This is a genomic window from Microbispora siamensis (genome assembly GCF_016863095.1).
GTDB lineage: Bacteria > Actinomycetota > Actinomycetes > Streptosporangiales > Streptosporangiaceae > Microbispora > Microbispora siamensis.
Genome location: NZ_BOOF01000029.1, coordinates 113,029 through 168,671, shown reverse-complemented (window position 1 = coordinate 168,671; position 55,643 = coordinate 113,029). Strand labels below are relative to the sequence as shown.

Here is a 55,643-nt window from a genome sequence, read left to right as displayed (position 1 = left end):
GGACGTCGTCCCGGCCGACGGGCAGGCGTGGACGACCAGACCGTTCGAGGCGAGTGTGCGCGACGGCTGGATGTACGGGCGGGGCGCGATGGACATGAAGGCAGGGCTGATCGCCGCGGCGTTCGCGTTCCGATACATCGCCACGCACTGGGACGGCCCGGGATCGGTACGGCTGTGCAGTGTCGTGGAGGAAGAGTCCGGCGGGAACGGCACACTGGCGTGCATGCACCGGGGCCATGTGGGTGACTCGGTCGTGTTCGCCGAGCCGACCGATCTGCGGGTCGTGCACAGGCATGTCGGAATCCAGTCCTTCCAGGTGCAGCTGGGCGGCCGGGCCGGTGGCATGCTGCGCAGGTCTTGGGGGACGAGCGTATTCCCGTCCATGGGCCGGGTGCTGACGGCGCTCGCGGAGCTGGAGCTGGAACGGACGGCCCGCGCGCACGCCCTCGGCGGGTACGACGCCGACGACCTGCCCGGATTCGTCAACGTGGGGTTCGCCTCCGGCGGCGAGTGGCTGGCCACGCGGGCCGAGCACGCGACGCTCCGAGGGCTGATGGGGATCCTGCCCGGCGAGACCCAGGAAGAGGCCACTCGCGAGATCACCGAGCGGGTGCGTGCGGCCGTGGGCGATGCCGACGACATCAGCGTGGAGGTGGTAATTCCTCCGGGCGGTCACCGAGGTGGTGAGATCGGTGCCGACAGCGAGCTGGTGCGTGCCTTCCGATGGTCGGCCGAGAGCGGAGCCGTAGGCGGTCCGAGCCGTGCGGGGACGATGGTGTGCGACGCCAAAATCGTGCACGGCGGTGGCTGGGCGCCGGCGATCGTCCTCGGACCACACGGCGAGGGGCTGCACAGCGCAGACGAACGGGTCGAGCTCGCCTCCGTCGAGGAGTGCGCGGTCCAGCTCATCGCCGGCTCACTGGCGTGGTTGGACCAAGCCAGGCTTTCCAACTGAGCGTTTCTCGCCGGTCCCGCCTTGGCGCGTGCTCGCGATTGCATCCACTTCCCGAGAACATCCACATGACGGCGGCGCGGACGAGCGCAACGTACCAGGTGAGGCGCTCCCCCGTTCCTGACTCCGAGCCGGTGCACAGTGCAGGTGCGCGCACTAGCCCGCAAATGGACAACAGTTGAGTTCAACCACCGCGATTTGTGCCGTCATGAGGGGTTGGCACGGTAATGGCCGCGTGATCGGTCGGCGGTTGCTCAAATGGGTGTCGTCGAGCATACCAAACTCGGGCGCGTAGCTCTGCACCTCGTCGCCCCGCTGGACGTCTTCGACCTCGCCATCACCGATTCCGGTGCCGACCCGGCCGTGTCGGACGAGTGGAAGGCGGATGGCATCAAATATCGGGTCGCCCCTGTGGGCGCGCTGCTTCCGGAGGCCACGCGGCTGTGGCCGTCCCCCCATGCCGTGCTGCCTGGCCCTCGACAGAAATATCAGGACCAACTTCTTCTGAAACAGATGAATGAGCGGAGTTAACGGTGACGTTCCTTTATGACGATCCAGAACGGTTCAAAGATGACGTGATCGACGGTTTCGCTGCCGCGTACGCGCGTTACGCCTCCCGCGTCCCCGGTGCGTCGGGCTTCGTCAGAAACGGCGGCCCGCGCCAGGGAAAGGTCAGTCTCGTCGTGGGTGGAGGGTCGGGTCACTATCCGTCGTACGCCGGGATTGTGGGTCGTGGGCTCGCGGACGGCTGTGTCCTCGGCGATGTATTCACGTCGCCATCCGCCGAGCAGGTCTATCGGGTGGCCCGAGCGGCCGACGGGGGCGCGGGAATCGTGCTCGCCTTCGGCAACTATGCCGGTGACCGGCTCAACTTCGCCGCCGCTCGGGAGCGGCTGATCGCCGGCGGCGTCGACACCCGCATCGTCTACGTCACCGATGACATCGCGTCGGCCGGCCCTGGGGAGAAGGACAAGCGCCGGGGAATCGCGGGCACCGCCACGGTCTACAAGATCGGCGGTGCTGCTGCTGACAGTGGATATGACCTGGACGCGGTCGAGCGGGTCATGGCCGCCGCTAACGACGCAACCTACTCCTACGGAGTTGCGTTCGGTGGCTGCACGCTACCCGGGCGCAAAGAGCCGCTGTTCACGGTCACCGACGGGCAGATGGAGTTCGGGCTCGGGATCCATGGGGAACCTGGTGTCCGCTCCGCACCCTGGATGCCCGCCGCCGATCTGGCCACCGCGCTCGTCAGCTCGTTGCTCGAGGAGCGCCCGGCGAGTGCCGACGGCAGGGTCGCTGTGATCGTGAACGGCCTCGGCGCGACCAAGTACGAGGAGCTGCTCGTCCTCTACGGCCACGTGGACCGGCTTCTCCATGAGGCCGGCTTGACCCTCGTGCTGCCGGAGGTGGGCGAACTGGTCACCAGCCTGGACATGGCAGGGTGCTCCGTCTCCCTGACCTGGCTCGATGATGAGCTCGAGGCGTTGTGGGCCGCGCCGGTCGACACCGCGTCCTTGCGCCGCGGCGCCCCCTCCGGTTTCCCGTCGTTCGAGCCAGTGGCGCGCGCCGACACCGACGACCACCTTGAGGTTGGCGAGGCAGCGTCCACGGAGGTATCACGGCAGGCGGCGACGACCGCCCGTCAGGTGCTGGCCGCGATGACCGACGCCGTCATCGAGAACGAGGAGCGGCTGGGCCGGATGGACGCGGTCGCCGGTGACGGCGACCACGGCACGGGAATGGTCCGCGGCATGAAGGCGGCGTTGTCCGCCGCACAGCGCGCCGAGCACAGTGGCATCGGGTCGGTGCTGCGGGCCGCCGGCGATGCCTTCGGCGATCGCGCCGGAGGCACGAGCGGCATCCTGTGGGGCATCCTGCTCACGACCGTCGGCGTCTCGCTGGGGGACACCGAAGCCGTCACCCCCGAGCGTCTCGCGACCGCACTGCGCGACGGAGCCGAGACCGTGCAACGGATCGGCAAAGCCCAGGTGGGCGACAAGACGCTGTTGGACGCTCTCTTCCCCTTCGTCGCCTCGCTCGAGAGCGCCGTCGCGGAGCGCCGCCCGGTGGCGCAGGCATGGGCTCAGGCCGCGGATGAGGCGGTGCGGGCGGCTGCGGCAACCGCCAACCTGGTCGCCGGAATCGGACGCGCCCGGCCGCTCGCCGAACGCAGCCTCGGCACGCCCGACCCGGGCGCCGTCTCCATGGGCATCGTGCTCACAGCCGCGGCGGACGCGCTCAAGGCGTCAGACACATGCAACATCTGAAGGGAGCACCCCTCGTGGGTTTTCGCGTAGTCGTAGGCTCGGATGACGCCGGCTACCAGTACAAGCAGGCCATCGTGGAGGATCTCAACCAGGACCCGCGCGTTGCGGAAGTCATCGACATCGGCGTCCACGAGGGCACACTTCACGAGCACAGCTACCCGCATATCGGGCTCGCCGCCGCGCAGAAGGTCGCTGCGGGCGAGGCCGATCGTGCGGTGCTCGTCTGCGGCACCGGCATCGGCATGGCGATCTCGGCGAACAAGGTCCCGGGGATCCGGGCCACCGTCGCTCACGACTCCTACAGCGTCGAGCGGTCAATCCTGTCCAACGACTGTCAGGTTCTCGCGTTGGGGCAGCGCGTTATCGGGCTCCATCTGGCCCGTCGGCTCGTCAAGGAGTGGCTGGGGTACGCTTTCGACGCGTCGACACCGTCAGGCGCCAAAGTAGCCGTCATCACCGACTTCGAACACAGTTGCTGACGCCGCCCCCTTTAGCGCGGGGCGCAGCCCCGAAGGCGTCCGCGATCCGCTTGGCGTGGATCTTGACGGCGGTGCCGCCCAGAAGGGGTGGTGGAACGTTAAATCGGATGTAGCCTCGCCAAGTCACAGTCCCGCTATTCGACTTGCCCACGAGAATTCGATTCAATATATCGTTGTCAGAGCCGTTGGGATATGCGGCGTTGTTGACGAATGTATCTCCTGCTATTCCCGTGCCGGTCCAGTCGGCCATGGCGACTGGATAGGTCACGGATGGGTCGGAGAGAAAAGCAGGATCGGGAACAATGACTAGGACACTTCGTCCTGCCTTCTCTTCTACTGTAGTTGCAGCGGCTCCTGTTCGGCCCGCTTCTGGCTTAGCGCTGCGCTATCCCAGGGCCGCCTCGGCCCTGGCGTACGCGGCCTCGGCGATGCGCGGCAGCAGTACGGCGGGGTCGATGCGCGGCTTCGGCCACTGCCCGGGAATCCGGATCTCCAGCACGTAACGCGGCGTCTGCACCACCTCGGCCCACTGCCAGACGGGGACCTTTCGGCTGCCGGTGATGCGGAAGGCGAAGGACCTGGTGCCCAGCGGCGGCACGGGGAACGGCTCCACCGCTCCGGTGCCGACCCGGGTCCCCTTCAGCCTCCGGCACGACTCCACGCCGCCGGTGTCAGCCAGGTGGTCCAGCATCTCGGCCGGCCCGGTGATGATGGATTCGCCGAACATGAGTGGGTCCCTCGTATCCGGCGGGTTCGTCAACTGCGTCGCCGCGATCCACACGCCTCGCTGGTCGAAGTCCCGCAGCACGGTGCTCCATGTCCCCGAGGTCCATTTCTCACACAGGGAGGGCCCGTGCAGGGGGCTGCTCATCACCCGAAGTCCGATGAACAGCGACGCGTCGCCGACGGGGGCCGGCAGGCCGACCACCGCCCCCGGAGTCGCATCCGACTCGTGCGCCGGACCGAAATCCGTGAGCAGCGCCGACAGCAGGCGCGGATTCGCACCTCCAGTGCCCGGATTCGGCACGGGGATGGGTTCGCCTTCCTTCAGCGCCCAGCCCATCAGTTCCTCCGACTCTGAAGGGGTGGGGTCCGGTCGTTCCTCATGCGGCTCGGGCGAACCCGGCGCGGGCGAACCCGGCGCGGGCGAACCCGGTTCGGGCGAAGCCGCCCTGGCGATGGCGTCGAACAGGGCTTGCGCCGAGCCCTCTCCCTCTCCCTCCCCACGCGTGAGGACCTGGTCCTTGTCCACGATGACGGCGGCAGCGGGCGTCGAACTCCCCGGTGTCCGGGGGGCGGATATGTCCGCGCGTGGCGTAGCGCCGCAGGCCGTCACGGCTACGAGGCACAAGGCGGCGAGCCGGGTGATCCTCACCCGGCCAATGATCCCCTACGAGATGGTCAGCCGGTGCGCTCGACGACGTAGTCGCACAGGGCGATGAGGGCCGTACGGGCCGGGATGTCGGGCAGGCCAGCGAGGGCCTCCTTGGCCCGGTCGGTCCAGCGGACGAGCTCCTCGCGGGCCTGGTCCATGGCCCGGTTGGCCCGCAGCAGCGTCAGCGCCTCCTCGACGTCCTCCTCGGCCACGGGCCCCGACAGCAGGGTGCGCAGCCGGGAGTCGGCGGGGTCGTCGGAGGCCAGGGCGTACAGCACGGGCAGCGTGCGGACGCCCTCGCGCAGGTCGGTGCCGGGGGTCTTGCCCGAGTCGGCCGTGGGCGCGGCCACGTCGATGAGGTCGTCGCCGAGCTGCCAGGCCACGCCGATCGCCTCGCAGGCGTCGGCCAGGCGCTCGACCACGTCGGCGGGAGCGCCGGCGAGCATGGCCCCGAAGCGGCCCGAGGTGGCGATGAGGGAGCCGGTCTTGTCCGCCAGCACGCTGATGTAGTGGGCGATCGCGTCGCGGCCCTCGGCGGGCCCGATCGTCTCGCGGATCTGGCCGCGCACCAGGCGGGAGAACGTACGCGCCTGGATCCGGATGAGCTCGCTGCCGAGGTCGGCGAGGATCTCCGACGCCTGGGCGAACAGGTAGTCGCCGGTGAGGATGGCCACGGTGTTGTCCCACCGGGCGTTGGCGGACGGGGAGCCCCGGCGCACCGGGGCCTCGTCCATCACGTCGTCGTGGTAGAGCGTGGCCAGGTGGGTCAGCTCGATGACGACGGCCCCGGGCACGACGCCCGGGGCGTCCGGGTTGCCGAACTGGGCGGCCAGCAGCACGAGCATCGCCCGGAACCGCTTGCCGCCCGCCTCGATGAGGTGCCTGGACGTCTGGGTGACGAAGGCGTCCTCACTCTCGACCGACGAGAGCAGCAGCTTCTCCACCGCCGCGAGCCCGCCCGCGAGGTCGTCGGCCAGCCGCTCGTCGACGAGGGGAATGTCCACTACGGGCGGCGCGGCCATACGGAGATCTCCTATCGGACGAACAGGGACTGTGCAGCCGTGTGCGCGAGGTCCAGCACGGGCTGGGGGTACACCCCGAGAACTACCGTAGCCAATGCCGCGATACCGACCACAGCCGCGGTCCCCCGCGAGGGCAGCACGACGGACGGGCCGTCGGCGGCCGGGTCGCTGAAGAACATCAGCACGATCACACGGACGTAGAAGAACGCGGCGACGGCCGAGGCCACCACACCGATGATGACCAGCGGCGTGGCGCCGTTGGCGACGGCCGCCTGGAAGATCGCGTACTTCCCGAAGAACCCGCTGGTGAGCGGGATGCCGGCGAAGGCCAGCAGGAAGAACGCGAACGTCCCGGCCAGCAGCGGCGAACGCTTGCCCAGCCCGGCCCACCGGGACAGGTGCCACGCCTCGCCGCCCGCGTCGCGCACCATCGTGACGATGGCGAACGCGCCGACCGTGGTGAAACCATACGCCACCAGGTAGAACAGCAGGCCGGACAGGGCCGAGGTGTTCTCCGCCTGGGTGTGACCGGTGGCGATGACACCGATGAGCAGGAAGCCGCCGTGCGCGATCGACGAGTAGGCCAGCATCCGCTTGATGTCGGTCTGCGTGATCGCGAGGACCGCGCCGACCACCATAGTGAGAATCGCCACACCGTAGAGCACCGGACGCCAGTCCCAGTCGAGACCGCCCAGGCCGACCCAGAACACCCGCAGCAGCGCGCCGAAGGCGGCCACCAGGGTGCCGGAGGCCATCAGCGCGGTGATGGGCGTGGGCGAGCCCTGGTAGACGTCCGGCTTCCACGACTGGAACGGCGCAGCGCCGATCTTGAACAGCAGGCCGACGCCGAGCATGGCCGCGCCGATGTAGAGCAGCGTGTCCTGGCCGCCGACCGACCCCAGCGCCTGGTTGATCTTCGCGAGGTCGACCGACCCGGCGTAGCCGTAGATCAGGGCCGTGCCGTACAGGAAGAAGGCCGAGGAGAACGCGCCGAGCAGGAAGTACTTGACCGCGGCCTCCTGCGACAGCAGGCGGCGGCGCCGGGCCAGGCCGCACAGCAGGTACAGCGGCAGCGACATGACCTCGAGGGCGACGAACGCCACGAGCAGGTCGTTGGCCGCAGGGAACAGCAGCATGCCGCCGACCGCGAACAGCAGCAGCGGGTAGACCTCGGTGTGCGCGGCGCGCTCGACGAGCGACTGCTCCTCCTCGGCCGAGCCGGGCACGGCCGCCGCGGAGCCGACGAAGTGCTCCTCGTCCTTGATGAGCAGCACGCTCACGAAGGCCAGGATGAGGATCGTGCCCCAGATGAACAGGGCCGGGCCGTCCACGGCCACCGCGCCCATCGCGGCGGGCTTGGTGGGCACGCCCTTGACCGCCTGCCAGACGGCCAGCGCGAACGCGCCGGCCAGCGACAGCAGCGTGAGCGGCAGGTGGATCGCCGAGCGCAGGTAGCGCGGGGCGAATGCCTCCACCAGCACGCCGACGATCGCCGCGCCGAAGACGACGAGTACCGGCGCCAGCAGGGCGTACTCGATACTCGGCGCCTGAATGGTGCCGTTCACTACTGGCCCTCCTGAGCAACGGGTACGGCCGGCTTCGGGTCCGTGACGGAGACGCTCGACAGCGTGTCCTTCACGGCGGGGTTGATCACGTCGAGCAGCGGCTTGGGATAGAAGCCGAACACCAGCAGCAGCGCGACGAGCGGCGCCACCACCCACTTCTCCCTGGCGTTGAGGTCGGGCAGCGACTTGACCGACTCGGCCGTCGGGCCGTTCATCGTCCGCTGGTACATCCACAGGATGTAGATCGCGGCGAGGATGACGCCGACCGTCGCGATCACGGCCGGGACGACGTACCGCTGGTAGGTGCCGGTCAGCACCATGAACTCGCTGACGAACGTGCTGAGACCGGGCAGCGAGAGGCTGGACAGACCGGCCACCAGGAACGTCCCGGCGAGGATCGGGGCCACCTTCTGCACGCCGCCGTAGTCGGCGATGAACTGCGAGCCCCTGCGGTAGATGAGGAAGCCCGCGATCAGGAACAGCGCGCCGGTCGAGAAGCCGTGGTTGACCATGTAGAGCGTGGCGCCCGAGCCCGCGCTGGTGGTCATGGCGAACACGCCCATCGCGATGAAGCCGAAGTGCGACACCGAGGTGTACGCGATGAGCCGCTTCATGTCGGTCTGCCCGATGGCCACGATCGCGCCGTACACGATGCCGATCACCGACAGCGTGATGACCAGCGGCGTGAAGAACTTCGCGGCGTCGGGGAAGAGCTCGAGGCAGAAGCGCAGCATGCCGTACGTGCCGACCTTGTCCAGCACGCCGACCAGCAGGACGGCGGCGCCGGCCGGGGCCTGCGCGGCGGCGTCCGGCAGCCAGGTGTGGAACGGCCACAGCGGCGCCTTGATCGCGAAGGCGATGAAGAAGCCGAGGAACAGCCACTTCTGCGTCGTCACGTCCTGGATGGTCCCGACCAGGTCGGAGAACATGAACGTGCCCTTGCCGGCGATCGAGTAGAGCGCGATCACCGCCACCAGCATCAGGAGCCCGCCGAACAGCGAGTACAGCAGGAACTTCACGGCCGCGTACGACCGCTGCGCCCCGCCGTACGACCCGATCATGAAGTACATCGGGATCAGCATGGCTTCGAAGAAGACGTAGAAGAGGAAGACGTCGGTCGCCGCGAAGACGCCGATCATCATGGCCTCGAGCACGAGCAGCAGCGAGAAGTACGTCCGGACCGAACGCTTGCCGGCCTCGGCGTCGTGCCAGGAGGCGAGCACCACGATCGGCACGAGGATCACCGACAGCAGGATCAGCACCAGGGCGATGCCGTCCACGGCGACGCCGTAGTGGACGCCGAACGCGGGGATCCAGTCGTACGTCTCGGCGAACTGGAACTTGTCGCCGTTCGGGCTGAACTGGACCGCCATGGCGACGGTCAGCGCCAGCACGATCAGCGACACCACGAGGGTGAACTGCTTGGCGAGCTTGTCGTTGCGGACAAGGGTCACGCCCAGCGCGCCGAGTACGGACACGCCCATCAGGGTTGAAAGCCAGGGCATCACAGGTTCCCTACGACGAGCCAGGCACCGGCCAGGACGGCGGCGCCCAGGAATATCGACAGCGCGTACGAGCGGACGAACCCGGTCTGGACCCTGCGCAGACGCCCGGACGTACCGCCGATGCCGGCGGCCAGGCCGTTCACGAGGCCGTCGACGCCGCGGTTGTCGAAGAACACGGCCAGGCGGGTCAGCCACTGGCCGGGGCGCATGAACAGCGCCTCGTTCAGGGCGTCGCCGTACAGGTCACGACGGGCGAAGACGGTGAGGAACGAGCCGCGCGGGGCGACCGCGGGCACCTCGGCCCTGCCGTACTTGACCCAGGCGAAGGCCGCGCCGATCGCGACGAGCGCGAGCGTGACCAGACCGGTGAGGCTGAACGGGTGGAACGACGGCATCTCCTCCGGCGCACCGACGGCCGGCGAGAGGAAGGTCATGAACCGGTTGCCCAGCACCAGGAACGCGCCCAGCCCGATCGCGCCGACCGACAGGATGATCAGCGGCCAGGTCATGACGGCGGGCGACTCGTGCGGGTGGGCCGTGGGCTCCCAGCGCTTGGCGCCGAAGAACGTCATGAACACCAGGCGCGACATGTAGAAGCCGGTGATGCCCGCGCCGAGCACGGCCAGCCAGCCGAGGATCGCGTTGTGCTCCATCGCGGTCTCGATGATGCCGTCCTTGGTGAAGTAGCCGGACAGCAGCGGGAACCCGATGATCGCCAGGTAGCCGATAAGGAACGTCACGAACGTGACCGGCATGACCTTGCGTAGCGCGCCGTACTTGCGCATGTCGACCTCGTCGTTCATGGCGTGCATGACGGAGCCCGCGCCGAGGAACATGTCGGCCTTGAAGAAGCCGTGCGTGATCAGGTGCGCGATCGCGAAGGCGTAGCCCGCCGGGCCGATGCCCGCGGCGAGCACCATGTAGCCGATCTGCGACATCGTCGAACCGGCCAGCGCCTTCTTGATGTCGTCCTTGGCGGTACCGATGATCGCACCGGCGAGCAGCGTCGCGACGCCGACGATCGTCACCACGAGCTGCGCGGTCTCGGCGCCCTGGAAGATCGGGCCGGACCGGACGATCAGGTAGACGCCGGCGGTGACCATGGTCGCGGCGTGGATGAGGGCCGAGACCGGCGTCGGGCCCTCCATCGCGTCGAGGAGCCAGGACTGCAGCGGGAGCTGCGCCGACTTACCGCAGGCGCCGACCAGCAGCAGCAGGCCGATCGCGGTGAGCGTGCCCGAGGACGCCTTGTCGGCGTTCGCGAGGACGTCGTTGAAGGCCAGCGTGTGGAACGTCGCGAAGATCGTGAAGATGCCGATCAGCAGGCCGAAGTCGCCGACGCGGTTGACGATGAACGCCTTCTTGGCCGCGGTCGCCGCCGAGGGCTTGTGCTGCCAGAACCCGATCAGCAGGTACGACGCCAGACCGACGCCCTCCCAGCCGACGAACAGGGCCACGTAGTTGTCGGCCAGCACCAGCAGGAGCATCGCCGCGACGAACAGGTTGAGGTAGGCGAAGAACCGCCGCCTGTTCGGGTCGTGCGCCATGTAGCCGATCGAGTAGATGTGGATCAGCGAGCCCACAAAAGTGATCAGCAGGCAGAACGAGATCGAGAGCGGGTCGACCAGCAGGCCCACCTTCGCCAGGCCCGGGATGAAGTCGTACAGCTCGATCCCGCGGCGGCGCTCGCCGGGGGCGAAGCCGAGCAGCTGCGCGAACGACAGCGCCGCCACCACGAAGGACGCGACGGCCATGAGCACGCCCAGCAGGTGGCCGAACTTGTCGGTCCTCCGGCCGCCAAGCAGGAGGACCGCCGCTCCCACCAGGGGCAGAGCGATCATGAGCCAGGCTGCTCCGATCGCTCCGCCGGAGTGCTGGATGATCTCAGCGGGTTCCACGGCCACCTCTTAGTACTTCAGCAGGCTGACGTCGTCGACCGACGCGGACCTGCGGGTTCGGAAGATCGTCACGATGATGGCCAGGCCGATGACCACCTCGGCGGCGGCCACGATCATCACGAAGAACGCGATGAGCTGGCCGTCGAGGTTGCCGTTCTGCCGGGCGAAGGTGACGAACGCCAGGTTGCAGGCGTTGAGCATGAGCTCGACGCACATGAACACGACAATGGCGTTGCGCCGTACGAGCACGCCGACGCCGCCGATGGCGAACAGCAGCGCGGAGAGCACCAGATAGTGCGTGGTCACTTGCCGTCCTCCTCGCTCAGGGACTCCCTCACGGACTCACCGCGCGGGCGGACGACCCGGCCGGCCACGACACCCTCTTCGTCCATGGGCTCGGTGTCGGGGCCACCGTCCCTGGCCTCCTCGGCCACGGTGGGCGTGCTGTGGCCGTTGGTGTGCCCGGCGGCGCGCTGCTGCGCGGCCTCCTCCTGCTCCAGCACGCGGGCGACCTCCGGAGGCAGGATGCCCTGGGACTCCTCGTACCGGGCGATGTACCGGTTGACCGACAGCGGCGAGACCGACCCGTCGGGCAGCAGCGCCGGCATGTCGATGGCGTTGTGCCGGGCGTAGGTGCCGGGGCCGGGCAGCGGCGCCGGGTTCTTGCCCGTCCTGCCGAAGGCGACGAAGCGCTGCCGGGACAGGTCCTTCTGCGTCGGCTTGGCCTCGGCGCGCTCCCGGTGCGCGAGCACCATCGCGCCGAGCGCGGCGGTGATCAGCAGCGCCGAGGTGACCTCGAAGGCGAACACGTGGCGCGTGAAGATCAGCTCGGCCAGGGAGGGCACGTTGCCCGCCTGCGTGGCCGCGGCCAGGCCCTTGGCCGGGCCGACGACCGCGTTGCCGATTCCGGCGGCGAGCAGGACGGCGAAGCCGAGCCCGCCCACGATGGCCCAGAACCGCTGGCCCTTGATCGTCTCCACGAGGGAGTCGGACGAGTCCACGCCCACGAGCATGAGCACGAACAGGAACAGCATCATGACCGCGCCGGTGTAGACGATGATCTGCACCGCCGCCAGGAACGGAGCGTCCTGAACCGCGTACAGCACCGCCAGCGAGAGCATGACGACGCCGAGCATGAGGGCCGAGTAGACGGCCCTGCGGCTGAAGACGAGTCCGAGCGCGGCGATCACCGAGACGACCGCGAGCACCCAGAACGTGATGGACTCACCCATTGCTTCGACCCAACCGGTAGTAGTCCTCCTCGGTTTCGCCGAGGCGCATCGGGTGTGGCGGCTGCTCCATGCCCGGTCCGAGCGGCGCGAGGAGCATCTCCTTGGTGTAGATCAACGACTCGCGGCTGGAGTCGGCGAGCTCGTACTCGTTGGTCATCGTGAGCGCCCGGGTGGGGCACGCCTCGATGCACAGCCCGCAGAGGATGCAGCGCAGGTAGTTGATCTGGTAAACGCGGCCGTACCGCTCACCCGGCGAGAAACGCTCCTCGTCGGTGTTGTCGCCGCCCTCGACGTAGATGGCGTCGGCCGGACAGGCCCAGGCGCACAGCTCGCAGCCGACGCACTTCTCCAGGCCGTCGGGCCACCGGTTCAGCTGGTGCCGCCCGTGGAAGCGCGGCGCGGTGGGCCGCTTCTCCTCGGGATAGTTGACGGTCACCGGCTTTTTGAACATGTGGTGGAAGGTGACGCCGAATCCCTTGATCGGGTTCAGCCAATCAGTTGCTCCCACTGGTCACCTCCTTGGCGGCGTCGGAATTGAGGCGCGCGGCGGGCACGACTCCGTGGTAGTGCGGGGCGTCGAGCGGCGGCACCGGGAACCCGCCCGCGGTCGGCTCCTCGCGGAGCTGCTCGAACTCCTCCTCGATCGCGGCCGCCTTGGCCTCCCTGCGGCGCTGGTTGACCGTGTCGAACCGCAGCCAGATCGCGAAGGCGCCGATGATGACGACCGCCCCGATGGTCAGGATGATCGCCCGGTCGGCCTCGGGCATGCGCAGCGCCTTGAACGTGGCGGCCAGCAGGATCCAGCCCAGGTTGAGCGGGATCAGCACCTTCCAGCCGAAGGCCATCAGCTGGTCGTACCGGACACGCGGCAGCGAGGCGCGCACCCAGACGAAGAACCCGAACGCGATGACCAGCTTGATGAAGAACCACAGCATCGGCCACCAGCCGGAGTTCGCGCCGTCCCACAGGGAGATCGGCCACGGGGCCCGCCAGCCGCCGAAGAACAGCGTGATCGCCATCGCCGAGACCGTGAAGACGTTCACGTACTCGGCGAGCATGAACATCGCGAACTTCAGCGAGGAGGAGTACTCGGTGTGGAAGCCGCCGACCAGCTCGCCCTCGCCCTCGGGGAGGTCGAAGGGCACGCGGTTCGTCTCGCCCAGCATCGTGATCGCGTAGATCAGGAAGGACGGGATCAGCGAGACCACGTACCAGGACGGCGCCGGGATCGACAGTCCGAAGATGTCCCAGGTGCCGCCGCTCGCCTGCTTCGCCACGATCTCCGAGGTGGACAGCGTGCCCGCCTGGAGGAACACCGCGACGAACGACAGGCCCATCGCGATCTCGTACGACACGACCTGGGCGCTGGAGCGCAGGCCGCCGAGGATCGCGTACGGCGAGCGGGAGCCCCACCCGGCGAGCACGACGCCGTAGACGCCGATCGAGGCGGTGGCCAGGACCAGCAGGACCGCGACCGGCAGGTCGGTGAGCTGCAGCGGCGTCTTGTGGCCGAACATCCACACCATCGGCCCGAACGGCACGACGGAGAAGGCCAGGAAGGCCGGGACGGCGATGATGACCGGGGCCAGGAAGTAGATCACCTTGTCCACGGTGCGTGGCATGATGTCTTCCTTCAGGCCCATCTTCAGGCCGTCGGCCACCGACTGCAGCAGGCCGAACTTGCCTGCCCGGTTGGGGCCGTAGCGGTGCTGCATGCGCGAGATGAGCTTGCGCTCGGTCCACACGCCGAACAGCACGCCCAGCATCAGGAACACGAAGATCGCGACGGCCTTGATGATGCTGATCCACAGGGGATCATGGCCGAAGTCGTTCAGCGTGGGTACGTTGTTCACGACACGCTCCCGATCGTTACGATGTCGCCGCCCACCGCGCGCAGGTCGCGGGTGACCGACAGGCCGGCGGAGTTGGACGGCAGCCACACGACCCGGTCGGGCAGGTCCGCGATCCGCACCGGGACGACCACGTCGTCGCCGATGGTGATCTTCCCGCCGTCCACCGCGCCGATCTCGGCGGCCGTCGCCTCCGACAGCAGCGCCGCCACCGTGCGGGCGGTCCCCGCCAGGTAGGGCTCGCCGTCCTGCATCCGGCCGTCGTCGAGCAGCAGGTGCCAGGTCGCCAGCACGGCCTCGCCCGCCTGCGGCTCCCTGACCGGGCGGCCGGTGACCGCGGGCGCGGCCGGGCGGGTGCCCTTCCACGCGCCGAGCGCGGCCATCTCGCGCCGGGCGGCGGCGGGGTCGGGCAGGCCGAGGTGGACGTCCATCTGGTCGGCGATCGAGGCGATGGCGCGCAGGTCGCTCATCAGGCCGGGGACGGCCGTGGCCACGCCGAACGAGCGGCCCCTGCCCTCCCAGTCGACGAACGTGCCGGACTTCTCGGCCACCGCGGCGACCGGCAGGACCACGTCGGCCCGGTCGGTGACCGCGCTGGCGCGGATCTCCAGGCTGACGATGAACGGCGTGTTCTCCAGCGCCGCCAGGGCCCTGGCCGGGTCGGGCAGGTCGTAGGGGTCCACGCCCGCCACGACCAGCGCGTCGACCTCGTCGTTCAGCGCGGCCTCGATGATGCCGGCGGTGTCGCGGCCGGGCTCCTCGGGCAGCGAGGCGACGCCCCACACCCGGGCGACCTCCGCGCGGGCGGTCTCGTCGGCGGCCGGGCGGCCGATCGGCAGCAGGCCCGGCAGGGCGCCCGCCTCCAGCGCGCCACGCTCACCGGCCCGGCGCGGCACCCAGGCGAGCCGGGCGCCGGTGGCCTGCGAGAGCCGTACGAGCGCGGACAGGGCGCCGGGGGCGGTGGCGAGCCGCTCACCGGCGAGGATGATCGCGCCCTCGGGCAGCAGGTCGCCGCCGACGAGGTCGCCGAGCGCCTCGGCCTCGGCGCCGGGCCGCGTGCGGATCAGCGTGCCCTTCATCTTGGCCAGGCCCGGCGTGGCGAACGGCGCCAGCGAGTAGACCTTCAGGCCCCGCTTGCGCGCCGCCTTGCGCAGGCGCAGGAAGACGATCGGCGACTCCTCTTCGGGCTCGAACCCGGCCAGGAGCACGGCCGGGGCCGTCTCCAGGTCGGCGTAGGAGACCTCGATGCCCTTGCCGGCCACGGCGTGGGCGAGGAAGCGCGTCTCCTCCTCGGAGTGCGGGCGGGCCCGGAAGTCGATGTCGTTGGTGCCGAGGGCGATCCTGGCGAACTTGCTGTAGGCGTAGGCGTCCTCGACCGTGAGCCGCCCGCCGACCAGCACGCCGGCCTTGCCGCGGGCCCGCAGCAGGCCCTCGGCGGCGACGGCCAGCGCGTCCGGCCAGGAGGTGGGGACGAGCTTGCCGCTCTCGTCACGGACCAGCGGCGACCGCAGGCGGTCGGGCGCGGTGGCGTAGGTGAAGGCCCACCGGCCCTTGTCGCAGTTCCACTCCTCGTTGACCTGCGGGTCGTCCCCGGCCAGGCGGCGGGTGACCTTGCCGCGGCGGTGGTCGGTGCGCAGCGAGCAGCCCGACGCGCAGTGCTCGCACGCGCTCGGCGTGGAGACCAGGTCGAACGGGCGGGAGCGGAACCGGTAGGCCGCGCCGGTCAGCGCGCCCACCGGGCAGATCTGGATGGTGTTGCCCGAGAAGTAGGACTGGAACGGCTCGCCGTCGGCGACGCCCACCTGCTCCTTGGCCCCGCGCTCGAAGAAGTCGATGAGCGGGTCACCGGCGATCTGCTCGGAGAACCGGATGCAGCGCGCGCACTGGATGCAGCGCTCGCGGTCGAGCAGCACCTCGCTCGACAGCGGGACGGGCTTCTCGAACGTCCGCTTCTGCTCGACGAACCGGCTCTCGCCCTGGCCGTTCGACATGGCCTGGTTCTGCAGGGGGCACTCGCCGCCCTTGTCGCAGACCGGGCAGTCGAGCGGGTGGTTCAGCAGCAGCATCTCCATCACGCCGCGCTGGGCCTTCTCGGCCACCGGCGAGGTGAGCTGCGTCTTGACCACCATGCCCTCGGCGACCTCGATCGCACAGGACGGCTGCGGCTTGGGGAAGCCGCGGCCGTTGCCCGCGTCCGGGATGTCGACCAGGCACTGACGGCAGTTGGCCGCCGGCGAGAGCAGCGGGTGGTCGCAGAACCGGGGGATCTGGATCCCCAGCAGCTCCGCGGCCCGGATGATCAGCGTGCCCTTGGGGACGCTGATCTGGAAGCCGTCGATGGTCAGGGTGACCATGTCCACGACCGGCTGCTCCGGCTGCGTCGTCTGAACTGTCACTTGGACCCCCACACCGTGGAAGCGGCGGGATCGAACGGGCAGCCGCCGATCTCGAAGTGCTTGAGGTATTCGTCGCGGAACTGCTTCACCGACGAGTGGATCGGGCTCGTGGCACCGTCACCGAGGGCGCAGAACGAGCGGCCGAGGATGTTGTCGGCGATGTCGGTGATCGTGGCCAGGTCCTCCTCGGAGCCCTGGCCCTTCTCCAGCCGCTTGAGCACCTGCTTGAGCCAGTAGGTGCCCTCGCGGCACGGGGTGCACTTGCCGCAGGACTCGTGCGCGTAGAACTCGGTCCAGCGCAGGACGGCCCGGACCACGCAGGTCGTCTCGTCGAAGATCTGCAGGGCGCGGGTGCCCAGCATCGAGCCCTTGGCCCCGACCGACTCGAAGTCGAGCGGCACGTCGAGGTGCTCGGCCGTGAAGATCGGCGTCGAGGAGCCTCCCGGCGTCCAGAACTTCAGCTCGTGGCCCTCGCGGATGCCGCCCGCCATGTCGAGCAGTTCGCGCAGCGTGATGCCCAGCGGGGCCTCGTACTGGCCCGGCCGGGTCACGTGGCCCGACAGGGAGAAGATGCCGAAGCCCTTGGACTTCTCGGTGCCCATCCCGGCGAACCAGTCGGCGCCGTTGGCCACGATGCTCGGCACGCTCGCGATCGACTCGACGTTGTTGATCACGGTCGGGCACGCGTACAGGCCGGCGACCGCCGGGAACGGCGGCTTGAGCCGAGGCTGGCCGCGGTAGCCCTCCAGCGAGTCGAGCAGCGCGGTCTCCTCGCCGCAGATGTACGCCCCGGCGCCGCTGTGCACGACGAGTTCGAGGTCGTAGCCCGAGCCGAGGATGTCCGACCCGAGGTAGCCCTTCTCGTACGCCTCCCGGACCGCGGCCTGCACCCGGCGGATGACGTGGAGCACCTCGCCGCGGATGTAGATGAACGCGTGGTTGGCCCGGATGGCGTAGGACGCGATGATCACGCCCTCGACCAGCGCGTGCGGGTTGGCCATCATGAGCGGGATGTCCTTGCAGGTCCCCGGCTCGGACTCGTCGGCGTTGACCACGAGGTAGTGGGCCTTGCCGTCGCCCTGCGGGATGAAGCCCCACTTCATGCCGGTCGGGAAGCCCGCGCCGCCGCGGCCGCGCAGGCCGGAGTCCTTCACCATCTGGATGACGGCGTCGGGCTCCATGCCCAGGGCCTTCTTCGCGGCCGCGTACTCGCCGTACCCGTCGAGGGTGAACGAGTCGGCCCGGTCCCAGTTCCTGGTCAGGACCGGCGTAAGGGTGGTCATTCCGCGCTCCCCTCGGCCTTGGGGGCCTCCCAGCCGTTGGCCTTGGCGACCTTCAGGCCCTCCAGCGACGGGCCGGCGGCCGACGGGCCGTCACCGGCCTGGCCGTCGGGCAGACCGGCGAGGACCCGGGACGCCTCCTTGAACGTGCACAGCCGGCGCGGGCCGCGCGTGGGCGCGACCTCCTTGCCCGCACGCAGGTCGTCGACGAGCTGCTTGGCCGACTCCGGCGTCTGGTTGTCGAAGAACTCCCAGTTGACCATCATGACCGGCGCGAAGTCGCAGGCGGCGTTGCACTCCAGCCGCTCCAGCGTGATCTTGCCGTCCGCCGTGGTCTCGTCGTGGCCGACGCCCACGTGCTCGCTGAGCTCTTCCCAGATCTCGTCGCCGCCCATGACCGCGCACAGCGTGTTGATGCAGACGCCGACGTTGTACTCGCCGGCGGGCTTGCGCTTGTACATGGTGTAGAAGGTCGCGACGCCCACGACCTCGGCCTTGGACAGGCCCAGCATCTCGGCGCAGAACTCCTGGCCGTCGTCGGAGATGTAGCCGTCCTCCGACTGCACCAGGTGCAGCAGCGGCAGCAGCGCCGAACGCGGCCGGGGGTAGCGGCCGATGATCTCCTTGGCGTCCGTCTCCAGACGCTCGCGGACCTCGGGCGCGTAACTCATCGGTCCACACCTCCCATGACCGGGTCGATCGAGGCGACCGCGGAGATGACGTCGGCGACCATGCCGCCCTCGCACGTCGCGGGCACCGCCTGCAGGTTCGTGAACGACGGGTCGCGGAAGTGGACCCGGTAGGGCCGGGTGCCGCCGTCGCTGACCACGTGCGCGCCGAGCTCGCCGCGCGGCGACTCGACCGAGGCGTACGCCTGCCCGGCCGGCACCCGGAAGCCCTCGGTCACCAGCTTGAAGTGGTGGATCAGAGCCTCCATGGAGCTGCCCATGATGTGGGCGATGTGGTCGGGCGAGTTGCCGAGACCGTCGGGGCCGAGCGCGAGCTGCGACGGCCACCCGATCTTCTTGTCATCGATCATCACCGGGCCGCCCTTGAGCGGGCCGGACAGCCGGTCGAGCGCCTGCTCGATGATCTTGAGGGACTCCTCCATCTCGGCCACGCGGACGAGGTAGCGGCCGTACACGTCGCAGGTGTTCTGCGTCGGCACCTCGAACTCGTACGTCTCGTAGCCGCAGTAGGGCTGCGACTTGCGCAGGTCCCACGGCAGGCCGGCGGCGCGCAGCATGGGCCCGGTGACGCCGAGCGCCATGCAGCCGGTCAGGTCGAGGTAGGCCACGTCCTTGGTGCGCCGGGTGTAGACCGGGTTGGCGTCGAGGAGCTTGCGCATCTCCTTGATCCGCCCGGGCATGATCTTGAGGAACTCACCGATCTTGTCGACCGCGCCGGCCGGCAGGTCGACGCTGACGCCGCCCGGCCGGACGTACGCCATGTTCATCCGCAGACCGGTGATGTACTCCATCAGGTCGAGCACCATCTCGCGCTCGCGGAAGCCGAACAGCATCGGCGTCGTCGCGCCCAGCTCCATGCCGAACGTCGCGATCGCGACCAGGTGCGAGGAGATCCGGGTGAGCTCCATCGTCAGGACCCGGATGGCCTGCGCCCGGTCCGGGATCCTGTCGGTGATCCCGAGGAGCTTCTCGACGCCCATGCAGTAGGCGGTCTCGTTGAAGATCGGCGCGAGATAGTCCATGCGGGTGACGAACGTGACCCCCTGGGTCCACGTCCGATACTCCATGTTCTTCTCGATGCCGGTGTGCAGGTAGCCGATCACCGTGCGGGCCTCGGTCACGGTCTCGCCGTCGAGGGTCAGCACGAGCCGGAGCACGCCGTGGGTCGACGGGTGCTGCGGGCCCATGTTGACGACCAGGCGCTCGTCGGCCGACTCGCTAACGGTCTTGACCAGCTCGTCCCAGTCCTGACCGGCGACGTCGTAGATCCGGCCCTCGGTCTCGGTGGTGCTCACGACGCTCTCCTCGCTGCCCTCGTCCACTCGTGCAGGTCGTCGCGGATGCTCACGAGTACGACCTCCTCCGGTCCGGCGCGGGGACCTCGGCGCCGCGGTACTCGACCGGGATTCCGCCGAGCGGATAGTCCTTGCGCTGCGGGTGCCCCTCCCAGTCGTCCGGCATCTCGATCCGGGTCAGCGCCGGGTGGCCGTCGAAGACGATTCCGAAGAAGTCGTACGTCTCGCGCTCATGCCAGTCGTGCGTGGGGTAGACCTGAACCGTGGAGGGGATGTGCGGGTCGGCGTCGGGGCAGGAGACCTCCACCCGGATGCGCCGGTTGTGCGTGATGGAGCACAGGTGGTAGACGGCGTGCAGCTCCGCGCCCGTCTCCTCGGGGTAGTGCACGCCCGAGACGCCGAGCGACAGCTCGAACCGCAGCGCCGCGTCGTCGCGCAGGTGCCGCATCACCTCGGGCAGCCGTTCGCGCCGCACGTGGAAGGTGATCTCGCCGCGGTCGACGACCACGCGCTCGATGGCGTCGGCGAACGCCGGCTCCAGCGCGTCGGCCACCTCGTCGAAGTACGACCCGTACGGCCGGCTGCTGGACAGCTTCGGCGGACGGCGGACGACCAGGCGGTTGTAGCCGGAGGTGTCGCCGCTGTCCTTGACGCCGAACATGCCCCTGCGGGCGACGGGCTCCTCGGGCAGCCCGGGCAGGTTCTCGGTGGTCACTTTCCGGCCCCCTGGTCGATCAGCGGCAGCGTACGCAGCGCCTGGAGCTCCAGCTCCTCGATCTGCTTCTCGCGGTGCGCGCCGAACTTCATGTTCTGAATCTTGTCGTGCAGCTTCACGATGGCGTCGATCAGCATCTCCGGGCGCGGCGGGCAGCCGGGCAGGTAGATGTCGACCGGCACCACGTGGTCCACGCCCTGCACGATGGCGTAGTTGTTGAACATGCCGCCGCTGGACGCGCAGACGCCCATCGCGATGACCCACTTGGGCTCGGCCATCTGGTCGTAGATCTGGCGGAGGACGGGCGCCATCTTCTGCGACAGGCGACCGGCCACGATCATCAGGTCGGCCTGGCGCGGGGACGCGGAGGCGCGCTCCATGCCGAAGCGGGCCAGGTCGTGCTTCGGGCCGCCGGTGGCCATCAGTTCGATGGCGCAGCACGCGAGACCGAAGGTCGCAGGCCAGACGGAGTTCTTCCGGGCCCAGCCGGCCACCTGCTCGACGGTGGTGAGGACGAACCCGCTCGGGAGTTTCTCTTCAAGACCCATGGCTAATCCCAATCGAGGCCGCGACGCCGCCACACATAGGCGTACGCCACGAGAACGGTGACGATGAACAGCACCATCTCGACGAGCCCGAACACGCCGAGTTTGTCGAAGGCCACCGCCCACGGATAGAGGAAGATGATCTCGATGTCGAACACGATGAACAGCATCGCGGTGATCATGTACTTCAGCGGGAAGCGGCCGCCGCCGACCGGCTGCGGAGTGGGCTCGATGCCGCACTCGTAGGCGTCCAGTTTCGCGCGGTTCCAGCGCTTCGGCCCGGTGAAGGGCGCGATGCTCACGGAGAACACGGCGAATCCCGCCGCGAGGACCGCGAGCACCACGATCGGCACATACAGCTCCATGGCTACATGTCCTCGCTTACTCGGTGAATTTGGGCGATCACGAGAATGCCGGAGAGCGCGGCCGGCCGGGCGGCCACCTGCGGGGCCGGCGGCGATGTGCGCGTCGTCTCGGTCATGCGGGCTTCAGTCATGCTGGCTTCGGTCATGATGGCGGAGCCACCTTGGACAGGGCGTTGATTATGCGGTCGGAGGCGTCGCCCCGCCGGTCTGTGAGATTAGCGAGCAGCTTGAAGGCGAATCTCATCAGGGTGGGATGGGGCATCCCGTGCCGGGTGGCGAAGCTCATCACTCCCGGCCTTCCGATCGCCTCCACGAACAGGCGGCCGAGGGTGAAGTATCCCCCATGGGCGTCTTTGAGGATACGCGGGTAGGCAAGTAACACGCGCTCACGCTGGGCGGGCGTCGGCCGGGACAGCGCCTGGACGATCACCTCGGCCGCGGTCCGGCCGGTCTCCATGGCGTACGCGATGCCCTCGCCGTTGAACGGGTTGATCGACCCGCCCGCGTCGCCCACGAGAACCATCCCGCGGGTGTAGTGCGGCTGCCGGTTGAAGCCCATCGGCAGCGCGGCGCCCCTGATCGGGCCCGTCATGTTCTCGTCGGTGAAGCCCCACTCCGCCGGCGTGTTCTTCATCCAGCGCCGCAGCAGGTCGCGGTAGTCGATGTTCTTGAACGCCTCGCTGGTGTTCAGCAGGCCGAGGCCGACGTTGGAGGTGCCGTCGCCGACGGGGAAGATCCAGCCGTAGCCGGGGAGCAGCCGGTCGCCGTCCCACAGTTCGAGCCACGTCTCCAAGTAGTCGTCGTCGTGCCGGGGGCTCTTGTAGTAGGTGCGCACCGCCACGCCCATCGGGCGGTCCTCGCGCTTGTGCAGGCCCATCGCGATCGACAGCCGGGTCGAGTTGCCGTCGGCCGCCACCACGAGCCGCGAGCGGTAGGACACCTCCTCGCCGTCCGCCTTGGCCGTCACTCCCACGACGTGACCGCTGCGCTCGTCGAGCACCGGGCCTGTAACGTTCACGCCCTCGCGCAGCCGGACGCCCGCGCGCTCGGCGTGCCTGGCGAGGATCTGGTCGAAGTCGGCGCGGGTGCGCACGAGGCCGAAGTCGGGGTAGCTCGACAGCTCGGGCCAGTCGAGTTCGAGGCGCACGCCGCCGCCGTAGACGCGCAGCCCCTTGTTCCTGATCCAGCCGGGCGCGTCGATGTCGACGCCCATGGCGACGAGTTCCTTCACCGCCCGCGGGGTCAGCCCGTCACCGCAGACCTTCTCACGCGGGAAGCGCGTCTTCTCCAGCAGCAGTACGTCGAGACCGGCGCGGGCGAGGTGGAAGGCCGTCGTCGCACCCGCGGGACCCGCACCGACGACGATGACGTCGGCGTCGACATCTCTCCGCGTCACGCGGGCTTGCTCGCTCACGGGGGACCTATCCGTTCCAGGGAAGGAAGGCCTCGAATTGGTTTAGACCTTCGTGCCTTTGTGAACAACTTCACAAACTGTCGCGCCGCAGTCTAACCCCTATCCGGCGCACAGTGTCAGAGGGGTATGGCCAAGCACGCCTCATCACGCTTTGACCGCCCGATGCAGGGCCACGATGCCGAGCGTGAGGTTGCGCCAGGCCACCTTCCGCCAGCCGGCCTCCTGGATGATCCCCGCCAGCGCCTCCTGGTCGGGCCAGGCCCGGATCGACTCGGCGAGGTACTCGTAGGAGTCGGGGTTCGAGCTGACCATCCGGGCCACCGGCGGCAGCAGCTTCATCAGGTACTGCGAGTAGACGAGGTCGAACGACTTGGGCGTCGGCCGGGAGAACTCGCAGATCACCAGCCTGCCGCCCGGGCGGGTCACCCGCAGCATCTCGCGCAGCGCCTGCCCGGTGTCGGCCACGTTGCGCAGGCCGAAGGAGATCGTCACCGCGTCGAACGTGTCGTCGCGGAACGGCAGGCGCAGCGCGTCGCCCGCGACGAACGTCACCCCGCGCACGCCCCCGCCGTACAGGCCGGAGCCGCCGCGCCGCTCGACGCCCGTGCGGAGCATGCCGAGCGAGAAGTCGCAGGCGATCGCCCGCGCCCCGAGCGCGGTGAACGCGTCGGTCGAGGTGCCGGTGCCCGCGGCGAGGTCGAGGACCAGCTCGCCGGGCCCGGCGTCGATCGCCGCCGCGGTGGCCTTCCGCCACAGGCGGTCCTGGCCGAGCGAGAGGACGTCGTTGACCAGGTCGTAGCGCCGGGCCGTGCGATCGAACATCGCGGCGACCTCGTGCGGCTGCTTGTCCAGCGATGCGCGCGTCATGCACGCAAGCCTAGGCGGCGACGGGCGCGCCCCCTCACCGCCGCCACCGGATGAGCGGAACGTAGTTCTCCGATTACGCTGCGTCTGCTAGAAATTGGGGAATGCGCGTCACCACCGCACTGCTCCCAGTCGCATCGCTCGTCACATGCGCCGCCGTCCAGCCCGCCGTCCCGGTGTCCGCCGGGGTGCCGCAGCCCCGCGTGGTCTCGGAGAACCCGGTGAACACCACTCCGCACGTGCTGGACGGCATCGTCACCGCGTTCGCGCTGGTCGGCCGCACCGTCGTCGTGGGCGGCGAGTTCAGCGCGGTCCGCGAGGCCTGGGGCGGGGAGGACCTGCCGCGGGCGAACGTCTTCGCCTTCGACCTCTACACCGGGCGCGTCCTGCGCGACTTCGCACCGGACCTCGACGGGCCGGTGGCCGCGCTGGCCGCAGGTCCCGGCGGCACGGTCTTCGTGGGCGGCGCGTTCGGCGCGCCCTCCCGGGGACTGGTCCGCCTCCGCGTGTCCGACGGCGCCCCCGTCGACGGTTTCTCCGCCCCCGTCTACGGCGGGGAGGTCACCAGCCTCGTACGGCTGGGCGGCGCGCTCTACGTCGGCGGCGACTTCAGCAGGATCGGCCGCAGCCCGCGCACCGCGCTGGCCCGGGTGGACGCCGAGACCGGCACGGTGGACCCCCGGTTCACCGTCACGCCCGGCGACGGGCGCCGCGGCGATCCCCGGATCTACGCGATGGCGGCGGTCCGCGACCGCTTAGTGGTGGACGGCTCGTTCACCATGCTCGACGGCCTGCGCCGCCCGCAGCTCGGCGTGATCGACCTGACGACCGGGCGGGTGGCCGACTGGCGCACCGAGGCGTACGCCCCGGCGTGCAAGCCGGACTTCCCGTCGTACGTGCGGGGGCTCGACCTGTCTCCCGACGGGCGCTACTTCGTGGTCGTCACGACGGGCGGGCCGGCGCCGCGCACGTCCAAGCTGTGCGACTCGGCCGCGAGGTTCGAGACGTACGCGAAGGGCGAGGCGGTCCGTCCGACCTGGGTGAACCTGACCGGAGGGGACTCCCTGTACGCGGTCGCGGTCACGGGGTCCGCCGTCTACGTGGGCGGACATCAGCGCTGGCTGGACAACCCGAGGGGCGCCGACACGGCCGGTCCCGGAGCGGTCCACCGGCCCGGGATCGGGGCGATCGACCCGGTCACGGGCAGGGCGCTGCGCTGGAACCCCACGCGGGAAAGGGGAATCGGGGTAAAGGCCTTCCTGACCGTAAAGACAGGTCTTTTGGTGGGAAGCGACACGACGGAGCTCGGGCATGAGTACCATGCCCGCGTCGGCATGTTCCCGACGACCTAGTTCTTCCCCGCCTCCCGCCGTTTCCCGGCGATGCGCTCGCTCACCGCGTCGCGCTGTTTGGTCAGCAGCACATAGCTGGCCAGGCCGCTGACCAGGACCGCGAGCAGGAGCAGTGGGAACGACCGCAGGCCGACGAGATACAGGACGCCGAGGGCCACGGCGAACAGGCCGAGGCGCGAAAGGGTGTAAACGACAACCGGATGCACAGCGTCGAGGTTACGTCACTCTCCCGACGCGCCGGTCTCTCTTCGCATCTGCTGCGGGCACTGCTAGTGTTCACAACAAGGCGCTTTTGTAAAGAAACACCCATGAGCGCCCCAAAGAGGCTCTATCATATAACAATCGGGCACTGAGCCGGTAACAACCCGTGATCTTCTGCGAAAACCACGGATAAATCAGGCTTCGCTCGGCACACTGGTTACCTGTCCGCCCGCTGCAGGACGCGGGACGCGAGGGGGAGAGATTGTGGAGAGTAGCAGCGAGCGACTGCTGACTCCTGGAGAGGTTGCCGCTCTCTTCAGGGTCGACCCGAAGACCGTGACCCGTTGGGCCGCGGCCGGGCGCATCAGCAGCATCCGTACCCCCGGGGGGCACAGGCGGTTCCGTGAATCGGAAGTGCACGCCCTCCTTCGCGGTGAGGACGTCCTCACGGCCGAACGGCCGAACGGCGACTCCCCGCGAGTCTGACGCAGTACCAGCACCGGGTGATCCTGCGCGCTACCCGGACGCCGCAGGGTCACCGGAGTCAGCCTCATGTCGATTCTGCGTCCCCGGCCTGTCCTGCTCCCTTGCCGGGAACGTCAGTCCTGCTCCGCCTTGAAGGCCAGGAACGCCTGCTCGAGCGCGTCGTCGCCCTCACGCCAGCGGCGCCGCCGTTCGGCGTCCTCCTCCTCGGTGATCGACTCGGCCAGCCAGCGTTCGTAGTCCGGCTCTCCCGGCGCGACCTCGACGTACGCGTTGCCGATGAGGCGCCCGTCATCCGTGGTGAGTGACCTGGGCACGCGCAGCGTCCCGTCGCCGAGCCGGATCACGTACATCCGAATCACCTAGATTCCGTAACGCCGGTTGAAGAAGAGCATGACGTTGAGGGCGGCCCGCGTGTCCCCGCCCAGCATGTCGACCAGGGCCGGACGCTGCCGGGACGCGATCGCCGCGAACGCGTCGGCGAAGAACTCCTTGCGCCCCAGGCCGCCGGGCTGCCGGTGGAACGACGACGCGAACAGCGGCAGGCACTCCTCGTAGAGCGCCGCGAACTCCGGGGAGTCCGACACCCACTCTCCCGGACCGGCGTCCACGTCGTCCAGCGCATGTCCGACTTCGTGCATCATCACGTCCGGCGTGGGCGACGGCCGGTCCCCCACCACGATCTTGCGGTCGCCGTACGCGCCGGCGCAGATGTCCCAGGTGGCCCGTCCCGACGGCAGCGGCGCGCCGCGCAGGTAGCCCATGTCGTCCAGGTCGGGCACCCCGCCGCGCCCGACGTAGATGCCTTCGAGTCCGATGGCGAGCTTGGTCTTGAGCTGCTCGGGCAGGCTCGCCAGGCTGTCCACGGCCCGTACGGCGTCGGCGGAGGGAGGCCCTTCCGCGGCGTCCCACTCGCGGTACAGGATGCGCTCCAGCGGCCCGCAGTGCCGCCTGCCGTCCCGCAGGTCGGGCGCGTCGGGAGGGTGCGGCGCGGCCCGCGTCGGCAGGTCGTCGAGCTCGAAGTCCTGCCAGGTGTACTGCGGCCGGTCGTCCACCACGGGCGCGGTCACGGTGTGGGCCCGGTCCACCGGCTGCTCCGGCTGCTCTGGCGGCCAGCCGGGCCAGTCGGATCCCCATTGCCCGTCCCACTGCCTGCGACGGCCCTGCGGCCGTTCCGCGGGCCGGTCCTGGGTGCGCTCCACCGTACGGTCGGCGGCGGCCCGGTCGGAGACACGGTCGGTGACACGATCGGGAGGGCGTTCGGGGAGGTCCGTACGGCGGTGGGAGGACCAATAGGGCCCTCGCTGCCACCACCGCGACCCCCGCCGGTGGCGGCCCCTGTCGCCCGGCTCCGCCATCGCACCCCTCTGTCAGGCTCAGCGTTCCCGGCATGCCGTGTACCGGTCCACCGTACGATGCCCGGCTGTCCCCGTCACCCCGAAGGCCGACACGATCAGTCGCCGGCATGGCTTACCGTGTGGGCATGCCTAGCGTGATTATCGGCCTGGCGCTGCTTGCCCTCTGGCTTTACTGCCTGTTCGACGTGATCACGACCCCCGAGGAGGACGTGCGCAACCTCCCCAAGTTCATGTGGGTCCTCATCGTGATCTTCCTGGCGGACGTGGGCGCGCTGACCTGGCTCCTCGTGGGTCGCCCCCGTGCCCGTCACGCCATGTACGCGTCGGGTGGCGGCCAGTGGGTCCAGAGCGGCGACACGCCCCGCGGCCCCGACGACGACCCCGAGTTCCTGCGCAGCCTGGAGCGGCGCCTGCGCGACGAGGACTGATGCCCCCCTCGGGCGCCGCCCCTCCCTCAGGCGCCGCCCGTCACTTCGGCACGTCGGCGTAGGAGTGCAGACCCGAGAAGAAGATGTTGACGCCGATGAGGTTGAACAGCAGACAGCCGAAGGCGACCAGCGAAATGATCATCGCGGCCTTGCCGCGCCACCCGGCCGTCGCCCGGGCGTGGAGGTAGGCGGCATAGACCACCCACGTGACGAACGCCCAGACCTCCTTCGGGTCCCAGCCCCAGTAACGGCCCCACGCCCGGTCGGCCCACAGCGCGCCGGCGATGACGGCGAAGGTCCAGATCGGGAAGGAGATGACGATCGCGCGGTGCGCGACGCGCTCCAGACCCTCCCGGCTCGGCAGCACCGACGGCCGCCCGTCCTTGCGGATCAGGTAGAGGATCGCGCAGACGCCCGCCACGATGAACAGCCCGCTGGCCACGATCGCCGCCGTGACGTGGATCGCGATCCAGTAGGAGTGCAGCGCGGGCATCACCGGGCCCGCCTGGACGTGCAGGAACAGCACGGCGAAGCCCAGCCCGAGCGCCGCGGTCACGGTGACGAACGCACCCAGGTAGCGGATCGGCTGGCGGATCAGCAGCGCGAGGAACGCGGTGACGGCGGCGAAGCAGATGGCCACCACGAACTCGTACATGTTGGCCCACGGCCACCGGTCGACGGCGATGCCGCGGGTGAGGATGCCGGCGAGGTTGCCGGCCCACGCGATCCAGGTGAGGACCACGCCGATGGTTCCCGCCCGGACCGCCCACGCGGCCGGCTGCGGGCCTGAATCCTGGGTTGTGTCCCCCGTCGCGTCCTCCGGCAGCGCGGGACCGCCCGCGCCGACCAGCTCCCGCCGTCGTACGGCCACGACCGTGCGGGCCCGGCCGAAGGCGAGATCCAGCGCGTAGCAGATCATCGCGGCGAGATACAGCAGGACGGTGACCAGGATGAGCTGGTCGCTCAGCGTGGCGAGACTCTCGTTGACCTCGGCGGGCATCACTCACTCCTCGTCCGGGCGGGTGCCCGGCGCAGCGTTTCCGGTGGGCGCGTCCGGCGCGACGTGCCCGGCGCTCCCGGGCTCGTCCGGCTCGCCGCCCCGATCGCCGTCCTGGTCACCGGCGGGCGCGTCGCGGCCGTCCGGCTCGTCGGCGGGCGCGTCGCCGCGCAGGGCGGTGACGATCTGGGCGAACTCCTCGGCGAAGGCCGCGCCGCCGCCTTCGGTGCGGGTCAATCCTCCCACCGTGACCGTCCCGTCCTTCACCCGCACCCAGAGACGGCGGCGGCGGACCGTGAGGGACAGCACGAGCCCGATCACCGCGGCGGCCGCCGCCAGCAGGGCGGGCTCCCGGCCCGGGTCGTAGGTGATCTGAAGGCTGATCCACTCCTTGACGCCGGTGAACTGGATCTTCCCGGCGCCGTCGGCGAGCTCCTTGGTCTCGCCCACGTTGAGCGGGGTCGGCTGGGCCGACATCTTGCCGAGCGGCTTCAGGTTGGTGGTGTCGAGCTGATACACCGACTGCGGCTGCCCCGACTTCAGGCCCAGGTCGCCCGCGAACGGGAAGACCTGCACGGTCGGGTTCGCGGCGCCCGGGAAGACGGACACCCAGGCGTCGCCGTTCGGCACGGTCGTGGGCAGGAAGCGCGCCAGGAACCCGAGCTGGGTCGGCTGGGCGTCCGGCACCTTGATCACGCACTCGGACGTGTACGTGGCCTGGTCGTCGGCCAGGCACGGCACCGGGCCGTCGTAGGCCACCTGACCCTTGCCGTCGGTCACCCGGAACGTGGGGGCGTAGCCGTGTCCGATCAGGTAGGTGAGCGTGCCGTTCACGTCGAGCGGGTCGTTGACCTTGAGGTCCACCTCGCGCGGCGCGGCCGTCGGCGAGTCCTGCACGGTCAGCTTGGCGAGGTAGTCGAGCGGCTGGCCCTGCTTCTCCCCCGCGGCGACGTAGCTGGCCTGGAAGTCCTTCAGGGTGAAGGAGAACGGCTCCAGCGACTCGGCGGTGACCCGGCTGCCGGGCATGAAGCGGTCGTAGGCCGCCACGGCGTTGGAGAAGCCGTCGCCCTCCACCACCAGCACGTTGCCGCGGTAGCCGAACAGCCCTCCGGCGCCGACGGCGAACAGCAGCACGAGCAGCGCGACGTGGAACAGGAGATTGCCGGTCTCGCGGAGGTAGCCCTTCTCGGCCGCCACCCAGCCGTCGCCGGTGACCACCCGGAACCGCCTGCGCCTGAGCGCGGCGGCGGCCTGCTCCAGGGTGAGACCGCCCTCGAACGCCTCGCTGTGCGGCAGGCGCAGGAGGTTGCGCGGCGCGGCGGGCGGGCGGCGCCGGATCTCCTTGATGTGCGTCAGCGCGCGCGGGAACACGCAGCCGGCGAGCGAGATGAACAGCAGCAGGTAGATCGCGGCGAACCAGGGCGAGCTGAAGACGTCGAACAGCCAGAACCGGTCGAGCCACTTCGCCTGGGTCGGGTTGTCCTTGAAATACTGCGCGACCCGGCCCGGATCGACGCTCCGCTGCGGGTAGATGGACCCGGGGACCGAGCCGAGCGCGAACAGGAACAGCAGGATCAGGGCCGTGCGCATCGAGGTGAGCGTGCGCCAGGCCCAGCGCGACCAGCCGATCGGGCCCAGGCCGACGGGCTTCGTCCGCTCCTGCGCCTGTGCCTCGGCTGCGGGCTCGTCCCGTACGGCGGAGGCGAGATCGTCGGGGGCGCTCATCAGATCACCGGCCTGAAGCCGCCGACCCACACCTGCAGGTGGACGATGATCTCCGACCACTGCCCGGTCACGAGCAGCACGCCGACGGCCACGAGCATCGCGCCGCCGACCTTGGTGATCAGCGGGGTGTGGCGGCGCACCGCCTTGAACGCGTGGAGCGCCTTGCGGTAGGCCAGCCCCGCCAGCACGAACGGCAGGCCGAGGCCCAGCGCGTACGCGAAGGCGAGGGCGGCGCCGCGCAGCGCGCTGCCCTGGTTCACCGAGAGCGTCATCACCACCGCCAGCGTCGGACCGATGCACGGCGTCCAGCCGAGGCCGAAGACGATCCCGAGCAGCGGGGCCGTCGCGATCCCGGCCGCGGGAAGCCGGTGGATGCGCAGGTCACGCTGGAGGCCGGGGACGACTCCCACGAAGGCCAGCCCGAGGACGATCGTCACCACCCCGAGGACCTTGGTGATCACGTCGGCGTTGCCGTGCAGCGCCGCGCCGAGGCTGCCGAACAGCGCGCCACCCAGCACGAACACGACCGCGAACCCGAGCACGAAGAGCGCGCTGCCGAGCACCATCCGGCCCCGCTTGGGGTCGCCGCTCATGCCCGTGACGTACGACAGGTAGCCGGGGACCAGCGGCAGCACGCACGGCGAGACGAACGACACGAGCCCGGCGGCCGCGGCGATCGGCGCGGCCAGCAGCAGCGACCCGGTCGCGACGGTGCTGCCGAGGTCACTCATCGGTCACCTTGGTGACGGCCGAGAGCAGGTCGTCGTACTTGACCGCGCCGAGCGCGCGGGCGGCGATGCGGCCCTGAGAGTCGATGATCAGCGTGGAGGGGATGGCGGCGGGCGGCACCGTGCCCTGGAACTGCAGCAGCACCTTGCCGCTCTGGTCGTAGATGCTCGGGTAGCCGGGCTTGACGGCCCGGTCGTACGCCTGCGCGGACGCCTCGAGGTCCTTGAAGTTGACGCCGAGGAACTCCACGCCCTTGGACTTCGTGGTCGCCGCGATGTCCTTGAGCGTGGGCGCCTCCGCCCGGCAGGGCGCGCACCAGGAGGCCCAGAAGTTGAGCACGTGGACCTTGCCCGCGGTCAGCGTGGCGGTGCCGCCGTCGAGGGTCTTCCCCTCGATCACGGGCGCCTTGTGACGCTGCGCGGCGGCGAAGAACTCGACGCGGCCGTCCCCCGCGACGAATCGCGTGTCACCGGAGCGGGGCTGGGCCGCCTGGCCGCCCGCGCAGCCGGCGAGGGCCGTCACGGCCACGGCCGCGGCGGCGAGCGCGGTCAGGCGCTTGGCGGTGGCGCGGTCGGCGGTCTCGCGGTTGGCGGACAGGCGCTTGGCGGACACGGGAGGAGGATCTCCTTGTACTACAACCGGTAGAGCTGTAAGCCTACCGACCGGTGCGGGTGCCCCGTTCGCCGGGTCACACGCCGGGGACGGATCGCGAACCGGGCCTCTCCTCGTCCTCCGGGCCGGCCCGAAAAGCGTCGGGGAGCGCCTCGTCGGCCTTGTCGAACAGCGCGGCCTCGCCCTGCGGCGGCGTGCCGGCCCTGAGCAGCGCGCCCGCGGGCTCGCTGTAGCCGACGCTGATGAGCCGATCACCCTCGAAGGTCAGGCTGGTGAGGCTGGCGAGCGCACACTGACGGCGGCGGGGGTCGTGCCACAGCCGCCTGCCCTCGGCCGCCAGCCGGATGATCCAGATGGGCAGCTGGTGGCTGACCAGCAGTGCCTCGTGGCCGCGCGCCGCCGCCCGCGCGTCGTCCACGACCGCCTTCATACGTGCGACGACCTCGGTGTACGGCTCGCCCCACGACGGTCGGAACGGGTTCCTGAAGTGGCGGTAGGAGCGAGGGTCGCGGAAGACGTTGTCGCTGCCGGTCATCCGCAGGCCCTCGAAGACGTTGCCCGCCTCGGTCAGCCGCTCGTCGGTCGCCACTTCCAGGCCAAGGACCCGGGCGGCCGGCGCCGCGGTCTCCTGGGCGCGCTCCATGGGCGAGCTCCACACCGCGACGATGTCCCTGCCCTCGACGGCCTTGGCGACCACCTCGGCCATCCGGCGGCCGGTCTCGGACAGGTGGTAGCCCGGCAGCCTGCCGTACAGGACCCCACGGGGATTGTGAACCTCACCGTGCCGGAGCAGGTGAACGATGGTCATCTCTGTCATGACCTGGACAGCCTACCCGCCGGGCAGCTCGGAGCACGCGGAGCGCAGCGCGTCGGCGGCGGCGCGGATCGCGGGACGCCGGGCGGCGTCGGTCCGCCAGACCGCGTAGATCCGCCGCACCGGCGGCGGCTGGACGGCCAGGACGGCGACGCCCTCGGGCAGCGGTCCCCGGCCCAGCCGGGGGATGAGCGCGCAGCCGTGGCCCTCGGCGACCAGCGCGAGCTGGGTGGGGTACTCGTCGGCCATGCAGACGATCCGCGGCTCCCGTTCCTCGGAGCGCAGCAGGAACACCAGGAAGTCGTGACACACCGTGCCGGGGGTCGAGCTGATCCAGTTGTCGCCGGCGAGATCGCTCAGCCGCACCCGGTCGGCGTTCACCAGGGGATGGTCGGCCGGCACGACGACGTCGGCCACGTCGTCCAGCAGCGCCGTGCGCGACAGGCCCTCGGGCAGCGCCATCGGCCGGTTGAGCCAGTCCTGCAGGACGGCGAGGTCGAGGTCGCCGCGCGCCAGTTCGCGGATCTGCCGCTCCGGCTCCCTCTCGTAGACGAGCAGGTCGAGATCGGGATGCTGCCTCTTGAGCGTGGTCAGGGCGCGCGGCACGATGCCCCGGGCCGCGGTGGGGAAGGCGGCCATGGTCAGCTTGCCGACCACCGCGCCGCGCAGCGCCTCGAAGTCGGCCTCCGCCGTCTCCACGAGCGCGAGGATGCGCTCGGCGTGCTCGGCGAGCAGCCCGGCGGCGTCGGTCAGCTTGACCCCGCGCCCGTTGCGTTCGATCAGGACGGCGCCGGTCTCCCGTTCGAGCTTGGCGAGCTGCTGGGAGATCGCCGAAGGGGTCACCATCAGCGCCTCGGCCGCCGCACCCACGGAGCCGTAGACCGACACGGCGTGCAGGGCCTTCAGCCGGTTCAGATCCAACATGTAGACAGTCTAAACCGTTCTCCTTAGAAAAACTTGTTTGCGCTCAACTGTTTAGCGATGCGACGATATAGCCATGAGAATCTTCAACAAGCTCTTCACGAAGCCCACCCGTTCCGAGCAGACCTCCTATCTGGAGACCCTGGCGAGGCAGGCCCGGCAGACCCGCGAGCGCCGCCCCTCCTCCTCGCGCTGATTCCCCGATCCATGCGGTTCCCGCCCCCGGAAGGCACCCCCCTCCCCGCCTCCCGCTGATCCTCGCCCTCGCATACCAATCGGGGGACAATGGGTAAGGGTCACGAGATTGAGTGGAACGGCTACCGTGAGTGACGAGGATGACACTAAAGTGCACGACGTGAGCAGCGCACTCGAGTACTGGCCGGCGCCGCCTCCCTGGGGGTGGACCGCCGAACGGGACCCCGCCACGGGCGCGTACACGCCGACCGGGATCCACCACGGGCATCTGGCGGTGCAGGTGCCCTTCCCGGTCGAGGTGGATCTCGATCAGTTGGTGAAGTGAGTCAGGCCCCTGCGGCGGTTCCGGGGACGTTCGGGAAGTGACAGGCCACCTGACGGCCCGCGACCGGGCGCAGGGCCGGGCGTTCGGTGCGGCACCGCGCCTGCGCCACGGGGCATCTGGGGTGGAAGGAACAACCGGCCGGCCGGTCGATGGGACTCGGGACGTCCCCGGTGAGCACGACGCGCTCGCGGCGGGACGCCCCCGTGCCGTCGTCGATCTCCGGTACGGCCGACAGCAGGGCGTCGGTGTAGGGATGCGCGGGCGCGGCGTAGAGCTCCTCCGCCTCGGCCACCTCCACGACCTCGCCCAGGTACATCACCGCGATCCGGTCGGACACGTGCCGCACCACGCCGAGGTCGTGGGCGATGAAGACGTACGTGAGGCCCAGCTCCTCCTGCAGGTCGGAGAAGAGGTTGAGCACCTGGGCCTGCACCGAGACGTCCAGCGCCGAGACCGGCTCGTCGGCCACGACCAGCGCCGGATTCAGCGCGATCGCCCGCGCGATGCCGATGCGCTGGCGCTGCCCTCCCGAGAACTCGTGGGGGTAGCGGTCGAGGTGCGCCCTGGTCAGACCGACCAGGTCGAACAGCTCGCCGACCCGCTTCCTGATCGCCGCCGCGTCGCCGTACCTGTGGATGCGCAGCGGCTCGGCGACGGCGTCGCCCGCCGTGCGGCGCGGGTTCAGCGAGGCGTACGGATCCTGGAAGACCAGTTGCATGGCGGGACGCAGCGGGCGGAGCGCGCGGCGCGACAGCGTGGTGATGTCGCGGCCCTGGAACTCCACCTTGCCCGACGTGAGGTCGGTGAGCCTGACCAGGCAGCGGCCGAGCGTGGACTTGCCGCACCCCGACTCGCCCACCACACCGAGCGTCTCGCCGCTCCGGACCTCCAGCGAGACTCCGTTCACGGCCTGTACGGCACGGCCCCGGCCGGCGCGGAAGTGCTTGACCACGTCCGTGGCCTTCAGCAGGGTGCTCAACGCGTCTTCTCCTCTTCCGGCAGCCAGCAGGCGTCCAGATGACCGGCGGTCCCACTGAGCGGCGGCGCCTCGGCGCACGCGGCTAAGCGGTGGGTGCAGCGGTCGGCGAACGGGCACCCCTGCCCGGCCGCACCCGGCGTCCCGGGGATGGTGGGCAGGCGGCGCACCCGGGGGCCGCTCACGCGTGGCACCGAGTCGAGCAGCCCCCACGTGTACGGGTGGCGGGGGCTGTGGAAGACCTCGGTGCGGCTGCCGCGTTCGACGGCCCGCCCGCCGTACATGACGAGGACCTCGTCGGCGATCTCCGACACCACGCCCATGTCATGGGTGATCATGACGACGGCCGAGCCGTGGTCGGCGCGCAGGCGGCGCAGGAGGTCGAGGATCTGCGCCTGCGTGGTGACGTCTAGCGCGGTGGTCGGCTCGTCGGCGATGAGCAGCGCGGGATTGCAGGACAGCGCCATCGCGATGACGGCCCGCTGGCGCATGCCGCCGGAGAACTCGTGCGGGTAGGCGTCCACGCGCTGCTCCGGGGCGGGAATGCCGACCTCGTCCAGGAGCTTGATCGCACGGTCGCGGGCGGCCCGCTTGGACACCTTCTCGTGCGCGCGGACCTGTTCGGCGATCTGCCAGCCGATCGTGTAGACCGGGGTGAGCGCGGTCATCGGGTCCTGGAAGATCATGGCGATCTCGCGTCCCCGGATGGCCCGCATCTCGGCGTTCTTCAGCGCGAGCAGGTCACGCCCGCGGAAGACGACCTTCCCGGAAATCTTGGCGCCCGGAGTGCGGATCAGGCCGAGCACGCCGAGCATCGACACGCTCTTGCCCGAGCCCGACTCTCCCACGACGCCCAGCACCTCGCCGGGCCGCACCGAGAACGACAGCCCGTCCACGGCCGTGAAGCCGCCGAAGCGGATCCTCAGGTCACTGACCTCGAGCAGTGGTTCAGGCACGGCGCACCCTCGGGTCGAGCCGGGCGTACAGGACGTCCACCACGGCGTTGGCCAGCACGACGAAGAAGGCGGCGTACAGGACCGTGCCCATGATCACGGGCAGGTCGAGGTTCTGCAGCGCCTGGTAGGTGAGCTTGCCGACCCCGGGAAGGCCGAAGACCACCTCGGTCAGCAGCGCCGCACCGCCGACGAGCGCCCCGAAGTCCAGGCCGAACAGCGACACGATCGGGATCAGCGAGCAGCGCAGCGCGTGCCTGATGAGGATCCGCCGCTCCGACAGGCCCTTGGCCCGGGCCGTACGGACGTAGTCCTCGTTCAGCGCGTTGATCAGCTCGCCGCGCAGCAGCCTGGCGTAGATCCCGGCGTACAGCAGGGCCAGCGTGAGCCAGGGGAAGAGCAGGTGCAGCGCCCACTGGCCGACGCCCTGCGAGAGCGGCGCGTATCCCAGCGGCGGCACCCACGAGAACACCGAGCCGTGCAACTGCTTCTGGGTGATCAGGTTGACGACCTCGCCCAGCCAGTAGACCGGCAGCGAGACACCGAAGACACCGAGCAGCATGACCAGCGGGTCGACCAGGGTGCCGCGCATGGCGCCGGCGAGGGTGCCCATGCCCACCCCGAGGACCATCCAGATCACCGCCGCGCCCACGACGAGGGAGAGCGTGACCGGCACGGCGTCGATGATCTGCGGGATCACCAGCGTGCCCCGGTTCACGAACGAGGTCAGGTCGTGCGAGACGAACAGGTGCTTCATCATCAGCACGTACTGCACGGGCAGCGGCCGGTCGAACCCGAACGACGCCCGCACCTGGGCCAGCGTGGCCGGGTCGGCGTTCTTGCCCGCGATGCGGGCGGCGGGGTCAACGCCCGGGGTGGCGAAGAAGATGAGGAAGACCAGCACGCTGATCGCGAACAGCACGAGGACCGCGGCGCCGAACCTGCGCAGGATGTAGCCGATCATCAGGCCCCTCCCCGCAGCCGGGCGTTCGGGTCGAGCGCGTCGCGCACGCCGTCGCCGAGCACGTTGAGTGCGACGGCGGTCAGCCCGACGCACAGGCCGGCCGCGATCGTGATGGCCGGGCGGGTGTAGAGCAGGGCGAGGCCGTCGTTGATGATCGTCCCCCAGCTCGCGTCGGGCGACTGCACGCCGACCGACAGGAACGACAGGGCCGACTCCGTCAGCATGTTGAGCGCGGTCATCAGCGGCAGGAACACCACGACCGTGGGCAGCACGTTCGGCAGCACCTCACGCCGCATGATCCGCAGGTCGGACGCGCCCAGGCCGACGGCCGCGTGCAGGAACTCCTTGTTCCGCAGCGCGATCACCTGGCCGCGCAACGGCCGGGCGACGTACGGCACGTAGATGAGCGCGATGATGACGACGGGGAGGGCGAGGCTGCCCGCGTCGATGTGGATCGGCCCCACGTGGAGTCCGCTGGTGAGCAGCACCACCGACAGGCAGATCGCCAGCAGGTACACGGGGAAGGCCCAGATCACGTCGAAGAAGCGGGAGAGCACCGCGTCGATCCATCCGCCGAAGTAACCGGCGAGCACACCGAGCAGAGTGGCGAGCACGCAGCACAGCGCGGCCGAGGACAGCCCGATCATCAGGCTGTTGCGGCCGCCGTACAGGAGCCTGGCCATCACGTCGCGCCCCTGGTTGTCCGCCCCGAGGAAGAAACTGCCCGGATTCCAGGTCGGGCCGATCGGGGTGACGCCGAGGCCGAGGCCCTCGGTGCTCTGGGCGAGGACCGGCACCCGCGCGCCGTTCACCACGGCGGTGCCGGAGGCGTTGGACGTGAAGGGGTCGGTGTGGGCGATCGAGCCGGCGTACACGGGGGCGAGGGCGCAGGCCAGCACGATGAGCACCAGACCGGCCGCCGCGATCATCGCGGAGCGGTTGCGCGCCAGCCGGCGCAGCGCCTGCCGCCACGGCCCGGCGGACGGCCTCGCCGCCCGCGGGGCCACGGTCTCGACGGCGGCGGTCACTTGACCCACATCTGGTCGAGCAGCGCGTGGAACTGCGCGTGGAACTGGTAGTTGCCGACGTTCTTGGACACGAAGTCGATCTGCTTGGGGTTGAACAGCGGGATGATCGGGCCCTTCTGCATGAGCTCCCTGTCGATCTCGCCCCAGAGCTTGCCCGACGCCGCGGGGTCGGTCTGGTCCAGCTTCATGGCCTGGGCGATCTTGGCGTCGGCGTCCTTGTCGCAGAAGCCGGAGATGTTGATGCTGGAGTCGCTGCCCGGGTGGTACGACGCGCAGGAGAGCAGGACGTTCAGGAAGTTGGAGGCCGCCGGGTAGTCCGCGTACCACTGCGAGACGCTGAGCTGCACCTTGTTCTTGCTGTTCTGGATGTAGGTGAACTGGATGTTGGTCGAGATCACCTTCACCTTGGCCTGGTAGCCGATCTGCTCCAGGACGCTCCTGGCGTACTCGCCGATCTGCTTGCTCACGTCGTCGTCGGCGACCACGATGGACACCTCCTGGCCGGCCGTGCCCGACTGCTGCACGAGCTGCTTGGCCTTGGCCAGGTCCTGCTGCGAGAAGTCGCAGAAGTCGGCGTGGCCGGGGAAGGACGGCGGCAGGATGGTGCAGGCCGGCTGCGCCAGGTTCGCCCCGCCGAACATCTTGACCAGCGCGTTCTTGTCGAACGCCCACTGGAGCGCCTGCCTGGCCTCCGGCTTGTCGAACGGCGCCAGGTTGACGTTGACCGGGATGTACCAGAAGGCGGCGAGCGGGTTGACGTGCGCCTGCTGCTCGTACGACGTGCCGATCTCGGTGAGCCGGTCGGCGGGCAGCGGGTCGAAGATCCAGTCGGCCTGCCCGTTCTCGACCGCGGTGACGGCCGCCTCGGAGGTGAGGCCGTAGTTGTAGTCGATCTCGTCGGGATATCCCTGCGGCTGCGCGTCCCGCGACCACTCGGTGAAGTTCGGGTTGCGCACCAGCTTCATCAGCTGGTTCGGGTTGTACGACTCCACCTTGTAGGGCCCGGTGCCGGGGATCGGGGTGGTGCCCTGGTCCTTGGCCGGGGTGCCCTTGGGCAGCACGACGGCGTGCGGGAGGGCGAGCTTCTGCAGGAACTCCGAGTCGGGCGCGACCAGGTTGATCGTGACGGTGTTCGCCGCCGCGTCGGCGACCACGCCCTTGTCGAGGGTGCAGCCCGCGGGCTTCTTCACGCATTCGGCGGCGCCGACGATGCCGGAGTAGAACGTGCCGGACGTGGGCCCGGAGATCCGGAAGATCCGCCGGAACGACGCCACGACGTCGTCGACCGTGACCGGGTCGCCGTTGCTGAACTTGACGCCCGTGCGCAGCGTGAAGGTGTAGGTCTTGCCGTCCGCGCCGACCTGCGGCAGCTCCTTGGCGAGGTCGGGGACGATGTCGTACGCCGCCTTGCCGCCGACCTTCCGGAAGGACACCAGGCCGTCGTAGAGGGCCTGGAAGATCTGCCACTGGCCGTTGCTGTAGTTGATGTGCGGGTCGAGGGTGCCGTCGCCCGCCTTGGCCAGCAGGCGGAGCGTGCCTCCCTTGTGCTGCTCCTGGAACCCGGCCGCGGCCTGGGTGGTCTGCCCGGTCGTGCCGGCCCCCGAGGTGGCGGCGCCGTCGCCGCCTCCCGAGCAGGCGGCGACGCCCGCGGCCAGCAGTGCGGCGCCGGCGATGGCGGTGATGCGCTTCATCTGGAGTCCCTCACGATCAGTCGGTGAAGTCGAGGAAGTCGCCGACGATCTGGAGGTAGCGTTCTTCCTCCTCGATGTGCGGCATGTGACTGGAGTGCTCGAACAGCTCCCAGCGGACGTCGGGGATCCGGTCCGCGAAGGGCTGGACGGTGCGAGGGGTCGCCTCGTCGTGCCGGCCGGAGACGAGCAGGGTGGGTGCGGCGATCCGGTCGAGCCTGTCGACGACGGACCAGTCCTTCAGCGTGCCGACGACGTGGAACTCGCTCGGCCCGTTCATGGTGTGGTACACGGTCGGGTCCGCGGCGGTCTTGGCGTCGCTGGCGAGCACCTCCGGCGGGTTGGGCACGATCGTGCAGACGTGCCGCGCGTTGAACACCTTCTCCGCCGCCCGGTACTCGTCGCTGTCCGTGGTGCCCGCGGCCTCGTGCTCGCGGAGGGTGCGCTCCACGTCCGGCGGCAGCTCCGACCGCAGCCGGTCGCACTCCTCGCGCCACAGCCGCATCGAGGCGGGCGAGTTGGCGATGACCAGGCCGCGCAGCCCGGACGGCGCGCGTACGGCGTGCTCGGCGGCGAGCATCCCGCCCCAGGACTGCCCGAGCACGTGGTGGCGGCCGGTGATGCCCAGGTGGGCGAGCAGGTTGTCCAGCTCGTCGAGGAAGAGCCCGACGGTCCAGAAATCGGCGCCCTTCTCGGGCAGGTGGGTGGAGAGCCCGACGCCGATCTGGTCGTAGTGGACGACGGCCCGTCCGCGCTCGGCGAGACGGGCGATCCGCAGGGTGTAGTCGTGGGCCGCTCCCGGCCCTCCGTGCAGCACGACGAGGGGGGCCTTGGGCGCCGCCAGGTCGCCGGTCACGCGATACCAGGTATGCCACTCACCGAAGGGCGCGAGGCCCTGCGCGGTCGGTTCGGGGATGGCCAACGCACAGCTCCGGGGGAGACGGGGTGGAAGAGATGTCGCCAGATGGGACAGATGTCCGTTGTGTGGACAGCATATGGATAAATGGCCTGGACACAAGACCTTTTTTGGAATCCGCTGGTTGGGTAAGGTGCGGATCACCGCTGTGCCCGCAAGAAAGGACTTTTCCCTGACTTCCCGGACCCCCGCCGAGGACCCGTCGCCCGCGCATCGCGAGCCCCCACGGCGCATCCCCCCGCAGGAGCCCGGCGACGACTCCCCCGCCGACGACCTGTCCCGCGTACTCGGCCAGGTGCTCGACGGCGGCCGGCCGTCCGACGTGCTCGGCCCTGTCCGCGTGCCCTCGGTGGCGACCGAGGTGGCCGACCGTCTCATGACCGCCGTCGCGATCGGCGACTACCTGCCCGGCCAGCGTCTGCCCGGCGAGCGCGAACTCGCGGCCCTGCTCGACGTCAGCCGGGCCACGATCCGCGAGGCCATCGGACGCCTGCAGGCCGTCGGCCTGATCGAGATCAGGCGCGGCCGCACCGGCGGGGCCTACGTCCGCACCGGCTGGACCGAGGCGACCGCCGCGGCCGTCAGGCGTACGCTCGTGCCGCGCTGGCCCGAGCTCGAGCAGCTCTTCGACCTCCGGGGCCTGGTCGAGGGCATGGCGGCCAGGACCGCCGCCCGGCGCCGTACGGACGAGGACCTGGCGGCGATGCGGGCCGCGCTCGACGCGTACGCCGGGGCGGCCACCCTGCGCGAGGAGCAGGAGGCCGACGCGGCGTTCCACTCGGCCGTGGTGACGGCCGCGGGCAACCCTCAGATCAACGCGCTCAGCCGTGACCTGCTCATGCGGGTCAGCCTCGGCTTCCCCACGGAACCGTACGGCGACGACGACCCGGAGGCCTACCAGCAGGCCCTGAGCGAGCACCGCGCGCTGTACGAGGCGATCTCCGCGAGGGACGCCGAAGGCGCGGGGTCCATCGCGGAGCGCCACTTCACCATGACCGCGGACGTGATCCGGACGATGTTCGAACGCGGCCTCAACGACTCTCGAGATAGCTGATCAGGGTCCTGACCATCGCGCCGGTGGCCCCCGCGGGGCCCAGGTCGGTGGCCCTGTCCAGGTAGGCCGTGGCCGCGAAGTCCAGGTGCGCCCACGGGACGTCGCCGGCGAAGTTCTCCAGGAACAGCGCGGCCAGGATCACGTCGGCGTGCTCGCCGCCGTCGTTCTTGAAGTCGGCCACGTCGGACCTGATCCGCTCCAGGTACGGCCGCCACATCGGCATCTCCCACATCGGCTCGCCCTGCGCCTCGCCCGCCGCCGTGAGAGCGCCGAGCAGCGCGCGGTCGTTGCCGAGCACGCCGGTGATGTCCTCGCCGAGCGCGTGCATGACCGAGTAGGTGAGGGTGGCCGCGTCGATGATCGCGTCCGGCCGCCGCTCGGCGAGGTAGGCCAGGGCGTCGGCCAGCACCAGCCGCCCCTCGGCGTCGGTGTCGGCGACCTCGGTGGTGATGCCGTTGCGGTGCCGCAGGACGTCGCCGGGGCGCGTCGCCGACCCGCTGACCATGTTCTCCGCCGCCGGGACCACCGCGACCACACCGGTCGGCAGGCCGAGCCGGGCCGCCGCCCGGACCACCGCGAGCATCGTGGCGCCGCCCGCCATGTCGCTCTTCATCGTCGACATGGCCTTCAGGTTCTTGATCCCGAGGCCGCCCGCGTCGAAGGTGATGCCCTTGCCCGCCAGGCCGACGACGCCGCTCTTCCCGTCGCCGGGGTAGCTCACCTCGATCAGGCACGGCGGGTTGGCACTGGCCGCGCCGACGCCGAGGATGCCGCCGAAGCCGCCCTCGCGCAGGTCGCCGGCCGCGAGGACGCGGGCGTCCAGCCCCGCCTCCTCGGCCATCTCCACCGCCCGGCGGGCCAGGGTCATCGGGACCAGGTCGGCGGCCGGGGTGTTGACCAGGTCGCGGGTGAACGTCACCGCCTCGGCCACCACTTCGGCCCGCGCGACCGCCTCGGCGTCCTCGGGACCCAGCAGGAGCAGCCGCTCGACGGCCCGGCTCTCCGGGGCGCTCTTGTAGCGGTCGAAGCGGTAGCCGCCCAGGCGTACACCTTCGACCACCGCCCCCGGGTGCGGCAGGGCGACCGCGACGGTGGCGAAGTCCGCCATCCTGGGCGCCGCGTGTCCCACCGCCCGCCGTACGGCCCGCTCGTCGGCGTCAGGTTCGAGGCCGACGAGCAGCACGGCGCCCGCCTGGAACGGGTCTCCGGCACGCCGCGGCAGCAGGAGCTCTTCACCCGGCCGGCCCGCGAACCCGGCGAGCCGGATCTCGATGCCGAGGGCGGGGGCGGCGGACGCGGGCAGGACGAGGAGGTCGGCACGAACCTCTGCGGGCGCGTGCGGGCCGAAGGACACCTCCACGAGGCACTCCTAACGGGGAAGTTCAAAATGGTCCGTTGAGTGAACCATAAAAACTTCCCCGTTGGCCACAGTGGATGTGCCCTGCGCCTCAGGCCCCCGCGGCCTGGGCGGCGGCCTTGGCGGCCAGGGGCAGGGCCTCGGCCACCCGGGTGAGCGCCTCGTCGTCGTGGGCGGCCGACAGGAACCACGCCTCGTACGCCGACGGCGGCAGGTAGACGCCCTGGTCGAGCATGCTGTGGAAGAACGCGCGGTAGGCGCCGGTGTTCTGCGTCCGAGCCGAGTCGAAGTCGGTGACCGGGGTGTCGGTGAAGAAGATCGAGAACAGGTTCCCGGCCCGCTGGAGGCGGTGCGGAACACCGGCTGCGGCCAGCGCGTCGGAGGCGGCCCTGCCGATGACCAGCGCGGACGCGTCGATCCTGTCGTACACGTCGTCGTCGCAGGCGCGCAGCGTGGCCAGCCCGGCCGCGCAGGCGAGCGGGTTGCCCGACAGCGTGCCGGCCTGGTAGACGGGCCCCTCGGGGGCGAGGGCGGCCATGACCTCCGCCCGCCCGCCGAACGCGGCGGCGGGCAGCCCGCCGCCCATGACCTTGCCGAACGTCATGAGGTCGGCCTCGACGGGGTCCAGGCCGTACCAGCCGGAGGCGGACACGCGGAACCCGGTCAGCACCTCGTCGAGGATCAGCAGCGCGCCGTGCTCGGTGCACAGCTCGCGCAGGCGCCGGTTGAAGCCGTCGGCGGGCGGCACGACGCCCATGTTCGCCGGGCACGCCTCGGTGATCACACACGCGATCTCGAACGTGCGGAACGCCTCCTCGACCGCCTCGACCGAGTTGTACGGCAGCACGATCGTGTCGGCGGCGGACGCGCCGGTGACGCCGGGGGTGTCGGGCAGGCCGAAGGTGACGACCCCGGACCCGGCCGAGGCCAGCAGCGCGTCCACGTGCCCGTGGTAGCAGCCGGCGAACTTCACGATCTTCGCCCGCCCGGTGAAGCCGCGGGCCAGCCGTACGGCGGACATGGTGGCCTCGGTGCCCGAGCTGACCAGGCGGACCTTCTCGACGGGGGCCACCCGGGAGACGATCTCCTCGGCGAGCAGGACCTCGCCCTCGGTCGCGGTGCCGAACGAGAAGCCGCGCGCGACGGCCTCCTCCAGGGCCTCCACCACGGCGGGGTGGCGGTGGCCGAGGATCATCGGGCCCCAGGAGCACACCAGGTCGACGTAGCGGTTGCCGTCCACGTCGGTGATGTACGGCCCCTCGCCCGACGCCATGAAGCGGGGCGTGCCGCCCACGGCGCCGAAGGCGCGCACCGGCGAGTTGACGCCGCCGGGAACGATGTGGCGGGCGCGTTCGAACAGGTCCTCGGAGGTCTGCGTGCGAGTCACGCCCTCCAGATTACGGGCCCGCCCGTCCGGGTCCCGTACCGGGAATCACTCGCCCGGGAATCACTCGCAGAAGTCGGCGAGCAGGTCGAGCACGCGCAGCGGGTCGGGCAGCGGACGCCCGTCGGGAGGCCTGATCCAGCTCACAGCCGCTCCGGAGGGCAGGGTGGACGGCGGCGCGAGCACGTAGCTGTCCCGGCAGTGCCAGCGCAGCCCCGGCGTGCTGTCGATGGTCTCGGGTCCCGCGTCGAGGCTGCAGGACCACCACTCGTCCTCGTCCTCGGGCGCCCCACGCGTGGCCACGAAAAAAAGCACCCGGTCGCCGTTCTCGGCGACCGGGCCCGTGTCGAAGCCTGCGGCGTCCATGGCGGCCAGGGCGGGACGGCCCGCCGAGGCCGGTACGTCGAACACGTCGAACACCCTGCCGGTGGGCAGGATCACGTTCGCGTCCGGGTCCTGTTTCCACCACCGCGTGAGCAGCGCGGTGTCCGTCGTGGCCTGCATCTGCCACGCGGGCGACAGCGGGTGCATGCCGGGGTCGGGACAGCCGACCCGGTCACAGGAGCACGCCCTGCCTCCCTCGCTCAGCGGATGGGCGCCCATACAGCTCGCCCAGCCCAGCTGCGCGTACTCGAGCACCGACGTCATCTTGCGCGGCGCGTGATGCGCACGCCGTTTCGCACGTCGGGCCAGCGGTACCCCCACCATGGCGCTCCTCCCCACAAGCGTCACACCCGCTGCCCTCCTGCGGTACGCAAGATGCTCGCGGTACGTACCTGATAATGCCTTCTGGCCGATTCCGGCGCGGCAGGACCCCCCTGATGAGGTGTCAGGATAGTCCGCGGGCGACCTCGGTGGCCCAGTAGGTGAGGATCATGTCGGCACCGGCGCGGCGGATCGCGATCAGCGACTCCATGATCACCCGCTCCCGGTCGATCCAGCCGTTGGCCGCCGCCGCCTCGACCATCGCGTACTCGCCGCTGACCTGGTAGGCCGCGACCGGCACCTCGACGGTGTCGCGCACCTGCCGCAGGATGTCGAGGTAGGCCAGGGCGGGCTTGACCATGACGGCGTCCGCGCCCTCGGCCAGGTCGAGGCGCACCTCGCGCAGCGCCTCGCCGACCGGGCCTGCCGGGTCCTGCTGGTAGGCGCTGCGGTCGCCGAACTGCGGCGCGCACTCCGCGGCGTCGCGGAACGGCCCGTAGAACCCGGAGGCGTACTTGGCGGCGTACGCCAGGATCGGGACCTCGGCGAAGCCGTTGGCGTCGAGGGCCGCCCGGATGGCGCCCACCTGGCCGTCCATCATGCCGCTCGGCGCGATCATCCTGGACCCGGCCGCCGCCTGCGCGACCGCCGCCGACGCGTACCGCTCCAGCGTCGCGTCGTTGTCCACCTCGCCGTCGGCCGTCAGCAGGCCGCAGTGGCCGTGGTCGGTGTACTCGTCCAGGCAGGTGTCGGTCATCAGCACCAGCGCGTCGCCCAGGTCGGAGGCGAGGTCGCGCAGCGCCACCTGGACGATGCCGTCCGGGTCGTCGGCGCCCGAGCCCCGTGCGTCCTTGTGCGCGGGAATCCCGAACAGGATGATCCCGCCCACGCCGGCCTCGGCCGCCTCGTGGGCCGCCTTGCGCAGCGACTCGCGGGTGTGCTGGACGACCCCGGGCATGGAGCCCACCGGCTGCGGCTCGGCGATGCCCTCCTTGACGAACATCGGCAGGATGAGCTCGGCCGGGTGCAGCCGCGTTCCCGCGACCATCCGGCGCATCGCGGCGGTACGGCGCAGCCGCCGAGGCCGCGCCACCGGGTACTGAGCGTTCACAGTGGTCTCTCCGCTCTGGATCGCGCCGGCCCGCCGGGGGCTGTCCCCGGCGGGCCGTACGCGAGTCGGTTCATTTCACGCGTCGTCGCGCGCCCCTGCGCATCTGGGACGGACGGCGGGGCACCTCGCCCGCCGAGACCGCGGCGTGCCGCATCTTCGCACCATAGTCCGCCAGCGCGGCGGCGAGAGCCGAAGCGGACGGCTTGTCGGCCATCACGTCGACCCGCAGGCCGAACTCCTCGGCCGTCTTGGCCGTCTGCGGCCCGATGACCGCGATCACCGTGACGTTGTGCGGCTTTCCCGCGATGCCGACGAGGTTCCGGACGGTCGAGGACGAGGTGAACAGCACGGCGTCGAACCCGCCGCCCTTGATCGCCTCGCGGATCGGGGCGGGCGGCGGCGCGGCGCGCACGGTCCGATAGGCCGTCACGTCGTCGCACTCCCAGCCGAGCTGGGTCAGCCCGGCCACCAGCGTCTCGGTCGCGATGTCGGCCCGCGGCAGCAGCACGCGGTTGATCGGGTCGAGCATCGAGTCGTACGGCGGCCACTCGGCCAGCAGGCCCTCGGACGATTGCTCGCCCGTCGGCATGAGGTCGGGCTTCACGCCGAACTCCACGAGCGCCCGCGAGGTGGCCTCGCCCACGGCGGCGACCTTGAGCCCGGCGAACGCCCGGGCGTCCAGGCCGTACTCCTCGAACTTCTCGCGCACCGCCTTGACCGCGTTGGCGCTGGTGAAGGCGACCCACTCGTAGCGGCCGGTCACCAGGCCCTTGATCGCGCGGTCCATCTGCTGCGGCGTGCGCGGCGGCTCGACGGAGATCGTCGGCACCTCCTCGGGCACCGCGCCGTACGACCTGAGCTGCTCCGACAGCCCCTTGGACTGCTCCTTGGTGCGCGGCACGAGCACCCGCCAGCCGAACAGCGACTTGGTCTCGAACCAGGACAGGCGGTCGCGCATGCCGACGGCGTCGCCCACCACGATCAGCGCGGGCTCGGTCATCCCGGCGTGCTTGAGGTCGGGACCGAGCCGCCCGAGCGTGGAGACCACCGTGTACTGCTCGGTGGTCGTGCCGTCGCTGGTCACCGCCACCGGCGTCGAGTCGGGCTTGCCGCCCGCGATCAGCGCCTTGCTGATCGGGACCGCGTCCGCGACGCCGTTGTAGATCACCAGCGTGCCCTCGCACGCGGCGTGCTTGGCCCAGTCGTCCACCTGCGCGGCGTCGACGATCCGGAACTCCGGCACCGACGCCGCCGGCGGGATGCCGGCGTACGTCAGCACGGCCGTGGCCGGCGGCACGCCGGGCACGATCTCGAAGTCCACGTCCGCCTTGGCGCAGGCGGCCACCTCGTCGGTGACGGAGGAGAAGAAGGACGGGTCGCCCGAGCACAGCCGCACGACCGTGCGGCCCGCCTTGGCGGCCTGGATGGTCTTCAGCGACACCGAGTTCTCCGCCGCGTCGGCGGAGATGTCGACGACCTCGGCGCCCTCGCGGCAGTGGCGCAGCAGCGGGCCGTACGCCTGCCGGTCGAGTACGACGACGTCCGCCCTGCCCAGCAGGTCGGCGCCGCGCAACGTGAGCAGGTTCTCGTCACCGGGGCCGGCGCCGACGAAGGCGACGAACCCGGACCGGGTCTGAGTGCTGTGATTCGCGGGGCTCAATGGGCCTGCTCCCCCATCAACGTGTCGGCCCCCTCGGCGATCATGGCTGCCGCGAGTTCGCGGCCCATCTCCACGGCCGTCGTAGAGGGTCCGGAGGCGGACTTGCGCACCGACCGTGCGCCGTCGACGGCGACGACGGTGGCGGTCAGATTGAGAATGTGCCCGTCACCGGAGGCGAAAGCACCTACCGGGGCCGCGCAACCGGCCTCGAGGGCGGCGAGCACCGAGCGCTCGGCGTCCACCGCGGCCCGCGTCGGCGGGTCGTCGACGGCGCGCAGCAGCTCGATGAGATCATCACGGTCGGCCAGGCACTCGACGGCGAGGGCGCCCTGCCCGGGAGCGGGCAGCATCTCGTCGACCTCGAACACCTGGGCGATCTCCCCGTCCCGGCGGATCCTGGCCAGCCCTGCGGCGGCCAGCACGATGGCGTCGAGCTCGCCCGACGTCACCTTGCCGATGCGGGTGTCCGCGTTTCCCCTGATGGGGACGTAGTCGAGATCCGGCCGGAGCAGGCGCAGCTGGGCCACCCGGCGCGGTGAACCGGTGCCCACGCGGGCCCCGGCGGGCAGGTCGCGCAGCTTGACCGGGCCGACGAGCGCGTCGCGCGGGTCGTCCCGCCGGGTGATCGCGGCCATCGCGATCCGCTCGTCCGGCTTGGTCGGCAGGTCCTTCAGCGAGTGCACCGCGAAGTCGACCTCGCCGGCGAGCAGCCGGCCGCGCAGGTCGTTCACGAACACGCCGGTGCCGCCGAGCTGGGTCAGATGGGCCCGGGACACGTCACCGAACGTGGTGACGCCGACGAGCTCCACCTCCCGGCCGGTCAGGGCGGTCAGCCGGTCGGCGACGATCTGCGACTGCGAGGTCGCCATCAGGCTCTTGCGGGTGCCGAGCCGCAGGGGGACCGTCATTGCTCCACCTCCAGGCTCGAAACGGCTTCGGGCTTCTTCGGGTCGAGGCCGAACAGCTCGCGCAGCGCCTCCGCGTACTGGTCGCCGCCCGGGGATGCGGCCAGCCGCTTGACCCGTACGGTCGGCTCGTGGAGCAGCTTGTCCACGACCCGCCGTACAGTCTGGGTGATCTCGTCGCGCATCCGCCCGTCGATGTCCGGCAGGCGGGACAGCAGCCTGCCCATCTCCGCCTCGACCACCCCGGCGGCCTTGCTCCGCAGGGCCACGACCGTGGGGGTGACGAGCGCGGCGCGCGCCGCGTCGAGGTAGGCGGCGACCTCCTCGGCCACGATGCGCCTGACCTCGCAGATCGCCTCGGCCCTGCCGCCGTCGGAGACGTCGCCCACGCCGTCCTGCTGCATCGACTTCAGGTCGACCAGCGTCACACCGGGCACGTCCCGTACGCCGGGGTCCACATCGTGGGGCAGCGCGAGGTCGAGGACGAACAGCGGCCTGTCGCGGTCCCCGATCGTCTCCGCGGTGATGGTGCGGGTTCCCGCGCCGATGCAGGAGATGACCAGGTCGGCCTCGGCCAGCTCGGCGGGGACGTCGGCCAGGTCCGCGGCCCGCCCGCCGACCGTCTCGGCGAGCCGTTCGGCCCGCTCGCGGGTGCGGTTGGCGATCACGACGTCGGTCACGCCCGCACGCGACAGCGTCGCGGCGGACAGCGAGCTCATCGAGCCGGCGCCCACGACCAGGGCCCGCCTGCCGGCGATCGGGCCGAGCACCCGCTCGGCGAGCGTCAGCCCCACCCCGACCAGCGACGCGCCGGCCCGGTCGATGCCCGTGTCGGCGTGCGCGCGCTTGCCGACGCGCAGCGCGTGCTGGGCCAGCTCGTTGAGCGTGGTCCCGGCCGTGCCCTCCTCCTGCGCCAGGCGCAGCGCGGTGCGGATCTGGCCGAGGATCTGCCCCTCGCCGACCACCATGGAGTCGAGCCCGCAGGCGACGGTGAACAGGTGCTGGACCGCGCGGTCCTCGTAGTGCACGTACAGGTGCCGCGCGAGCATCTCCTGCGGCAGGCCCGAGTGCGCGGCGAGCATGTTGGTCACCGCGGTGACGCCGCCGTGGAAACGGTCGACCACGGCGTAGACCTCGACGCGGTTGCACGTCGAGACGACCAGCGCCTCGGACACGTTCTCGTCCGCCTGCACGTCGTGCAGCAGCTTGACGAGCGCGTCCCCGCTGACCGTGACACGTTCGAGCAGCGCGACCGGCGTGGTCCGGTGGCTCAGGCCGACGACGAGGACACTCATGAGCTCACTCCGATCGATGGCTCACTCACATGACCACCCCGTCCGGCCACTCCTCGGCCATGATGGGCCCTCCATTAGCCTTGCGCTGCTCGTGGAACGCAAGTATCTGCAGTTCGATGGATAAATCGACTTTACGGACATCCACGCCGTCAGGCACAGCCAAGACGACGGGGGCGAAGTTCAAAATACTGGTGACACCGGCCGCGATGACACGGTCGCAGACCTGCTGCGCCGCCGTGGCGGGGGTGGCGATCACCACGATCGAGACTCCGCGCTTCTTGATCACCGACTCCAGCTCGTCGGCGTGCTCGACGACGAGACCCGCGATGCGATCGCCCACGACGTGCGGATCCGCGTCCAGCAGGCCCGCGATCCGGAACCCGCGGGAGGCGAACCCGCCGTAGTTGGCCAGCGCCCGGCCGAGGTTTCCCACGCCCACGATGGCCACGGCCCAGTCCTGAGTGAGACCAAGCTCACGTGAGATCTGGTAGATGAGGTACTGCACGTCGTAGCCCACGCCCCGGGTGCCGTACGACCCCAGGTGGGACAGGTCCTTGCGGAGCTTCGCGGAGTTCACCCCGGCGGCGAGCGCGAGATCCTCCGAGCTCACCGTCGCCGTGCCCCGTTCGGCCATCCCGTTGAGTGCGCGCAGATAGAGCGGCAACCTCGCCACCGTGGCGTCGGGGATGCCGCGGTCGCGGGCCTGCGGGATTCGGCGGATCACTTGCCGGGGCTCCAGGGGGACGGACGGCCGGTTGCGCCCCCGGCCGCACAGCGGTTGCGACGGATGAGTACCAGGTTAGTGCCTTTGTGAAGCTATGCACAAAGTCGATCGTGCGCGCTTCCCTCGCATCCAAGGGTCCCAGGAAGGGGCGGCGGTCTCCATTCCGGGCCGGAGGTATCGCAATAATCGAGAACATGCCTCCTCGAGACCACCGGATCACGCTGCTCGGCAAGCCCGGCTGCCATCTGTGCGACGACGCCCGCGCGGTGATCGAGCGCGTGGCCGCGGAGCTGGGCGTCCCCTGGGAGGAACGCGACATCACCGCCTCCCCGGAGGACCAGGCCGAATATTGGGAGATGATCCCCGTCGTCCTGATCGACGGCGTGCAGCACGACTACTGGCGGGTGAACGAGAACCGCCTCCGCGAGGCCCTGGAGCGTTGAAGCCGAGGCCGGCGCCGATGCGGCCACCCTGATCCTCGCTACCGGCCTCGGCCCAGTGGCCACCGCCGCCCTGTGCGAGACCGGGTCGTGATCGAGGGGGCCCGGACCTAGAGGACCGTGCGGGTGGGGAGGGGGACCACCTTGGCGGCGTTGACGCTGAGTTCGATGACGTTGGCCGCCAGCACGTACTTCACCCGCTCGGTCGCGAACCGCTCCATGTGCGGCTGTCGCTGGTGCTCGCCGTAGCCGACCTCGTCCCGGTAGAGCTCGTAGACGATGCGCTGGAGCGGGGCCGACTTGACCGCGTGGCAGACGAACAGCAGCGTGTCGGGCTCGTTGCGCTGGACGGCCTCCACCGTCTCCTCCGCCAGCTTGTCGAACGCCTCGCCCGAACCGTCGAGCAGCGTGAAGACGGTCAGCAGGCCGTAGATGCCGGGGGCCGGCTTCACCGAGCCCCCCTGACCGGCGGGCCGGCCCGCCTGCTGCGGCGCCTGCCGGTCCCCCTGACCGCCGCTCTGGCGGCTCATGGCCGGACGGGACCTGCCGCCGAACCCCACGCCGAAGCTCGCCGCGAGGTCGGCCGGGTCGGGGACCTCCGCCCCGGGGTAGAGGGCCCCCGTGGCGGGCATCGCCCGGTCGGGCTCGGCCGCAGGCGGCGCGGGCATGCCGTACTCGGGCCGGCGGGGCTGGCCGTACTCGTCCGCGGCGAGAAGCTGGCCGGTCGCGGGCCCGCCGAAGTCGTCGGCGGCCGGAGGGCCGCCGGAGGGCCGCATGCGGGCGGCGTAGTCGACCTCGCCCTGCTCACCCGCCCGGTATTCGGCCACCAGGTCGCCGAGCCCGGAACGGCGCGGCGCACCCGGCATATCGGGCGCTCCCGGTGCCCCAGGCGCTCCCGGCATCCCCGGCGGAACCGCGCCCGGTCCTGCCGGGCGGCCTCCCGGAGTCCCGCGCGGCGGCGCGGGGGGCGCGGGCGGCCCGGAGGGCGCGGAGGGCACGCGGGTCTCGGCCCGCAGAGCGCTGTCGGCCCGGCCGCCACGCCGCCCCTGCCACTCCTCCTCCGGGGCCTCGTCGTCCTCGCCCTCGTCGTCGTACGGCGCGAGCGGGCGGGCCACGACGTACCAGACGCCTCCGGCGGAGGCGGCCAGCACCACGACGACGACCAGCCCGGGGAGCCCGAATTCGAGCACGCCCGAGATCGCCATTCCCGCCGGGGCGAGCACGACGGACGCGTTCATGTTGTCGACGTCGTACTCGTCGCCGTCCCGCCAGGCCATCACCGCCATGGCGAGGCAGAGCAGGAGCAGGAAGACCACCAGGCCGTGGACGCCACGCAGCAGCCACTCGGGCCAGAGGTCCCAGTGGGTCGGCCCGTCGGGCAGCGACTTGTCGAACCCCGCGGTGACGACGGGGTCGAGCACCATGATCACCGTGCCCACGACCGTGAGCGCGGCGCCGAGGAGCCAGCCGGCGAAGCGGGCGCCGCCCTTCTCCGCGAGGAGTTGGATGACGCCGATCGCCAGCCAGAGCGGCGCCAGCAGCGAGCCGGTGATCTGGTAGGCCCGGAACGTCACGGGCCCGAACCCGGTGAGATGGCCGACGGCGATGGCGCCGAGCGACAACGCCAGCGCGCCCGTGGCGATGCTCCACGCGATCAGCCAACCGGCCGGCTCGTCACGGAGACGCCCGACGAGGACGCCGGTGGTGATGCCGGCGAGCAGGGCGCCGGCGAACGCGAGGAGAGCGACGAGGACTTCCATGGTGGCACCCATGCTGCCGGACATCGGCTTCCGACCGGTAGCCGGTCACCCTGTCCGGGAATGTCGCCACCCGCGTCTTCACTCCTGAAGTGGATTCCTCCACCCGAACGGATTGTGTAATCTCCCGTTGATTTCTAGAGTGTTCGAGCACGCCGACTCCCCTTCCCCCATGGGATAACGGATGCCGAACACGTGGCCGTTGGCCGGGCTTTCCCCTCCGGTCGCCGCAGGAGCAGCGCACCCCGCGCGTTCCGACGACCTCTCCGACCGCGAGCACGAGCACGACGAGATGCGAAGCCTCGTGCTGCGTGCCAAGACCGGCGACAGCGAGGCGTTCGGCGTGCTCTACGACCACTACCTGGAGCTGGTCTACCGGTACGTCTACTTCCGGGTCGGCAGCCACGCGCTGGCCGAGGACCTGACGAGCGAGACGTTCCTGCGGGCGCTGCGGGGCATCGCCGAGTTCACCTGGCAGGGCCGCGACTTCGGCGCCTGGCTCGTGACGATCGCCCGCAACCTCGTCACCGACCACTACAAGTCGGGCCGCAACCGCCTCGAGGTGACCACCGCCGAGATACTCGACACGCCCCTGGACGGCCCGCACATCCCCGAGAACGCGGTCGTCACGAACATGGTCAACGAGCGCGTGATGCAGGCGATCAAGCAACTCGGCGCGGAGCAGCAGGAATGCGTGATCCTGCGCTTCCTGCACGGGATGTCGCTCGCGGAGACGGCGAAGATCATGGGCAAGAAGTCCGGGGCGATCAAGGCGCTCCAGTTCCGGGCGATCAGGGCGCTCGCCCGGGCTCTCCCCGACGATCTCGGCTGAGAGCCCCGTAACCATTACCCATACCCCATCGTTGGGCATGTGGCAGGTCGGATCTTCAGGCGGATACGCCGGGCCGGCCGGGAGGTGACGAACGCTTCCCGGCGGCCCCGCGAGCGATCTCCGCTGGGCGTCAAGCGGGGGGATGGCGAGAGCGGTGATGGGCTGGTGGCGACCCTCGCGCCGCGCGGGCGGCCGGTCGGCGGCCCGCGACCGCCGGGCCGCCGGTCACCGCTTCCCGCTGCGCGGCCGGTCGGCGGCCCGGGACCGCGGGGTCGCCGCGCGCGTGGCCGCTCTCCGCTCCCTGCTGGGCGGCGGCCCGAGGCCGGAGTTCCGCGAGAGGCTGCGGGCCGAGCTGATGCGCGCGTACGCCGCCGAGCGCGCGGCGGGCAGGCACGCGGCGGGAAAGCACACGGCGCCTCCCGCCACACCCCCGCGGCCCCGCCGGTCCCTGCTCGTACGGCTGCGCCCCCTGCTGGTGTTCTGCGTGCTGCTTGCAGGGATGTTCGGCACCGGCGTGCGCACCTACCACTCGGTGCCCGGCGAGGTGCTGTACCCGTTGAAGAGGCTGGCGGAGTCGACGGTGCTCGACCTCGCGTACGACGAGGAGGAGCTGGCGCAACGGCAGATGGTCGCGGCGCGGGAGCGGGCGGCCGAGACCGCATCACTGGTGGACACGCCGACCCCGGAGCGCCGCCGGCTCATCGGGCAGACGCTCGACGACATGGAGACGACCACCAGGGCCGCGCTGAGCCGGGTCGCCCGCCAGGGACGCGCCGGCGGCGAGGCGCGCGAGTTCGCCCGTGAGCAGCACAATCTCGTGGAGCCGCTGCTGCCGAAGCTCGACCGGGAAAATCGCGACAAGGCCAACCAATACCTGAGTTATATCGATTCGTTCACGGGTTCCGGACGTTGACACGTCATGTCCCGCTCCCGTTCCGTCCACTCTCCGGCGGTTAAGCTGATGAGTCATGAGGCGGCTATTGCGACGGCGGGAAGCGGCGGAGATCGCCGGCGAGGTGGCGGCCGCCGCGGCGGTGTCCGTCCCCGAGGTCGTCCCCGACCTCACGGCGGCGGCGTTCTTCGACGTCGACAACACGATGATGCGCGGCGCCTCGATCTACCACTTCGCCCGGGGACTGGCGGCGCGCGGCCTGTTCACCAGCCGTGACCTCATGAAGTTCGCGCTCGGGCAGGCGTGGTTTCGCGTGCGGGGCAACGAGAACCCCGAGCACATCGCCAAGGCCAAGGAGATGGCCCTCGCCTTCGTCGCCGGGCTGAAGGTGGACGAGGTCGTCCGGCTGGGCGAGGAGATCTACGACGACGTGATGGCCGACCGCGTGTGGCAGGGCACTCGCGCGCTGGCCCAGGCCCACCTGGACGCCGGGCAGCGCGTGTGGCTGGTCACCGCCACGCCGGTCGAGCTGGCCCGGGTCATCGCGCAGCGGCTCGGGCTCACCGGCGCGCTCGGCACGGTCGCAGAGACCGCCGACGGCGCCTACACCGGAAGGCTCGTCGGCGACCTGCTGCACGGCCCGGCCAAGGCCGAGGCCATCCGGGCGCTGGCGCGCCGCGAGGGCCTCGACCTGGCCCGCTGCTCGGCCTACAGCGACTCGGCCAACGACCTGCCGATGCTCTCCCTCGTCGGGCACCCGCACGCCATCAACCCGGACAGCGAACTGCGCGAGCACGCCAGGGAGAACGGCTGGGAGATCCGCGACTTCCGCACGGGCAGGAAGGCGACGATGATCGGCCTGCCGATCGCCGCGACCGCGGGGGCCATCGCGGGCGGCGTCGCCGCCGGAATCGCCCTGCGCCGCCACTACCGCTCCGCACTCTGACTCTGTCGCTCCGCTCTGTGACTCTGTCGCTCCGCACTGTGACTCTGTCGCTCCGCTCAATGATCAATCACCCGGTCAGTGGCCCGCGGGCTCCGCGGGCGACTCGCGTACGCCCATCAGCGCGGCCGTGACGGCCGTGACGGCCACGAGCGCCGCGGCGATCCAGAACGTGAGCTGGACCGCCCCCAGGGCCGCGCGGCCCGCG

At 70.6% G+C, this 55,643-nt stretch carries 57 protein-coding genes (2 of these 57 only partly in view); 13 read left to right on the top strand and 44 right to left on the bottom strand.

Annotation, left to right across the window (positions count from 1 at the left end; all coding sequences use genetic code 11):
• From Msi02_RS24415 to Msi02_RS24400, 4 genes are all read left to right on the top strand, one after another.
• Positions 1–955, top strand: the 3' portion of a protein-coding gene (locus Msi02_RS24415) for a M20/M25/M40 family metallo-hydrolase (RefSeq protein ID WP_204050414.1). The gene continues 368 nt to the left of window position 1, outside the view; only the last 955 of its 1,323 coding nucleotides appear in the window; its start codon lies beyond the left edge, outside the window; its stop codon occupies positions 953–955.
• 255 nt (positions 956–1,210) lie between these two features.
• Positions 1,211–1,483 (top strand): hypothetical protein, encoded by a 273-nt coding sequence (locus Msi02_RS24410; protein WP_204050413.1) that lies wholly within the window; start codon positions 1,211–1,213, stop codon positions 1,481–1,483.
• A 2-nt stretch (positions 1,484–1,485) separates the two neighbouring features.
• Entirely contained in the window at positions 1,486–3,222 is a 1,737-nt protein-coding gene (gene dhaL, locus Msi02_RS24405) for a dihydroxyacetone kinase subunit DhaL (RefSeq protein WP_204050412.1), read from the top strand.
• A gap of 14 nt (positions 3,223–3,236) precedes the next feature.
• A complete protein-coding gene (locus Msi02_RS24400) occupies positions 3,237–3,701 on the top strand; it encodes a ribose-5-phosphate isomerase (RefSeq protein ID WP_204050411.1) in 465 nt (154 codons plus the stop codon).
• Between the two features lie 385 nt (positions 3,702–4,086).
• On the opposite strand, the gene Msi02_RS24395 is transcribed toward Msi02_RS24400, so the two are convergent.
• The 19 genes from Msi02_RS24395 to Msi02_RS24305 all read right to left on the bottom strand — a co-directional run bounded on the left by Msi02_RS24395 (position 4,087) and on the right by Msi02_RS24305 (position 23,714).
• Positions 4,087–4,953, bottom strand: a complete 867-nt coding sequence (locus Msi02_RS24395; protein WP_204050410.1) for a hypothetical protein — start codon at positions 4,951–4,953, stop codon at positions 4,087–4,089.
• 149 nt (positions 4,954–5,102) lie between these two features.
• Positions 5,103–6,098 (bottom strand): polyprenyl synthetase family protein, encoded by a 996-nt coding sequence (locus Msi02_RS24390; protein WP_079315509.1) that lies wholly within the window; start codon positions 6,096–6,098, stop codon positions 5,103–5,105.
• Positions 6,099–6,109: 11 nt separating this feature from the next.
• Positions 6,110–7,663 (bottom strand): NADH-quinone oxidoreductase subunit NuoN, encoded by a 1,554-nt coding sequence (nuoN, locus tag Msi02_RS24385; protein WP_204050409.1) that lies wholly within the window; start codon positions 7,661–7,663, stop codon positions 6,110–6,112.
• Positions 7,663–9,168: an NADH-quinone oxidoreductase subunit M gene (locus tag Msi02_RS24380; RefSeq protein WP_204050408.1), complete on the bottom strand. Its 1,506-nt coding sequence runs from the start codon at positions 9,166–9,168 to the stop codon at positions 7,663–7,665. The genes nuoN and Msi02_RS24380 overlap by 1 nt, the downstream gene beginning before the upstream one ends.
• A complete protein-coding gene (nuoL, locus tag Msi02_RS24375; protein WP_204050440.1) occupies positions 9,168–11,009 on the bottom strand; it encodes an NADH-quinone oxidoreductase subunit L in 1,842 nt (613 codons plus the stop codon). Before nuoL ends, Msi02_RS24380 begins: the two co-directional genes overlap by 1 nt.
• A gap of 66 nt (positions 11,010–11,075) precedes the next feature.
• The gene (gene nuoK / locus Msi02_RS24370) at positions 11,076–11,372 is read right to left on the bottom strand and encodes an NADH-quinone oxidoreductase subunit NuoK (RefSeq protein ID WP_030506864.1); all 297 of its coding nucleotides are present in this window, start codon (positions 11,370–11,372) and stop codon (positions 11,076–11,078) included.
• Positions 11,369–12,298: an NADH-quinone oxidoreductase subunit J gene (locus Msi02_RS24365; RefSeq protein ID WP_079315512.1), complete on the bottom strand. Its 930-nt coding sequence runs from the start codon at positions 12,296–12,298 to the stop codon at positions 11,369–11,371. Before Msi02_RS24365 ends, nuoK begins: the two co-directional genes overlap by 4 nt.
• Entirely contained in the window at positions 12,291–12,806 is a 516-nt protein-coding gene (nuoI, locus tag Msi02_RS24360; RefSeq protein WP_139574090.1) for an NADH-quinone oxidoreductase subunit NuoI, read from the bottom strand. The genes Msi02_RS24365 and nuoI overlap by 8 nt, the downstream gene beginning before the upstream one ends.
• Complete coding sequence (gene nuoH / locus Msi02_RS24355) at positions 12,793–14,151, bottom strand: NADH-quinone oxidoreductase subunit NuoH (protein ID WP_079315514.1); 1,359 nt, start codon at positions 14,149–14,151, stop codon at positions 12,793–12,795. Before nuoH ends, nuoI begins: the two co-directional genes overlap by 14 nt.
• The gene (locus Msi02_RS24350; RefSeq protein ID WP_204050407.1) at positions 14,148–16,544 is read right to left on the bottom strand and encodes an NADH-quinone oxidoreductase subunit G; all 2,397 of its coding nucleotides are present in this window, start codon (positions 16,542–16,544) and stop codon (positions 14,148–14,150) included. The genes nuoH and Msi02_RS24350 overlap by 4 nt, the downstream gene beginning before the upstream one ends.
• A complete protein-coding gene (gene nuoF, locus Msi02_RS24345) occupies positions 16,541–17,827 on the bottom strand; it encodes an NADH-quinone oxidoreductase subunit NuoF (protein ID WP_204050406.1) in 1,287 nt (428 codons plus the stop codon). Before nuoF ends, Msi02_RS24350 begins: the two co-directional genes overlap by 4 nt.
• A complete protein-coding gene (gene nuoE / locus Msi02_RS24340) occupies positions 17,824–18,495 on the bottom strand; it encodes an NADH-quinone oxidoreductase subunit NuoE (protein ID WP_079315516.1) in 672 nt (223 codons plus the stop codon). Before nuoE ends, nuoF begins: the two co-directional genes overlap by 4 nt.
• Positions 18,492–19,808 carry an NADH-quinone oxidoreductase subunit D gene (locus tag Msi02_RS24335; RefSeq protein ID WP_204050405.1) on the bottom strand — a complete coding sequence of 439 codons (1,317 nt, stop codon included), beginning with the start codon at positions 19,806–19,808 and terminating at the stop codon, positions 18,492–18,494. Before Msi02_RS24335 ends, nuoE begins: the two co-directional genes overlap by 4 nt.
• A gap of 49 nt (positions 19,809–19,857) precedes the next feature.
• Complete coding sequence (locus Msi02_RS24330; RefSeq protein WP_079315517.1) at positions 19,858–20,523, bottom strand: NADH-quinone oxidoreductase subunit C; 666 nt, start codon at positions 20,521–20,523, stop codon at positions 19,858–19,860.
• On the bottom strand, positions 20,520–21,071 hold the full coding sequence (locus tag Msi02_RS24325; RefSeq protein ID WP_079315518.1) for a NuoB/complex I 20 kDa subunit family protein: 552 nt from the start codon (positions 21,069–21,071) through the stop codon (positions 20,520–20,522). Before Msi02_RS24325 ends, Msi02_RS24330 begins: the two co-directional genes overlap by 4 nt.
• A 2-nt stretch (positions 21,072–21,073) precedes the next feature.
• Positions 21,074–21,433, bottom strand: coding sequence for an NADH-quinone oxidoreductase subunit A (locus Msi02_RS24320; protein WP_079315519.1), 360 nt, complete (start codon positions 21,431–21,433; stop codon positions 21,074–21,076).
• Between the two features lie 2 nt (positions 21,434–21,435).
• Positions 21,436–21,579, bottom strand: coding sequence for a hypothetical protein (locus tag Msi02_RS24315; RefSeq protein WP_179155203.1), 144 nt, complete (start codon positions 21,577–21,579; stop codon positions 21,436–21,438).
• Positions 21,576–22,829, bottom strand: coding sequence for a geranylgeranyl reductase family protein (locus Msi02_RS24310; protein ID WP_204050404.1), 1,254 nt, complete (start codon positions 22,827–22,829; stop codon positions 21,576–21,578). Before Msi02_RS24310 ends, Msi02_RS24315 begins: the two co-directional genes overlap by 4 nt.
• 162 nt (positions 22,830–22,991) lie before the next feature.
• Entirely contained in the window at positions 22,992–23,714 is a 723-nt protein-coding gene (locus tag Msi02_RS24305) for a demethylmenaquinone methyltransferase (RefSeq protein ID WP_079315521.1), read from the bottom strand.
• Between the two features lie 101 nt (positions 23,715–23,815).
• Between Msi02_RS24305 and Msi02_RS24300 the strand changes: the two genes are divergently transcribed.
• Positions 23,816–25,063 carry a hypothetical protein gene (locus Msi02_RS24300; protein ID WP_239108661.1) on the top strand — a complete coding sequence of 416 codons (1,248 nt, stop codon included), beginning with the start codon at positions 23,816–23,818 and terminating at the stop codon, positions 25,061–25,063.
• Here the strand turns inward: Msi02_RS24300 and Msi02_RS24295 are convergent.
• Complete coding sequence (locus tag Msi02_RS24295) at positions 25,060–25,269, bottom strand: DUF4229 domain-containing protein (protein WP_079315523.1); 210 nt, start codon at positions 25,267–25,269, stop codon at positions 25,060–25,062. The genes Msi02_RS24300 and Msi02_RS24295 overlap by 4 nt on opposite strands.
• A gap of 259 nt (positions 25,270–25,528) precedes the next feature.
• On the opposite strand from Msi02_RS24295, the gene Msi02_RS24290 reads away from it, so the two are divergent.
• Entirely contained in the window at positions 25,529–25,750 is a 222-nt protein-coding gene (locus tag Msi02_RS24290; protein WP_079315524.1) for a BldC family transcriptional regulator, read from the top strand.
• A gap of 113 nt (positions 25,751–25,863) precedes the next feature.
• Here Msi02_RS24290 and Msi02_RS24285 read toward each other — a convergent pair whose 3' ends face one another.
• Both Msi02_RS24285 and Msi02_RS24280 read right to left on the bottom strand, forming a co-directional pair.
• The gene (locus tag Msi02_RS24285; RefSeq protein WP_030506849.1) at positions 25,864–26,100 is read right to left on the bottom strand and encodes a hypothetical protein; all 237 of its coding nucleotides are present in this window, start codon (positions 26,098–26,100) and stop codon (positions 25,864–25,866) included.
• A 9-nt stretch (positions 26,101–26,109) separates the two neighbouring features.
• Positions 26,110–27,105, bottom strand: a complete 996-nt coding sequence (locus Msi02_RS24280; RefSeq protein ID WP_204050403.1) for a hypothetical protein — start codon at positions 27,103–27,105, stop codon at positions 26,110–26,112.
• 125 nt (positions 27,106–27,230) lie between these two features.
• On the opposite strand from Msi02_RS24280, the gene Msi02_RS24275 reads away from it, so the two are divergent.
• Positions 27,231–27,533 carry a PLD nuclease N-terminal domain-containing protein gene (locus Msi02_RS24275; protein WP_204050402.1) on the top strand — a complete coding sequence of 101 codons (303 nt, stop codon included), beginning with the start codon at positions 27,231–27,233 and terminating at the stop codon, positions 27,531–27,533.
• A 40-nt stretch (positions 27,534–27,573) separates the two neighbouring features.
• Here the strand turns inward: Msi02_RS24275 and ccsB are convergent, their stop codons facing one another.
• From ccsB to Msi02_RS24245, 6 genes are all read right to left on the bottom strand, one after another.
• Positions 27,574–28,533, bottom strand: a complete 960-nt coding sequence (gene ccsB / locus Msi02_RS24270; protein ID WP_079315569.1) for a c-type cytochrome biogenesis protein CcsB — start codon at positions 28,531–28,533, stop codon at positions 27,574–27,576.
• Between the two features lie 3 nt (positions 28,534–28,536).
• Positions 28,537–30,255, bottom strand: coding sequence for a cytochrome c biogenesis protein ResB (gene resB, locus Msi02_RS24265; protein ID WP_204050401.1), 1,719 nt, complete (start codon positions 30,253–30,255; stop codon positions 28,537–28,539).
• Positions 30,255–30,986 (bottom strand): cytochrome c biogenesis CcdA family protein, encoded by a 732-nt coding sequence (locus tag Msi02_RS24260; RefSeq protein ID WP_204050400.1) that lies wholly within the window; start codon positions 30,984–30,986, stop codon positions 30,255–30,257. The genes resB and Msi02_RS24260 overlap by 1 nt, the downstream gene beginning before the upstream one ends.
• Positions 30,979–31,596 (bottom strand): TlpA family protein disulfide reductase, encoded by a 618-nt coding sequence (locus tag Msi02_RS24255; protein ID WP_239108660.1) that lies wholly within the window; start codon positions 31,594–31,596, stop codon positions 30,979–30,981. Before Msi02_RS24255 ends, Msi02_RS24260 begins: the two co-directional genes overlap by 8 nt.
• Before the next feature lie 76 nt (positions 31,597–31,672).
• Positions 31,673–32,413, bottom strand: coding sequence for a histidine phosphatase family protein (locus Msi02_RS24250; RefSeq protein ID WP_204050399.1), 741 nt, complete (start codon positions 32,411–32,413; stop codon positions 31,673–31,675).
• Positions 32,414–32,425: 12 nt separating this feature from the next.
• Positions 32,426–33,334 carry a LysR family transcriptional regulator gene (locus Msi02_RS24245; protein WP_204050398.1) on the bottom strand — a complete coding sequence of 303 codons (909 nt, stop codon included), beginning with the start codon at positions 33,332–33,334 and terminating at the stop codon, positions 32,426–32,428.
• A 352-nt stretch (positions 33,335–33,686) separates the two neighbouring features.
• On the opposite strand from Msi02_RS24245, the gene Msi02_RS24240 reads away from it, so the two are divergent.
• Positions 33,687–33,851, top strand: a complete 165-nt coding sequence (locus Msi02_RS24240) for a hypothetical protein (protein WP_204050397.1) — start codon at positions 33,687–33,689, stop codon at positions 33,849–33,851.
• Position 33,852: 1 nt separating this feature from the next.
• Here the strand turns inward: Msi02_RS24240 and Msi02_RS24235 are convergent, their stop codons facing one another.
• From Msi02_RS24235 to Msi02_RS24210, 6 genes are read right to left on the bottom strand one after another with little or no spacing between them, the layout of a single operon-like run.
• On the bottom strand, positions 33,853–34,830 hold the full coding sequence (locus Msi02_RS24235) for an ABC transporter ATP-binding protein (protein WP_204050396.1): 978 nt from the start codon (positions 34,828–34,830) through the stop codon (positions 33,853–33,855).
• Positions 34,827–35,783, bottom strand: coding sequence for an ABC transporter ATP-binding protein (locus Msi02_RS24230; RefSeq protein ID WP_204050395.1), 957 nt, complete (start codon positions 35,781–35,783; stop codon positions 34,827–34,829). The genes Msi02_RS24235 and Msi02_RS24230 overlap by 4 nt, the downstream gene beginning before the upstream one ends.
• The gene (locus tag Msi02_RS24225; RefSeq protein ID WP_204050394.1) at positions 35,776–36,744 is read right to left on the bottom strand and encodes an ABC transporter permease; all 969 of its coding nucleotides are present in this window, start codon (positions 36,742–36,744) and stop codon (positions 35,776–35,778) included. The genes Msi02_RS24230 and Msi02_RS24225 overlap by 8 nt, the downstream gene beginning before the upstream one ends.
• Complete coding sequence (locus tag Msi02_RS24220) at positions 36,744–37,772, bottom strand: ABC transporter permease (RefSeq protein ID WP_239108659.1); 1,029 nt, start codon at positions 37,770–37,772, stop codon at positions 36,744–36,746. Before Msi02_RS24220 ends, Msi02_RS24225 begins: the two co-directional genes overlap by 1 nt.
• Entirely contained in the window at positions 37,769–39,463 is a 1,695-nt protein-coding gene (locus tag Msi02_RS24215) for an ABC transporter substrate-binding protein (RefSeq protein WP_204050393.1), read from the bottom strand. Before Msi02_RS24215 ends, Msi02_RS24220 begins: the two co-directional genes overlap by 4 nt.
• Positions 39,464–39,479: 16 nt before the next feature.
• Positions 39,480–40,382 (bottom strand): proline iminopeptidase-family hydrolase, encoded by a 903-nt coding sequence (locus Msi02_RS24210; protein WP_204050392.1) that lies wholly within the window; start codon positions 40,380–40,382, stop codon positions 39,480–39,482.
• A gap of 142 nt (positions 40,383–40,524) precedes the next feature.
• Here Msi02_RS24210 and Msi02_RS24205 point away from each other — a divergent pair, with 142 nt between their 5' ends.
• Positions 40,525–41,430: a FadR/GntR family transcriptional regulator gene (locus Msi02_RS24205; protein WP_239108658.1), complete on the top strand. Its 906-nt coding sequence runs from the start codon at positions 40,525–40,527 to the stop codon at positions 41,428–41,430.
• Here Msi02_RS24205 and Msi02_RS24200 read toward each other — a convergent pair.
• The 8 genes from Msi02_RS24200 to Msi02_RS24165 all read right to left on the bottom strand — a co-directional run bounded on the left by Msi02_RS24200 (position 41,408) and on the right by Msi02_RS24165 (position 50,571).
• Positions 41,408–42,790 (bottom strand): leucyl aminopeptidase, encoded by a 1,383-nt coding sequence (locus Msi02_RS24200; protein ID WP_204050391.1) that lies wholly within the window; start codon positions 42,788–42,790, stop codon positions 41,408–41,410. The genes Msi02_RS24205 and Msi02_RS24200 overlap by 23 nt on opposite strands.
• An 88-nt stretch (positions 42,791–42,878) precedes the next feature.
• A complete protein-coding gene (hemL, locus tag Msi02_RS24195) occupies positions 42,879–44,174 on the bottom strand; it encodes a glutamate-1-semialdehyde 2,1-aminomutase (protein WP_079315537.1) in 1,296 nt (431 codons plus the stop codon).
• A gap of 60 nt (positions 44,175–44,234) precedes the next feature.
• Positions 44,235–44,879: a bifunctional DNA primase/polymerase gene (locus Msi02_RS24190; protein WP_204050390.1), complete on the bottom strand. Its 645-nt coding sequence runs from the start codon at positions 44,877–44,879 to the stop codon at positions 44,235–44,237.
• Between the two features lie 121 nt (positions 44,880–45,000).
• The gene (gene hemB / locus Msi02_RS24185; RefSeq protein ID WP_204050389.1) at positions 45,001–45,987 is read right to left on the bottom strand and encodes a porphobilinogen synthase; all 987 of its coding nucleotides are present in this window, start codon (positions 45,985–45,987) and stop codon (positions 45,001–45,003) included.
• A 70-nt stretch (positions 45,988–46,057) separates the two neighbouring features.
• Positions 46,058–47,647, bottom strand: coding sequence for a bifunctional uroporphyrinogen-III C-methyltransferase/uroporphyrinogen-III synthase (locus Msi02_RS24180; protein WP_079315540.1), 1,590 nt, complete (start codon positions 47,645–47,647; stop codon positions 46,058–46,060).
• The gene (gene hemC, locus Msi02_RS24175) at positions 47,644–48,555 is read right to left on the bottom strand and encodes a hydroxymethylbilane synthase (RefSeq protein ID WP_204050388.1); all 912 of its coding nucleotides are present in this window, start codon (positions 48,553–48,555) and stop codon (positions 47,644–47,646) included. The genes Msi02_RS24180 and hemC overlap by 4 nt, the downstream gene beginning before the upstream one ends.
• Complete coding sequence (locus Msi02_RS24170; RefSeq protein ID WP_204050387.1) at positions 48,552–49,847, bottom strand: glutamyl-tRNA reductase; 1,296 nt, start codon at positions 49,845–49,847, stop codon at positions 48,552–48,554. Before Msi02_RS24170 ends, hemC begins: the two co-directional genes overlap by 4 nt.
• Before the next feature lie 25 nt (positions 49,848–49,872).
• Positions 49,873–50,571, bottom strand: a complete 699-nt coding sequence (locus Msi02_RS24165; protein WP_079315542.1) for a redox-sensing transcriptional repressor Rex — start codon at positions 50,569–50,571, stop codon at positions 49,873–49,875.
• A gap of 194 nt (positions 50,572–50,765) precedes the next feature.
• On the opposite strand from Msi02_RS24165, the gene Msi02_RS24160 reads away from it, so the two are divergent.
• Complete coding sequence (locus Msi02_RS24160; RefSeq protein WP_204050386.1) at positions 50,766–51,014, top strand: glutaredoxin family protein; 249 nt, start codon at positions 50,766–50,768, stop codon at positions 51,012–51,014.
• A 107-nt stretch (positions 51,015–51,121) separates the two neighbouring features.
• Here the strand turns inward: Msi02_RS24160 and Msi02_RS24155 are convergent, their stop codons facing one another.
• Positions 51,122–52,771 (bottom strand): hypothetical protein, encoded by a 1,650-nt coding sequence (locus tag Msi02_RS24155; RefSeq protein WP_204050385.1) that lies wholly within the window; start codon positions 52,769–52,771, stop codon positions 51,122–51,124.
• A 181-nt stretch (positions 52,772–52,952) separates the two neighbouring features.
• On the opposite strand from Msi02_RS24155, the gene Msi02_RS24150 reads away from it, so the two are divergent.
• From Msi02_RS24150 to Msi02_RS24140, 3 genes are all read left to right on the top strand, one after another.
• Positions 52,953–53,600 carry a sigma-70 family RNA polymerase sigma factor gene (locus Msi02_RS24150; RefSeq protein WP_079315547.1) on the top strand — a complete coding sequence of 216 codons (648 nt, stop codon included), beginning with the start codon at positions 52,953–52,955 and terminating at the stop codon, positions 53,598–53,600.
• A 142-nt stretch (positions 53,601–53,742) separates the two neighbouring features.
• The gene (locus Msi02_RS24145) at positions 53,743–54,513 is read left to right on the top strand and encodes a DUF5667 domain-containing protein (protein ID WP_204050384.1); all 771 of its coding nucleotides are present in this window, start codon (positions 53,743–53,745) and stop codon (positions 54,511–54,513) included.
• Positions 54,514–54,568: 55 nt separating this feature from the next.
• Entirely contained in the window at positions 54,569–55,438 is an 870-nt protein-coding gene (locus Msi02_RS24140; protein ID WP_079315549.1) for an HAD family hydrolase, read from the top strand.
• A gap of 75 nt (positions 55,439–55,513) precedes the next feature.
• Here Msi02_RS24140 and Msi02_RS24135 read toward each other — a convergent pair whose 3' ends face one another.
• Positions 55,514–55,643: the 3' end of an MFS transporter gene (locus Msi02_RS24135; RefSeq protein ID WP_204050383.1), read on the bottom strand. The gene runs 1,334 nt beyond the window's last position; 130 of the gene's 1,464 nt are visible here — the last part of the coding sequence; its start codon lies off the right edge, out of view; it ends in the stop codon at positions 55,514–55,516.

What these genes read in the sequence shown, in the direction of transcription:
- Msi02_RS24410 (WP_204050413.1), top strand. Translation starts at nt 1,211, where the DNA reads ATGGGTGTCGTCGAGCATACCAAACTCGGGCGCGTAGCTCTGCACCTC.
- Msi02_RS24390 (WP_079315509.1), bottom strand. Translation starts at nt 6,098, where the DNA reads ATGGCCGCGCCGCCCGTAGTGGACATTCCCCTCGTCGACGAGCGGCTG.
- Msi02_RS24380 (WP_204050408.1), bottom strand. Translation starts at nt 9,168, where the DNA reads ATGCCCTGGCTTTCAACCCTGATGGGCGTGTCCGTACTCGGCGCGCTG.
- nuoL (WP_204050440.1), bottom strand. Translation starts at nt 11,009, where the DNA reads ATGATCGCTCTGCCCCTGGTGGGAGCGGCGGTCCTCCTGCTTGGCGGC.
- Msi02_RS24365 (WP_079315512.1), bottom strand. Translation starts at nt 12,298, where the DNA reads ATGGGTGAGTCCATCACGTTCTGGGTGCTCGCGGTCGTCTCGGTGATC.
- nuoF (WP_204050406.1), bottom strand. Translation starts at nt 17,827, where the DNA reads ATGACCACCCTTACGCCGGTCCTGACCAGGAACTGGGACCGGGCCGAC.
- nuoE (WP_079315516.1), bottom strand. Translation starts at nt 18,495, where the DNA reads ATGAGTTACGCGCCCGAGGTCCGCGAGCGTCTGGAGACGGACGCCAAG.
- Msi02_RS24325 (WP_079315518.1), bottom strand. Translation starts at nt 21,071, where the DNA reads ATGGGTCTTGAAGAGAAACTCCCGAGCGGGTTCGTCCTCACCACCGTC.
- Msi02_RS24320 (WP_079315519.1), bottom strand. Translation starts at nt 21,433, where the DNA reads ATGGAGCTGTATGTGCCGATCGTGGTGCTCGCGGTCCTCGCGGCGGGA.
- Msi02_RS24315 (WP_179155203.1), bottom strand. Translation starts at nt 21,579, where the DNA reads ATGACCGAAGCCAGCATGACTGAAGCCCGCATGACCGAGACGACGCGC.
- Msi02_RS24305 (WP_079315521.1), bottom strand. Translation starts at nt 23,714, where the DNA reads ATGACGCGCGCATCGCTGGACAAGCAGCCGCACGAGGTCGCCGCGATG.
- Msi02_RS24300 (WP_239108661.1), top strand. Translation starts at nt 23,816, where the DNA reads ATGCGCGTCACCACCGCACTGCTCCCAGTCGCATCGCTCGTCACATGC.
- Msi02_RS24285 (WP_030506849.1), bottom strand. Translation starts at nt 26,100, where the DNA reads ATGTACGTGATCCGGCTCGGCGACGGGACGCTGCGCGTGCCCAGGTCA.
- Msi02_RS24280 (WP_204050403.1), bottom strand. Translation starts at nt 27,105, where the DNA reads ATGGCGGAGCCGGGCGACAGGGGCCGCCACCGGCGGGGGTCGCGGTGG.
- Msi02_RS24275 (WP_204050402.1), top strand. Translation starts at nt 27,231, where the DNA reads ATGCCTAGCGTGATTATCGGCCTGGCGCTGCTTGCCCTCTGGCTTTAC.
- ccsB (WP_079315569.1), bottom strand. Translation starts at nt 28,533, where the DNA reads ATGCCCGCCGAGGTCAACGAGAGTCTCGCCACGCTGAGCGACCAGCTC.
- resB (WP_204050401.1), bottom strand. Translation starts at nt 30,255, where the DNA reads ATGAGCGCCCCCGACGATCTCGCCTCCGCCGTACGGGACGAGCCCGCA.
- Msi02_RS24260 (WP_204050400.1), bottom strand. Translation starts at nt 30,986, where the DNA reads ATGAGTGACCTCGGCAGCACCGTCGCGACCGGGTCGCTGCTGCTGGCC.
- Msi02_RS24250 (WP_204050399.1), bottom strand. Translation starts at nt 32,413, where the DNA reads ATGACAGAGATGACCATCGTTCACCTGCTCCGGCACGGTGAGGTTCAC.
- Msi02_RS24245 (WP_204050398.1), bottom strand. Translation starts at nt 33,334, where the DNA reads ATGTTGGATCTGAACCGGCTGAAGGCCCTGCACGCCGTGTCGGTCTAC.
- Msi02_RS24225 (WP_204050394.1), bottom strand. Translation starts at nt 36,744, where the DNA reads ATGATCGGCTACATCCTGCGCAGGTTCGGCGCCGCGGTCCTCGTGCTG.
- Msi02_RS24215 (WP_204050393.1), bottom strand. Translation starts at nt 39,463, where the DNA reads ATGAAGCGCATCACCGCCATCGCCGGCGCCGCACTGCTGGCCGCGGGC.
- Msi02_RS24190 (WP_204050390.1), bottom strand. Translation starts at nt 44,879, where the DNA reads ATGGTGGGGGTACCGCTGGCCCGACGTGCGAAACGGCGTGCGCATCAC.
- hemC (WP_204050388.1), bottom strand. Translation starts at nt 48,555, where the DNA reads ATGACGGTCCCCCTGCGGCTCGGCACCCGCAAGAGCCTGATGGCGACC.
- Msi02_RS24170 (WP_204050387.1), bottom strand. Translation starts at nt 49,847, where the DNA reads ATGAGTGTCCTCGTCGTCGGCCTGAGCCACCGGACCACGCCGGTCGCG.
- Msi02_RS24160 (WP_204050386.1), top strand. Translation starts at nt 50,766, where the DNA reads ATGCCTCCTCGAGACCACCGGATCACGCTGCTCGGCAAGCCCGGCTGC.
- Msi02_RS24155 (WP_204050385.1), bottom strand. Translation starts at nt 52,771, where the DNA reads ATGGAAGTCCTCGTCGCTCTCCTCGCGTTCGCCGGCGCCCTGCTCGCC.
- Msi02_RS24150 (WP_079315547.1), top strand. Translation starts at nt 52,953, where the DNA reads ATGCCGAACACGTGGCCGTTGGCCGGGCTTTCCCCTCCGGTCGCCGCA.
- Msi02_RS24145 (WP_204050384.1), top strand. Translation starts at nt 53,743, where the DNA reads ATGGCGAGAGCGGTGATGGGCTGGTGGCGACCCTCGCGCCGCGCGGGC.
- Msi02_RS24140 (WP_079315549.1), top strand. Translation starts at nt 54,569, where the DNA reads ATGAGGCGGCTATTGCGACGGCGGGAAGCGGCGGAGATCGCCGGCGAG.